We start from the raw sequence: 57,671 nt of genomic DNA on the forward strand, positions 1-57,671 counted from the left end.
CGGGCTGTTCGGTGTCGAACAGGTGCAGGTACCACTGCCCGGGCGTGCCGTCCGGCTCGGTCACCCGTGTCCATGCCGGCCCACCGAACACCGACTCCCAGTTGTTGGGTGGCAACGTGCCGCCGGGCCCGCGGCCGTCGCGGAAGTAATAGCGATCGCGTTCCGCGCTGTCCGGCCCGGCAGCCAGCGCGTCCTGAAACCACGGGTGCTGAGAGCTGGAGTGGTTGGGCACCACATCCATGGTGACCTTGATGCCGCGCGCGTGCGCCGCGGTGATCAGCCGCTCGAAAGCGGCGGTCCCGCCGAACAACGGGTCGATGTCCCGCGGGTCGGCGACGTCGTAACCGTGGTCGGCCATCGGCGAGACGGTGACCGGGTTGAGCCAGATCCCGTCGACGCCGAGTTCCACCAGATGGTCCAGCCGGTCGGCCAGGCCGTCGAGGTCACCGACGCCGTCGCCGTCGCTGTCGGCGAACGAACGCGGATACACCTGGTAGAACACCGCCGACTGCCACCAGAGGTCTTTCTCGTCAGCCATCAGAACGCCGAGTTGACCAGGGAGTGGGCGGCCATTTCCAGGTACTGAAGCAACTGCCGACGGTGGTCTTCGTCGAGAGTCTGTGCGTCGACCGACGCGACCGCGGTGTGCATGCACCGCAACCACGCGTCGCGCTCGATGGGGGTGATCCGGAACGGCACGTGCCGCATCCGCAACCGGGGATGGCCGCGCTGGTCCGAGTATGTTCGCGGGCCACCCCAGTACTGCTCGAGGAACATCCGCAGCCGCTCCTCTGCGCCGCTGAGGTCCTCCTCGGGATACAGCGGCCGCAGTATCTCGTCCTCGGCGACCTGCTCGTAGAACCGCGCCACGATCGCCTCGAAGGTCTTGGCGCCGCCGACGGCGTCGTAGAAAGATTCAGGTGTCTGGTCCATCGCGCTCCATTGTGGTCCACGGCTGTCCGGGCCGCGATCACTCCTGGTGTTCACCGGATTGACACGGCGCGGCTGACGCAATTGGCGTGCGATCGGCAGCAAATCGTGGTGGACTGTCGGCGGAGGATTTATGGCGCAGCGCAACAAACGCCGCAGCCACCGCAGTTCCGGTGCCGCGGCAAACGGACCCGGCCCTGCGACCGCTTCGTGCCTGCACAGCATTGACACCCATCCTCCTACCCGCTCGGAGACCGCATCAATCTGGAGTCGCCGGCGGGTGCTGCTGCTGAACTCCACCTACGAACCGCTCACCGCGCTGCCCATGCGGCGCGCCATCGTGATGGTGATCTGCGGCAAGGCCGACGTGGTGCACGACGATCCGAGCGCGGCCGTCATCCACTCCGCGACCCGCTCGATCGCGGTGCCCTCAGTGATCCAGCTGCGCACCTATGTTCGGGTGCCCTACCGGGCGCGGGTCCCGATGACGCGGGCCGCGCTCATGCACCGGGACCGCTTCTGCTGCGCCTACTGCGGAGCCAAGGCCGACACCGTCGACCACGTCGTCCCACGCAGCCGCGGCGGCGACCACTCCTGGGAGAACTGCGTCGCGTGCTGCTCGACGTGCAACCACCGCAAGGGCGACAAGCTGCTGACCGAACTGGGCTGGTCGCTGCGCCGCGCCCCGCTGCCCCCGACCGGACAGCACTGGCGGCTGCTGTCCACGGTCAAGGAGCTCGACCCGTCGTGGGCGCGGTACCTCGGCGAAGGCGCGGCCTGAATTAGTGGGGTCTAACCTCGCCGGTCGAACCCCTCGTGGGATACGGTTTGCGTCGTGAGCGCAATGGAGATTCACCTCATCTTTATCGGCATCCCGGTGGGGCTGGCCGTCGTCCTCGGGCTGATCTTCCTGACCCGCAAGAGCCCGCACCCCGCGACCTACGACCTGTCCCAGAAGTGGACCCACGACCCCATCCTGTGGGCCGCCACCGATGAGGCGGTCGGCGGACACCACGGCGGGCACGGATCGGAGTTCACGGTTGGAGGTGGCGCAAGTGGCACATGGTGAAGTCGCGACAGTCGACCCGGCGGACCTGCCCCGAGGCTGGGTTCTCACCACCAGCGGACGGGTGTCCGGGGTCACCGAGCCCGGTGAGCTCTCCGTGCACTACCCGTTCCCGATCAACGACCTGGTCGCCGTGGACGACGCGCTGAAGTACGCGTCCCGGGCGTCCAAGGCACGGTTTGCCGTCTACCTGGGCGACCTGGGCGGCGACACCGCGGCGCGGGCGCGCGAAATCCTGGCCAAGGTGCCGACGCCCAACAACGCCGTGTTGCTCGCCGTGTCACCCGATCAGAGCGCCATCGAGGTGGTGTACGGCTCCGAGGTGCGGGGTCGTGGCGCCGAATCGGCGGCACCGCTCGGTGTCGCCGCCGCATCCTCGGCGTTCGAGCAGGGCAACCTGATCGACGGCCTGGTCAGTGCGATCCGGGTACTCAGCGCGGGGATCTCGCCGGCCTAGTGGCAGGCGGTCGGTGCGCCGACGCCGTCCGCGCCGAACGTGAAGCCACGGCGCGATTCCAGGCGGATCATCGCCCTGAGATCACGCTCGGCGCCGCCCGCGGGTTGTGCGCTGAGTGAATCCGTACGAGCGCGCGCTGCGGCGGGCTGACCTGCTGACCGGCCCGCCTCCGGCGGGACATCTGAACAGCTGGCTCGACAACGCCGCCCGCCGGTCGGTCGCGCCGGACGTGGTGGTCGACGTCGCCAAGACGGGCCTGGCCGGTTCCCTGCATCTGCTGCAGGAATACGAGGAGATCACCGACCGGCACGGCAAGTCGTACTTCCTGCTCCCGACATCGGTCAGCGGGGCTGACGCGCGGATGGCGGTGCTGCTGGCCTACGTCGTCAATGCGGGCACCGACTACGCGGGCGGCGACTTCGCCGAAACGCCGTACTCTGCCGCCGAGGTGATGCGGATCATGGACCGCCAGCGTGCCAACCACTGGAGCTATGACCGCGACGTCCGGTTCGTCCACCACAACGGCGGCCGGTTGGCCGCGACGCCGCACGGCATCCTGATGGGATTGGGCGGCAACCTGATTCAGCGGTTGTTCAGCCAGCGGGGTGGCACCACGTGGGGCGACATATTCATGGTCAACACCCCCCGGCTCGACGAGCCGGCCCGGCGGCTTCGCGGGATCATCGAGTCGCGCGGGAGCCTCGATCTGGACCGGCTGCTGCACCACGAGGAGATGCACAGCGCGCAGTGGGCCGCGTTGGGCTATGCCGGCATGCTCCGGACTTACAGCTGGGAGCTGTTGCGCGAGTTGATCTTCCGCAAGACCAACCGGCTCGAGTTGGCAGCCGGTCTGCGCGACGGTGGCTACCTGTGACTTAGCCGGCCTCGCCGGCGTCGAACTTGCGGGCGCGCAGCGACCGCTTCACGGCGGCCTGCCCCTCCGATACCAGTCGGCGCAATGACGGCGGCACGTCGGGGTCGGCCAGGAACGAGTCCGCGGCCTCGATCGCCTCTTCGCTGATGTCCCAGTAGGGGTACAGGCCGATCACCACCGACTGCGCGACTTCGCTGGACCGTCGCTCCCAGACACCCGGGATCGCCTCGAAGTAGCGCGCGGTGAACGGCTTGAGCAACTCACCCTGTCCCGGGGCGCCGATACCCGCGATGATGGCGCGTCCCATGGCATTCGCCAGGGTGTCGTCCTCGACCACCGTGGTGAAAGCCTTCTCCTTGACCTCCGGTTGCGGGCGGGCCGCCGACGCCTGAGCGGCCTGCCGTCTGCCGGCGGCCGTCCGGTCCTGCTGTGCCTCGGCGTCGATGCGGGGCGTCTCCGAACCGTCGGCGTCGATGGCGCCGGCGGTCGCCAACGCGACCACCAGCCGCCAGCGCAGGTCGGTGTCGACGTCCAGGCCCGACAGTCCCTGCTCCGCGGGGTCGCCGTCGAGCAGGGCCGCCAGTACCTCGACGTGGCGCTCCGACAACACCGACGTGCACAACGCGTTGACGAAAGCGAGCTGATGGTCGGACCCGGGCTCGGCTCCACGTGCCAATTCCAGCAGCCGGTCGGCGAACTGCGGCCAGCCGTGTTCGCGCGCCCAACCCGGTTCGGCGTAGGACCCCACCGCCGTCTGCGCCTGCAGCAGCAGCCGCTGCAGCACCGTGACCGCGGTTTCGGCCTGGATGCCGCCGGATACCAGCGACACGAAATCACGGGCACGCAGCTCGGCCTCCCGCGTCATCTCCCAAGCCGCCGACCACGCCAGCGAGCGGGGCAGCGGCTCGGCGATGTCGGCGATGCGGTCCAGCGCGGTCCGCAACGAATCCGGGTCCAGCCGCAGCGAGCAGTAGGTCAGGTCGTCGTCGTTGACCAGAATCAGCTTGCCGCGCGAAACGCCAACCAGCGCGGGAACATCCGTCGCCGCACCCTCGACGTCGATCTCCTCGCGGTGCACCCGCACCAATTTTCCGGTCTCGTCATCGTCGTAGATTCCGACGGCAACCCGGTGCACCCTGGTCTCGCCCTTACCCGGCGCCGCACCGCTCTGCGCCACCGCGAACCTGGTGAACTTGCCACCGTCGTCGACGTCGAAATCGGGCCGCAACGTGTTCAAGCCGGTGGTCCTCAACCACTGCTGGCCCCAGTCGGACAGGTCGCGTCCGGATGACTTTTCCAACGCAGCGACGAGATCGCTGAACGTGGCGTTTCCGAATGCGTGGGCGCGGAAGTAATCCCGCAGTCCGGCCAGGAAGTGATCCAGACCCACATAGGCGACCAGTTGCTTGAGCACCGAAGCGCCCTTGGCATAGGTGATTCCGTCGAAGTTCACCTCGACCGCGTGCAGGTCGGGGATGTCCGCGGCGATCGGGTGGGTCGACGGCATCTGGTCCTGCCGGTACGCCCACGACTTCTCCACGGTCGCGAAGGTCGTCCACGCATCGGTGTATTCGGTCGACTCGGCCTGGCACAGCACCGAGGCGAACGTGGCGAAAGATTCGTTGAGCCACAGGTCATCCCACCACGTCATGGTGACCAGGTCGCCGAACCACATGTGTGCCATCTCGTGCAGCACCGTCTCGGCGCGCCGCTCATACGAGGCGCGGGTGACCTTGCTGCGGAAGACGTAGTCCTCGAGGAACGTCACGGCGCCGGCGTTCTCCATTGCGCCCGCGTTGAATTCGGGGACGAACAGCTGGTCGTACTTGCCGAACGCGTAGGGCAGGCCGAAGTTGTTGTGGTAGAAGCCGAATCCCTGCTTGGTCTCGGTGAACAGCCGCTCGGCGTCCATGTGCGGTGCCAGCGAGGCGCGGCAGTAGATGCCCAGCGGGATCTCGCCGTGCTCGTCGGTGTAGGTGTCGTTCCAGACGGCGTACGGGCCGGCGATCAGCGCCACCAGATAGGTGCTCATCCGCGGCGTGGTGGCGAAGGTGTGGATCCCGTTCTCGACGCTGACCGGGGCCCCGTTGGACACCACCTTCCAATGCGCGGGCGCGGTCACGGTGAGGTCGAAGGTGGCCTTGAGGTCGGGTTGGTCGAAGCACGCGAACATCCGCTTGGCGTCGGCGGTTTCGAACTGGGAGTACAGGTACGTCTCGTCGTCGACGGGGTCGACGAAGCGGTGCAACCCTTCGCCGGTGTTGGAGTAACGGCAGTCCGCGTCCACGACGACGACATTGCGGTCGGCCAGCCCCTGCAAGGCGATACCGGTGGACTCGTCATAGCCGGAGACGTCGAGATCCTGGCCGTTGAGGCTGGCGCTGTGAACGGTGTCCGCGGCGATGTCGATGACGGTGTCGGCACCGGCGAGCGCGTCGAACACCACGGTGGTGGTGGAGCGGAAGGTGCGCTCGCTCGGCGCGCCCGACCCGTCGGTGACGTCGAGGGTGATCTGGTAACTGTGCACGGTGACCAGAGCGGCGCGTTCGGCCGCCTGGTCCCGGGTGAGGTTGGGTAGGGCCACGTGCTCCAACATATCGGCCGGTTCTTCTCGACGCTCGGCGCGGCGGGAACAGTCACGGCGGGGCTACGGTTGTGTGTGAGCGGACCGTCCCGTCCCACCGTCTAGGAGAGGACCGCAGAAATGCCGGAGAACGCCACCGCAAAGAACAACGCCGACTTCTGGTTCGACCCGCTGTGTCCGTGGTGCTGGATCACCTCGCGCTGGATTCTCGAAGTCGAGAAGGTCCGCGACATCGAGGTGAACTTCCACGTGATGAGCCTGGCGGTGCTCAACGAGAACCGCGAAGGACTGCCCGAGCAGTACAAGGAGATGATGGCCAGGGCGTGGGGGCCGGTGCGGGTGGCGATCGCCGCTGAGCAGGCCCACGGCGCCAAGGTCCTCGACCCGCTCTATACCGCGATGGGCACCCGGATTCACAACGAGGGCAACAAGGATCTCGACGAGGTCGTGAAGTTGGCGCTGGCTGACGCCGGCCTGCCTGCCGAGCTCGCCGATGCCGCCACCAGCACGGAATACGACGAGGCGCTGCGCAAGAGCCATCACGCCGGCATGGACGCGGTCGGCGACGACGTCGGCACGCCGACCATCCATGTCAACGGCGTGGCGTTCTTCGGGCCGGTGATCTCGAAGATTCCGCGCGGTGAGGAAGCCGGCAAGTTGTGGGACGCCTCGGTGACGTTCGCGTCCTACCCGCATTTCTTCGAGCTCAAGCGGACCCGCACGGAGCCTCCGCAGTTCGACTAGCCGCGTTCGTGCACAATGTCCGGCATGCGCGTCTACCTGGGTGCCGATCACGCCGGCTTCGAGCTCAAGCAACAGATCATCGAGCATCTGAAGAACACCGGGCATGAGCCGATCGACTGCGGCGCCTTCGCCTACGACGCCGAGGACGACTACCCGGCGTTCTGCATCGCCGCGGCCGAGCGCACCGTCGCCGACCCGGACAGCCTCGGCATCGTGCTCGGCGGCTCGGGCAACGGCGAACAGATCGCGGCCAACAAGGTTCCCGGCGCGCGGTGCGCTCTGGCCTGGAGCGTGCAGACCGCGTCCCTGGCCCGCGAACACAACAACGCCCAGCTGATCGGTATCGGCGGCCGCATGCACACCCTCGACGAGGCACTGGCCATCGTCGACGCCTTCCTGGCCACGCCGTGGTCGAAAGCCGAACGGCACCAACGTCGTATCGACATCCTCGCCGAGTACGAACGCACCCACCAGGCGCCTCCGGTGCCCGGCGCGCAGAACTGAGAGCCCGTGCCCGAAGGCCACACGCTGCACCGGCTGGCCCGGCTACACCAGAAGCGTTACGCCGGTGGCCCGGTGGCGGTATCCAGCCCGCAGGGCCGATTCACCGATGCCGCCGCCGTGGACGGCGCGGTGCTGCGCCGAGCCACCGCGTGGGGTAAGCACCTCTTCCACCACTACGCCCATGGGCCGGTGGTGCACGTGCACCTCGGGCTCTACGGCAAGTTCACCGAATGGGAACGACTCGGCGGCGAGCCGGACCCGGAACCGGTCGGACAGGTTCGGATGCGCATGGTCGGCGCCGGGTACGGCACCGACCTCCGTGGCGCGACGGTGTGCGAGGTGCTCGACGCCGCGCAAGTTGACGACGTGATCGCCCGGCTGGGGCCGGACCCGTTGCGCGCCGACGCCGACCCGGCATGGCCGTGGGCGCGAATCAGCAAGTCGCGCAGGCCGATTGGCGCACTTCTGATGGATCAGACGGTGATGGCCGGAGTGGGCAACGTGTATCGCAGCGAGTTGCTGTTCCGTCATCGCATCGACCCGTACCGGCCCGGGCAGAAGATCTCCGAAGCGGAGTTCGACGCCGCCTGGACCGACCTGGTGGCGCTGATGAAGGTCGGGCTGCGGCGCGGCAAGATCGTCGTCGTCCGTCCCGAACACGACCACGGGGCACCGTCGTACGCGCCCGGGCGACCACGCACCTACGTGTACCGGCGGGCCGGCGATCCGTGCCGGGTCTGCGGTGACACGGTACGTACGGCCGTGCTCGAGGGCCGCAACGTGTTCTGGTGCCCGACCTGCCAGACGTGACACCACGCCGACCGTGAATTGCACGACGCGACACGCCGCGGTGGCGTCGGGAGGTTCCCGCTGGGCGGCGCGGCGCAGATCTTCAGCTTCGCTACAGGTTCGGCGGGTATCCGTGGACGCATGAAAACTTCATTACGTTTAGCCGCAACAACTTTGGCGCTCACCGCTGGTCTCGGGGGGTACGGCCTCGGGGTGGCGTCGGGCGCCCAGGCGCAGCCCGGTCCGCTACCGCAGTGGTGCCCGGGTGACTTCTGGGACCCGGGCTGGGGAAACAACTGGGACAACTTCAACTGCCACGACAACTGGCGTGGAGCCGGCCCCGGTGGACCCGGCGGCCCCGGCCTCGGTGCACCGGGCAATCCCGGAGGGCCGGGCGGTCCAGGTGGACCCGGTGGGCCGAACGGACCGGGTGGACCGGGCGGCCCCGGCGGGCCGAACGGACCGGGTGGACCGGGCGGCCCCGGCGGGCCGCGATAACCCGAAAACAAGCACACCCTGCCGCTTCGGCAGGGTGTGTTTTCGGTGTCGGTCAGTCGACCTTGACCCCGAGCGCGCGGTACACCTCATTGCTCAAGGCGACACTGCGCGGGTCGGCGTTGGCCTTGCTGGCGTCGAAGCGGTTGGACACGTAGCCGTAGCCGATCCGGTGCTCCAGGTCGACGAAGGCGAAGGAGCCGCCCAGTCCGCCGTGGCCGAACATATGCGGGTTGGGTCCGTTGATGCAGCGCTGATTGAGCATGTAGCCCAACCCCCAGCCGTGGTCGGCCACGCGCGGCCCGAGCACCAGATCGGGCTCGAAACCGCCCTGGCACACGCGCACCCGATCCATGTGCTCGCGGCTGAGCAACTTCTCCTGAGCCAGCGCGTTGTAGAACGTCGCCATTCCGAGCGCGGACACCTGAGCGTTGGTGCCGGGGAATTCCAGCTGACGCCACAGGTGCAGGTTCTCGGTGTCCAGGTCGTCGTCGGCCAGGAACCCCATCGAAATCGACATCCCGGCCTTCGGGTGGTCGTCCAGGCTGGTCGGATCGCTGGGGGCGCGCAGTTCGGCCAACAGCTGGCGGCCGGTCGGCTTGTTCACCCGCTCGGCGCAGCGCAGCTGCTCGGCCTGTGTCAGACCGATGTGAATCTCGGCGCCGATCGGGCCCGCGATCTCGGTCCGCAGATACTGTCCGATGGTCCGGCCGGTGACGCGCCGGAACACCTCGCCGAGGATGAACCCGAAGGTGGTCATGTGGTAGCCCTGCGCGGTGCCCGGCTTCCACCAGGGTTCGGCGATGGCCAGCTGCCCGCAGACATAGTCCCAGTCGCAGAGTTGCTCGGTGGTCACCCGGGTGCGCGGGCCGATCACTCCGGACCGGTGGCTCATCACCATCGCGAGCGTGATGTCTTCCTTGCCGGCCTGCCCGAACTCGGGCCAGTACCGCGAGATCGGCGCGTCGAGGTCGAGCTCACCGCGGTCGGCGAGCTGGTGCACGCAGGTGGACGTCAGACCCTTGGTGCCGGACAGCACGGTGGTCAGCGTGTCTTCCCGCCAGGGTCGTCTGCCGGCGGCGTCGGCGTGTCCACCCCAGAGATTGACGACGAGATTTCCGTCGACCCAGACGGCGACCGCCGCGCCTGCCTCCTGGCGCAGCGTGAAGTTGCGCTCGAACGCGTCGCGTACCCCGACGAAGTCCGACGCGCATGAGCCATGAATGATCGCGCTTTTAAGGTCGCTCATGGCGCCTTTCTGTCGAACAAAATCATTAGCTCAGAGCGGGCGACGGGAATCGAACCCGCGTAGCTAGTTTGGAAGACTAGGGCTCTACCATTGAGCTACGCCCGCAAGTATTAGTCGACCGAGACTGTACGTGGTGGCGGAGATCAAATCTAATCGACGCAGTCATGTGACCGCTCCGTGAGCTGTCAGGTCCCCGGAGGTCTCTGCGGGCCCGGCGCTGCCGGGCCGTAGGATCGCGTGGTCAGCGCGGGGTGTAGCGCAGCTTGGTAGCGCATCCGCTTTGGGAGCGGAAGGCCGCAGGTTCAAATCCTGTCACCCCGACCAGACCACCTGGCGCACCGCCGCACGCAAGAACGACACACCGAGGAGCACGCCGTGAAGAGCACCGTGACGCAGTTGAGCCCGACCAGGGTTCGCATCAACGTGGAGGTGCCGTTCCCCGAGCTTGAACCGGATTTCCAGCGGGCCTACAAGGAGCTGGCCAAGCAGGTTCGGCTGCCCGGCTTCCGGCCCGGCAAGGCGCCGGCCCGGCTGCTCGAGGCGCGGTTCGGCCGTGAGGCCCTGCTGGACCAGGTCATCGAGGACGCCGTGCCCAGCCGCTACGGGCAGGCCCTCACCGAGTCCGACGTGCAACCGATCGGCCGGCCCAACATTCAGGTGACCCACAAGGAATACGGCGAGGAGCTGCAGTTCTTCGCCGAGGTCGACGTCCGCCCCAAGCTGGAGATCCCCGACCTGGACGCGCTGAGCGTCTCGGTGGAGCCCGTCGAGGTGAGCGACGACGAAGTCGACGCCGAACTCCAGTCGTTGCGCGCCCGGTTCGGCACCCTGATCGGGGTGGACCGGGCCGTGCAGACCGGTGACTTCGTTTCGATCGACCTGTCCGCGACCGTCGACGGCGAGGACGTACCCAACGCCGCTGCCGAGGGGCTGTCGCACGAGGTCGGTTCCGGCCGTCTGATCGCGGGTCTCGACGACGCGCTTGTCGGGCTGGCCGTGGACGAGTCCAAGGTCTTCACCGCCAAGCTGGCGACCGGCGAACACGCCGGCCAGGAGGCCGAGGTCACCGTCACGGTCAAGTCGATCAAGGAACGGGAACTGCCCGAGCCGGACGACGAGTTCGCGCAGCTCGCCAGCGAGTTCGACACCATCGACGAGTTGCGGGAGAGCCTCGGCGAACAGGTGCGCAAAGCCAAGCGCGCTCAGCAGGCCGACCAGATCCGCAACGCCGCCCTGGACGCCCTGCTCGAGCAGGTCGACGTCCCGGTGCCCGACGCGATCGTGCGCTCACAGATCGACGAGACCCTGCAGGCCGCGATGAGCGGTCTGAACCAGGACCAGGCCAAGTTCAATGAGGTGCTCGAACAGCAGGGGTCCTCGCGCGCCGAGTTCGACGCCGAAGCCCGCACGGCCGCCGAGAACAACGTCAAGCGCCAGCTGCTGCTCGACGCCATCGCCGACGAGCTGGACGTCCAGGTCGGCCAGGAAGACCTCACCGAGCGACTGGTGCTGACGTCGCGGCAGTACGGCATCGAGCCGCAGCAGCTGTTCGCCTACTTGCAGGAGAACAACCAGCTTGCCGCGATGTTCGCCGATGTGCGGCGCGGTCTGGCCGTCGCGGCGGTGATCGACAAGGCCACGGTCACCGACACCGAGGGCAACGCGATCGACACCAGCGAGTTCTTCGGCAAGCGGCACGCGGACCACGACCACGGCCACGATCACGATCACGACCACGATCACGATCACGACCACGACCATGACCACGACCAAGCCGAAGCCGAGGTCGAAGCGGACGCCGGATCGTCCAGCGATTCGGACACCGAATCTGAGAAGGCCGACACGGCCGACGAACCCACCGCATGACGCTGTGAGCGAACGCGCCCGTTTCAGGGGGTCAAAGGACGGGTCCGGTTGGTTAGTGTCGGTGCAACAAGCAATACGAGAAAGCAGGTAACTCAGCGTGACTGACATGCGAGGGAACTCGGTGGGTCTGAATCTCACGGACTCCGTCTACGAGCGCTTGCTCTCCGAGCGCATCATCTTCCTGGGGTCGGAGGTGAACGACGAGGTCGCCAACCGGTTGTGCGCGCAGATTCTGCTGCTCGCCGCCGAGGACGGCGACAAGGACATCAACCTCTACATCAACTCTCCGGGCGGATCGATCAGCGCCGGCATGGCGATCTACGACACGATGGTTCTCGCTCCGTGCGACATCGCCACCTACGCGATGGGCATGGCCGCCTCGATGGGGGAATTCCTGTTGGCGGCGGGCACCAAGGGCAAGCGCTACGCATTGCCGCACGCCCGCATCCTGATGCACCAGCCGCTGGGTGGTGTGACGGGGAGCGCGGCGGACATCGCCATCCAGGCCGAGCAGTTCGCCGTCATCAAGAAGGAGATGTTCCGGCTCAACGCCGAGTTCACTGGCCAGTCGATCGAGCGCATCGAGGCCGACTCCGACCGCGACCGCTGGTTCACCGCCCCCGAGGCCCTGGAGTACGGCTTCGTCGACCACATCATCACTCGCGCCGCCCACATCAGTAACGGAGAAGCCCAGTGAACCCTCTGAACCCGCAGATCCAGCCGCAGGCGCGCTACATCCTGCCGTCGTTCATCGAACACTCCAGCTTCGGCGTCAAGGAGTCCAACCCGTACAACAAACTGTTCGAGGAACGCATCATCTTCCTCGGTGTACAGGTCGACGACGCATCGGCGAACGACATCATGGCCCAGCTGCTCGTGCTGGAGTCGCTGGATCCCGACCGCGACATCACCATGTACATCAACTCGCCGGGCGGTGGCTTCACCTCCCTGATGGCCATCTACGACACCATGCAGTACGTGCGTGCCGACATTCAGACGGTGTGCCTGGGTCAGGCTGCCTCGGCGGCCGCGGTGCTGCTGGCCGCCGGAACCCCGGGCAAGCGGATGGCACTGCCGAACGCGCGGGTGCTGATCCACCAGCCGTCGCTGTCGGGCGTGATCCAGGGCCAGTTCTCCGACCTGGAGATCCAGGCCGCCGAGATCGAGCGTATGCGCACGCTGATGGAGACCACCTTGGCCCGCCACACCGGCAAGGACGCCGCGACGGTCCGCAAGGACACCGACCGCGACAAGATCCTCACCGCCGAAGACGCCAAGGAGTACGGGATCATCGACACCGTCCTCGAGTACCGCAAGCTCTCCGCGCAGAACGCCTGACCGGCCTCACCCGCCGAGCAGACGCAAAATCGCCCCGGAACGCAGTTTCCGGGGCGATTTTGCGTCTGCTCGCGGGACGGGGTCACGGTAGGGTTGCTTCGTGGTACCGCGTCGGGGGGGTCACGACCGCGACACGCCAGAGACACGTATTGCGCGTCTCGGCGAGTGGCGGCCGCCGCCGGAGGATATGTTGCATTCACACGAGAAGTACGCATCCGAGTGAGTACCAGCAAATACCAAGGAAGCTATTCGGCGTTATCGGTCGCGACAGGCCGGAACAAACGGGTAGCGTCGTGGGATACACGCGGCAGGCAAGACGAACGGCGATACAGGAAGTAGGCCCTGAGGCATCATGGCGCGCATCGGAGACGGCGGTGACCTGCTGAAGTGCTCGTTCTGCGGAAAGAGTCAAAAGCAGGTCAAGAAACTCATTGCGGGTCCCGGGGTGTACATCTGCGATGAGTGCATCGACCTGTGCAACGAGATCATCGAAGAGGAACTGGCCGACGCCGACGATGTGAAGCTCGACGAGCTGCCCAAGCCGATCGAGATCCGGGACTTCCTCGAGGGCTACGTCATCGGGCAGGACACCGCCAAGCGCACGCTGGCCGTCGCGGTCTACAACCACTACAAGCGCATCCAGGCCGGCGAGAAGGGCCGCGACTCCCGGTACGAGCCGGTCGAGTTGACCAAATCCAACATCCTGATGCTCGGCCCCACCGGCTGCGGCAAGACCTACCTGGCCCAGACCCTGGCCAAGATGCTCAACGTCCCGTTCGCCATCGCCGACGCCACCGCACTGACCGAGGCCGGTTATGTCGGTGAGGACGTCGAGAACATCCTGCTCAAGCTCATCCAGGCTGCGGACTACGACGTCAAGCGTGCCGAGACCGGCATCATCTACATCGACGAGGTCGACAAGATCGCCCGCAAGAGCGAGAACCCGTCGATCACCCGTGACGTCTCCGGCGAGGGGGTTCAGCAGGCGCTGCTGAAGATCCTGGAAGGCACCCAGGCATCCGTTCCCCCGCAGGGCGGCCGCAAGCACCCGCACCAGGAATTCATCCAGATCGACACCACCAACGTGCTGTTCATCGTGGCGGGCGCGTTCGCCGGTCTGGAGAAGATCATCTACGAGCGGGTCGGCAAGCGCGGTCTGGGCTTCGGCGCCGAGGTGCGCTCCAAGGCCGAGATCGACACCACCGACCACTTCGCCGAAGTGATGCCCGAGGACCTGATCAAGTTCGGCCTGATACCCGAGTTCATCGGCCGCCTCCCGGTGGTCGCCTCGGTGACCAACCTCGACAAGGAGTCGCTGGTCAAGATCCTCTCGGAGCCGAAGAACGCCCTGGTGAAGCAGTACACCAGGCTGTTCGAGATGGACGGTGTGGAGCTGGAGTTCGCTGATGACGCGCTGGACGCGATCGCCGACCAGGCGATCCACCGCGGCACCGGTGCCCGTGGTCTGCGCGCCATCATGGAGGAAGTCCTGCTGCCGGTGATGTACGACATCCCGAGCCGCGACGACGTCGCCAAGGTCGTCGTCACCAAGGAGACCGTTCAGGACAACGTGCTCCCGACGATCGTGCCTCGCAAGCCTTCCCGTTCCGAGCGCCGCGACAAGAGCGCCTGACCCGCGAAAGGTCCGTCTGCGAAGTCGGCATGACCGCAGGCGAATTCGGGTAATTACACCGGGTGCCCGGTGACGCTGTATCGCGGCGCCTGGCGCGCTCGCTGGACCTGCTGAATCTGCTGCTCGCTGACGTTCGCGACGGCCTGGGTCCCTATCTCTCGATCTACCTGCTGATCACCCAACACTGGGATCAGGAATCGATCGGCCTCGTCATGGCGATCGGGGGCATCGGCGCCATCGTCGCGTAGGCCCCGGTCGGTGCCCTGGTCGACAGGACCACGGCCAAGCGGGGCCTGATCATCATCGGCGCGCTGATCGTCACCGCCGGCTCCCTGGCCATGCCGCTGTTTCCCCGCCTGTACCCGATCGCGTTCCTGCAAGTGGTCACCGGAATGGCAGGCTCGATCTTCGCGCCGGCGCTGGCCGCCATCACGCTGGGTGTGGTCGGTCCGCGGTTCTTCGCCCGCCGCATCGGACGTAACGAGTCTTTCAATCACGCCGGCAACGCCGCGGCCGCGGCGGTCACCGGGGGACTGGCCTACTTCTTCGGACCGGCGGTGGTGTTCTGGGTGCTGGCCGCGATGGCGGTCGGGAGCGTGGCCGCGACGCTGTGGATCCCCGGCGACGCCATCGACCACGACGTGGCCCGCGGCATGGATCACCCGCCCGGTGACCGGCCGCAGCACGTGCAACCGGTGACCGCGCTGCTGCGCAACCGGCGGTTGGTGACGTTCGCGGTGGCCGTCGTGGCGTTTCACTTCGCCAACGCGGCGATGCTGCCACTGGTCGGGCAACTCCTGGCACTGCACAACAAAGACGTCGGGACCGCGCTGATGGCGGTGTGCATCGTCGCCGCACAACTGGTGATGGTGCCCGTCGCCTACCTGGCCGGCGCCAAGGCCGACGCCTGGGGGCGCAAGCCGATCTTCCTGATCGGCTTCGCCGTGCTCACCGCGCGCGGCTTTCTGTACACGTTGTCGGACAACTCGTACTGGCTGGTGGGCGTGCAGCTGTTGGACGGAGTCGGCGCCGGGGTGTTCGGAGCGCTGTTTCCCCTCGTCGTCCAGGACGTGACGCACGGATCTGGCCGGTTCAACGTCAGCCTGGGCGGCGTCACGGCAGCGATGGGCATCGGAGCCGCGGTGTCGAACTACGTGGCCGGTGCGATCGTCGTCGCCGCCGGATATCACGCCGCGTTCCTGTCGCTGGGGGCCATCGCGGGCGCGGGATTCGCCCTCTACCTCATCGCCATGCCGGAGACAGGGCCGGAAACCGGGCCCGAAACGCGGTCTGAAACGCGGCCGGACGCCGCCACGCCGATAAAGTGACCAATACCACAGTTTTGTTTCTGCCCGTACCCGGCGTCACCCTGACATCGGCTTTTACCTGCATACTCGCCGGTAACAAGCATAAGAGCATGACTGTACATCCTTAGAGAAGTGTCATAATTGGTACTGCCAGTGACATAAAACGTGACAGCGGAGACGGCACTTCGGCGCGCGTAATCTGGAGCTGCAGCGGAGTGCCTGTCCGGATACCAAGTTGGAAGGCGGAGACGTGAATCCGAACGGCAACGGCGCCGGGGAAGAGTCTCAGAATGGGTCCAGTCGGCAGCGACTGGAAAATGTCGTCATCCGATTTGCGGGAGACTCCGGCGACGGCATGCAGCTGACCGGTGACCGGTTCACTTCGGAGGCCGCACTTTTCGGCAACGACCTGGCCACGCAGCCCAACTACCCGGCCGAGATCCGCGCTCCGGCAGGAACATTGCCCGGCGTCTCGTCTTTCCAGATCCAGATCGCCGACTACGACATCCTGACCGCCGGAGACCGGCCCGACGTCCTGGTGGCCATGAATCCCGCGGCGCTGAAGGCGAACATCGGCGACCTTCCGCGCGGGGGAATGGTGATCGCCAACTCCGACGAGTTCACCAAGCGCAATCTCACCAAAGTGGGTTATGTGACAAACCCCTTGGAGTCCGACGAGCTCGAGGAATACGTGGTGCACGCCGTGCCGATGACCACGCTGACCCTCGGCGCCGTCGAGGCGATCGGTGCTACGAAGAAGGACGGCCAGCGCGCCAAGAACATGTTCGCCCTTGGCCTGCTGTCCTGGATGTACGGGCGGCCGGTCCAGACCAGCGAAACCTTCATCAGGGAGAAGTTCGCCCGCAAGCCGGACATCGCCGAGGCCAATGTGCTGGCGCTGAAGGCGGGCTGGAACTACGGCGAAACCACCGAGGCGTTCGGGACGACCTACGAGGTGTCCAAGGCCACATTGCCGCCCGGCGAATACCGGCAGATTTCCGGCAACACCGCACTGGCCTACGGCATCGTCGCGGCCGGCCGGCTGGCCGACAAGCAGGTGATGCTCGGCAGCTACCCGATCACCCCGGCGTCGGACATCCTGCACGAGCTGTCCAAGCACAAGAACTTCAACGTCATCACCTTCCAGGCCGAGGACGAGATCGGCGGCATCTGCGCCGCGATCGGTGCCTCCTACGGCGGTGCGCTGGGTGTCACCAGCACCTCGGGCCCGGGTATGTCGCTGAAATCCGAGGCCATGGGTCTGGCCGTGATGACCGAGCTGCCGCTGATCGTCATCGACGTCCAGCGCGGCGGACCGTCCACCGGACTGCCCACCAAGACCGAGCAGGCCGACCTGCTGCAGGCACTGTTCGGCCGCAACGGCGAGTCGCCGGTGGCGGTGCTGGCTCCGCGGTCACCCTCGGACTGCTTCGAGACCGCGGTGGAGGCGGTCCGGATCGCGGTGTCATACCACACCCCGGTGATCCTGCTGTCCGACGGCGCGATCGCGAATGGCTCTGAGCCCTGGGCCATTCCGGACGTGAGCTCGTTCGAGCCGATCAAGCACATCTTCGCCAAGCCGGGTGAGCCCTTCGAGCCGTACGCCCGACACCGCGACACCCTCGCCCGCCAGTTCGCGGTGCCCGGCACCCCCGGACTCGAGCACCGCATCGGCGGGCTGGAAGCGGCCAACGGATCGGGCGACATCTCTTACGACCCCACCAACCACGACCTGATGGTCCGGATCCGCAAGGCCAAGATCGACGGCATCCGCGTCCCGGACCTCGAGGTCGACGACCCCACCGGTGACGCCGAGCTGCTGCTGCTCGGCTGGGGAAGTTCCTACGGACCGATCGGCGAAGCCTGTCGGCGCGCGCGCCGCCGGGGCACCAAGGTCGCGCATGCCCACCTGCGGTACCTGAACCCGTTCCCGGCGAACCTGGGCGATGTTTTGCACCGCTACCCGAAAGTGGTGTGCCCGGAGATGAACATGGGCCAGCTCGCAATGTTGTTGCGCGCCAAGTACTTGGTCGACGTCAAGTCGGTCACCAAGGTCAAGGGTGTCTCATTCCTGGCCGACGAGATCGGGCGATTCATCCGGGCGGCCCTGGCCGGCAGGCTGAACGAGCTCGAGCAGGACAAGACCATCATCGCCAGATTGTCGGCGGCCCACGTCGAAGAGGGGGTCAGCGCATGACGGGTCGATGCGAAGCGACGAGGAGGACGCGGCGCTCATGACCAGCCTGATCGGCACCGACCTGGGGGTAACCCCGAAGGTGCACAAGAACGACGGGGTGCCCACCCGGTCTGCTGAAGAGCCGCCGCAGAAGGGCAAAGACTTCACCAGCGAACAGGAAGTGCGCTGGTGCCCGGGTTGCGGTGACTACGTCATCCTCAACACCATCCGCAACTTCCTGCCCGAACTCGGGCTGCGCCGCGAGAACATCGTGTTCATCAGCGGCATCGGCTGCTCGAGCCGGTTCCCCTACTACCTGGAGACCTACGGGTTCCACTCGATCCACGGCCGCGCGCCGGCGATTGCCACCGGCCTGGCGCTCGCGCGCGAGGACCTGTCGGTCTGGGTGGTCACCGGCGACGGCGACGCGTTGTCGATCGGTGGCAACCACCTCATCCACGCGCTGCGCCGCAACGTCAACATCACCATCCTCTTGTTCAACAACCGCATCTACGGGCTGACCAAGGGTCAGTACTCACCGACGTCAGAGGTCGGCAAGATCACCAAGTCGACGCCGATGGGCTCGCTCGATCACCCCTTCAACCCGGTGTCGCTGGCGCTGGGTGCCGAGGCGACATTCGTCGGCCGCGCACTGGATTCGGATCGTGCCGGGCTGACCGACGTGCTGCGGGCCGCGGCCCAGCATCGCGGTGCCGCGCTGGTCGAGATCATGCAGGACTGCCCGATCTTCAACGACGGCTCGTTCGACGCGCTGCGTAAGGAAGGCTCCGAGGAGCGGGTGATCAAGGTCCGCCACGGCGAGCCGATCGTGTTCGGCGCCAACGGCGAATACTGCGTCGTGAAATCGGGCTTCGGTCTGGACGTGGCCAAGACCGCCGACGTGGCCGAGGGCGAAATCGTCGTGCACGACGCCCACGCTGACGATTCCGCGTACGCGTTCGCGTTGTCGCGCCTGTCGGATCAGAACCTCGACCACATGGTGATGGGCATCTTCCGCGACATCAGCCGACCCACCTACGACGACGCTGCCCGCTCGCAGGTAGAGTCCGCCCAGAATTCGATCCCATCGGATGAAGCCGCGCTGCAGTCGCTGCTGCGCGGACGTGATACCTGGACCGTGGACTGAGGTGGCGAGTGCCTGAATACGTTTCACTGGCCGGCGTCGTCGTCGCCGGCGGCGAATCCCGCCGGATGGGCCGTGACAAGGCCACCCTGCCGCTCCCCGGCGGGACGGGCACGATGGTGGAGCGTGTGGTTGACGTTGTGTCGCAACGTTGTTCGCCGGTCTACGTGATGGCTGCGCCGGGCCAACCGCTGCCCGCGCTGTCGGTGCCCATCCTGCGCGACGAGGTGCGCGGGCTGGGTCCGCTGCCCGCGACCGGACGCGGACTGCGGGCCGCCGCGGCGGCCGGGGCGCGTTACGCATTTGTCGCTGCGGTCGACATGCCCTCTCTGACAGTCGATTTGATCGAAGAGCTGTTCCGCCTCGCCGTGGAGACCAACGCCGAGGTGGTGATGCCGTGGGATGGTCGCAGTCACTACCTGGCCGCGATCTACCGCACGGACCTTGCCGACCGCATCGACGCACTGGTGGCCGCCGGCGCGCGCAAGATGAGCGACTTGATCGACGCGTCGGACGCTCAGCAGATCGTGCTGACGGACTCCGATGCGCTGAGCAACGTGAATACGGTGGACGACTTGCGCACCCCGGTCCGGCCGGGACGCTGAGGGTCTTTCCTTCAACGTTGATGGCGTTGCGCCACAACATCTTTTGCGGCGCCACTATCGGCTGACGCCGAGACATGGCCATCTCAAAGAGAATTCACACACAAGCAATTTTCCGTAGTCACCGGCGTCCGTGAAATGGGTTGTGACAGCCGTTATTTGATTGGCGAATTGTGTGCCACGTCACCTCGCCATCGTTATCTTCACGTGTTGTTGAGCGCACGTCAATTAGCGAAATCCGGTGGCCCAGCTCACAATAGGAGCGTGATTCGGCTCACGAATGCGGTGCAGTCGCGACCGGCCGGCCGACGTTCGAAACGGTCTGCTGACCTGCATGAACCAATCCGCTACCGATCCGTGATCGGCTCGTTATCGGTGCTGAATACCCACTCGGTCGAGGTGACGAATCCAAATCGTTATCGTACGGTCCTTCTAGCCCGAAAATGGGCACCAATAAGTAATTGGAAAATTGAATCCACGGACCCGCGTGTGAGCGGAGTGGGAGACGGCACTCGGTAAGGGCGCCGCCCCGCAGGCGTTGGCGAGCAGTCGCGCCGGGCAGACCCATGTCCTCCGCTGTCGTGCCGAAACGAGACGGCACGCCCTGAAGCGTTTTCAGCGTCTCCTGACGCCCCAAGCAACACCCCGACCCACTTCTGTGGGCTGTCTTCAGCGCGCGCGCAGCGAAAGGAACAGTGTTGAAGAACGTCCGCAAGACGCTCATTGTCGCCGCGATTACCGGGACCCTCGTGACCGTGCCGACCACCGGCATCGCTCATGCGGATGTCCAGGGCGTGGACCCCAATGTCGCCCCCGGATTCGACCCGGGCCTGCCGGCCCCTGACGCGCCGCCGGCCCCCGAGGCCGTGGCGTTTGACCCGAACCTGCCGGCCCCGGACGCGCCGCCGGCGCCGGACGCCCCGCCGGCCCCTGAGGCCGTCGGCTTCGACCCGAACCTGCCGGCCCCGGACGCCCCGCCCGTCGATGAGCCCCCCGCGCCCGCACCCGTCAAGGCGTACAGCGTGAACTGGGACGCGATCGCGGCGTGCGAGTCCGGTGGCAACTGGTCGATCAGCACCGGCAACGGCTACTCCGGTGGCCTGCAGTTCACCCCCAGCACCTGGCGTGCCAACGGTGGCTCGGGCTCGGCGGCCGGCGCGAGCCGTGAGGAGCAGATCCGCGTGGCTGAGAACGTGCTGCACTCGCAGGGCATCGGCGCGTGGCCGGTGTGCGGCCGCCGCGGCTGACCAAGCCGAAATTGAACTGAGCGCGATCCGAGTGCCGGGCCTTCGGGCCCGGCACTCGGCGTCTGTGGGGTGGGCCGGGCCGGGGCGTACCGGATTGTGGCTCCGGGTAGCGTCAAGCGGGTGACCGAGACGCCACGTGAATTCGACATCATCGTCTATGGGGCAACGGGCTTCGTGGGGAAGCTGACCGCCGAATACCTGGCCAGGGCGGGGGGAGACGCGCGAATAGCGCTGGCCGGCAGGTCCAAAGAACGACTGGAGGCCGTCCGCAAGACGCTGGGCCCCGGCGCGCAGGACTGGGCGCTGGTCGCCGCCGACGCCACCTCCGAGTCGTCGCTCCAGGAGATGGCCGCGCGCACCCGGGTCGTCATCACCACGGTGGGGCCCTACACCCGTTACGGGCTGCCCCTGGTGGCGGCGTGCGCCGCGGCCGGCACCGACTACGCCGACCTGACCGGCGAGGCGAACTTCGTGCGCGAGAGCATCGACCTCTACCACAAGCAGGCCGCGGACACCGGCGCGCGCATCGTGCACGCCTGCGGTTTCGACTCCGTCCCCTCGGACCTGACGGTCTACGCGCTGTACCGTGCAGCGCAGCACGACGGTACGGGTGAGCTGGGCGAGACCAACTATGTGTTGCGGTCCATGCGCGGTGGCGCATCCGGCGGGACCATCGCCTCGGGCGTGGAAATCATGCGTACCGCCTCGGATGACCCCGAGATCCGCCGCCAGCTCGAAGATCCGTACACCTTGAGCACCGACCGTGCCGCGGAGCCCGACTTGGGGGCACAACCCGATCTCACCCTGCTTCGGGGTAGCCGGATCGCGCCGGAACTGGCCGGGTTGTGGACGGCCGCATTTCCGATGGCACCCTCCAACACCCGAATCGTTCGACGCAGCAATTCGCTGCTGAATTGGGCCTACGGGCGTACGTTCCGCTACACCGAAACCATGAGTGTGGGGTCGTCGCCGTTGGCGCCTGTCGCGTCCGCCGTGATGACCGGGTTCTCCAGTGCGTTCTTCGCCGCGGGCAGTCGTTTCCTCAATCGGGTGCCGAGCGGGTGGCTGGAAAGGGTGCTGCCGAAGTCGGGCAGCGGCCCGAGTGCCAAGACCCGCGAGCGCGGCTACTACAAGCTCGAGACGTACACCACCACGACGTCCGGTGCCCGTTACGTGGCGCGCATGGAACAGCGCGGGGACCCCGGTTACAAGGCCACCTCGGTGATACTGGGGGAGTGCGGCCTGGCCCTGGCCAAAGACCGTGACAAGCTCTCCGACCTGCATGGCGTGTTGACCCCGGCGGCAGCCATGGGCGACGCCTTGTTGGCCCGGTTCCCACACGCAGGTATCGAGCTGCGGACCGAGCGGTTAAATTGACGGACTAGTTGAAATCCGCCTGATCAAAGGGTGTTGATTAGGATCCGGTGGGTCTAGTCTCGTAGCTGCTCGCCCCCATCCCAGCGACGAAGGTGGATCACGATGGCCGGTCTCGACGATCTCTACGCGCAGATTCCCACCTCGGACATCGCGTCGAAGCTGGGGGCGGACCAGGGTGAAGTGGACAAGGCGGTGCACACCCTGGTGCCGGTGCTGCTGAGCGGTCTGCAGCACACTTCGCAGGACCCCGAGCACGCCAGCAGGATCGAGGATGCCGCCAGTGGCCACGCGGCGCGCGGGCTGCTCGACGCCGGCGGCGGCGTCGACCAGGTCGACGAACAGGACGGGCACCAGGCGGTCGCGACGCTCTTCGGCGGCAAGGACACCAACGAAGTCGCTGCCGCACTGGCCGGCGGTGGCGCCGGCAACAGCGACCTGCTCAAGCAACTGCTGCCCGTCATCCTGCCGATTGTGTTGGCGTACATCGGAAAACAACTCAACTCCGGTGCCCCGGCCGAGGCGCCCGCCTCGCAGCAACGCAGCTCCGGCGGCGGGCTGGGCGACATCCTGGGCAGCATCCTGGGTGGCGGCAACGACAAGTCCCTGGGCGGGATTCTCGGCAGTGTGCTGGGCAACAAGGGCGGCGGGCTGGGCGATATCCTCGGGGGCCTGCTCGGCGGTAAGAAATAGGCTGCGCCGCAACAGGATTGCGCTCAGGCGCGTCCGGCACGGTCGCGTCGCGATGTTTTCAGGTCCCGTAAACGCATAGGTATGGAGAGGAAAAATCATGGCAGACAGGCTCACCGAAGGTCAGAAGCTGGTTAAGGGAGAGTCGCTGACGTCCAGCAACGGCGCCTACACCCTGACCCTGCAGGACGACGGCAACCTGGTGCTGGCCGTCTGGGGCAACCCGATCTGGTCCACCTCGACCAACGGCCAGGACGTGGTGCGCGCCGAGGTGCAGACCGACGGCAACTTCGTGCTCTACACCGCCGACAAGCCGGTGTGGCACAGCGACACCAAGGGCAAGAAGCAGGTGCAGCTGGTCCTGCAGGACGACCGGAACCTGGTGCTGTACGCGGCCGACGGCCCGGCCTGGTCCACCAAGACCGAGACCGACGCGCCGCCGCCGCCCGAGCCGGTGGCCGAAGCGCAGAAGTCCGGCTCGGGTTCGGGCGAATCCGGCTGGTGGGGATCCGATGAGCCGTCCGAGCAGGCCGCGGCGGCTGAGCCGGCCGAGGAGGCGGTCGCCGAGGCCGCGCCGGCCGAACCCGAACCCGAACCCGCCGCCCGCACCTACACCGTCGAGTCCGGCGACACCCTGTGGGCGATCGCGGAGCGCTTCTACGGTGACGGCAGCAAGTACCAGGTCATCGCCGACGCCAGCGGGATTCCCAACCCCGACCTGATCCACCCTGGGCAGGTTCTGACCATCCCGTAGCCGCCCACCGCGTTCACCTGCGGGTTCAGGCCCTTACACGGGCGCGGCCGGCGGTTCCTAGAATTGACCGGTGACCGCCAGCCCCCGCCCTGTCGATGACCAGCTGCCCAAGTCCTGGGATCCGGCCGCGATGGAGGGCGCGATCTACCAGAAGTGGGTAGATGCCGGCTACTTCACCGCGGACCCCGAGAGCACCAAGCCCGCGTATTCCATCGTGCTGCCGCCGCCGAATGTCACCGGCAGCCTGCACATGGGCCACGCGCTCGAGCACACCATGATGGATGCGCTGACCCGGCGCAAGCGCATGCAGGGCTACGAGGTGCTGTGGCAGCCGGGCATGGATCACGCCGGCATCGCCACCCAGAGCGTGGTGGAAAAGCAGCTGGCGGTCGACGGCAAGACCAAGGAGGACTTCGGCCGGGAGCTGTTCGTCGAGAAGGTCTGGGACTGGAAGCGGGAATCCGGCGGCGCGATCGGCGGCCAGATGCGCCGGCTCGGGGACGGCGTGGACTGGAGCCGTGACCGATTCACCATGGACGAGGGCCTGTCGCGTGCCGTCCGGACGATCTTCAAGCGCCTCTACGACGAAGGCCTGATCTATCAGGCCGAACGACTGGTCAACTGGTCGCCGGTGCTGGAGACGGCGATATCGGACCTCGAGGTCAACTATCAGGATGTCGAAGGCGAGCTGGTGTCGTTCCGGTACGGCTCGCTCGACGACTCGCAACCCCACATCGTGGTCGCGACCACCCGGGTGGAGACCATGCTGGGCGACACCGCCATCGCGGTGCACCCCGACGACGAGCGCTACCGCCATCTGGTCGGGACCAGCCTGCCGCACCCGTTCGTCGAGCGCGAGATGATCGTCGTCGCAGACGAGCACGTCGATCCCGAGTTCGGCACCGGCGCGGTGAAAGTCACACCCGCGCACGATCCCAACGACTTCGAGATCGGGATGCGCCACCAGCTGCCGATGCCCTCGATCATGGACACCAAGGGCCGGATCGCCGGCACCGGAACGCAATTCGACGGCATGGACCGGTTCGAGGCCCGCGTCAAGGTCCGCGAGGCGCTTGCCGCCCAAGGTCGCGTGGTCGAGGAGAAGCGGCCGTACCTGCACAGCGTCGGGCACTCCGAGCGCAGTGGTGAGCCGATCGAACCCCGGTTGTCCCTGCAGTGGTGGGTCCGGGTGGAGTCGATGGCCAAGGCCGCCGGTGACGCGGTTCGCAACGGCGACACCGTGATTCACCCCTCCAGCCTGGAGCCGCGGTGGTTCGCGTGGGTGGACGACATGCACGACTGGTGCATTTCGCGGCAGCTGTGGTGGGGCCACCGCATCCCGATCTGGTACGGGCCCGACGGCGAAATGGTGTGCGTCGGTCCCGATGACACCCCGCCGGAGGGTTGGGAGCAGGACGGCGACGTGCTGGACACCTGGTTCTCCTCGGCGTTGTGGCCGTTCTCCACCCTGGGCTGGCCCTCGAAGACCGCGGCCCTGGAAAAGTTCTATCCGACAAGCGTGCTGGTCACCGGCTACGACATCCTGTTCTTCTGGGTGGCCCGGATGATGATGTTCGGCACTTACGTCGGCGGCGACGACGCCATCACCCTCGACGGTCGCCGCGGCCCACAGGTGCCGTTCACCGACGTGTTCCTGCACGGGCTGATCCGCGACGAGTTCGGCCGCAAGATGAGCAAGTCCAAGGGCAACGTCATCGACCCGCTGGAGTGGATGGACAAATATGGTGCCGACGCGCTGCGGTTCACCCTGGCCCGGGGCGCCAGCCCGGGCGGCGACCTGGCCATCGGCGAGGACGCGGTGCGGGCGTCGCGCAACTTCGGCACCAAGCTGTTCAACGCCACCAGGTATGCGCTGATGAACGGCGCCGCCCTGGCGCCGCTGCCCGACGAACTGACCGACGCCGACCGCTGGGTGCTGGGCCGGCTGGAAGAGGTTCGCGCGGAAGTCGACGCGGCCTTCGACAGCTACGAGTTCAGCCGGGCCTGCGAGGCGCTCTACCACTTCGCCTGGGACGAATTCTGCGACTGGTATCTCGAATTGGCCAAGACGCAGCTGGCGCAGGGCCTTTCGGGCACCACCGCGGTGCTGGCCGCCGGCTTGGACACGCTGCTGCGCCTGCTGCATCCGGTGATCCCGTTCATCAGCGAAGCGCTCTGGCAGGCCCTGACCGGCCGGGAGTCGCTGGTGATCGCCGAGTGGCCCGAACCGTCCGGCATCACCCTGGATCCGGTTGCCGCACAGCGGATCAACGATATGCAGAAACTGGTGACCGAGGTGCGCAGGTTCCGCAGCGATCAGGGCCTGGCCGACCGGCAGAAGGTGCCGGCCCGGCTGGCCGGTATCGATGAGGCCGATCTGAGCAACCAGGTTCCGGCCGTGACGTCGCTGGCGTGGCTGACCGCCCCGGGCGACGATTTCCGCGCGTCGGCATCACTGGAAGTCCGGCTGAGCACCGCGACGGTCGTCGTCGAGCTCGACACCTCCGGCACCATCGACGTGGCCGCCGAACGCCGGCGTCTGGAAAAGGATCTGGCCGCGGCGCAGAAGGAACTGGCGTCCACCGCGGCCAAACTCGGCAACGCCGACTTCCTGGCCAAGGCGCCCGAAGCCGTCGTCGACAAGATCCGCGCCCGGCAGCAGGTGGCGCAAGAGGAGACCGACCGGATCACCGCCAAACTGGCGGGCCTCCAATGACTTCGGATTCCCAGGACTGGGAGTCGAGCACCCGCCTGGCTCCCACCCCGGACGAGATCGCGGCCCTGCTGCAGGTCGAACATCTGCTCGACCAGCGCTGGCCCGAGACCCGCATCGAGCCGAGCCTGACCCGGATCAGCGCGCTGATGGACCTGCTCGGATCGCCGCAGTTGAGCTACCCGTCGATCCACATCGCCGGCACCAACGGCAAGACGTCGGTGGCGCGGATGATCGACGCGCTGATCACCGCGCTGCAGCAGCGCACCGGCCGCACCACCAGCCCACACCTGCAGTCGGCCGTCGAACGCATCTCGATAGACGGCGAGCCGATCACGCCGGCGCAGTACGTGGACGTCTACCGGGAGATCGAGCCGTTCGTGCACATGGTCGACCAGCAGTCCCAGGCTGACGGGGGACCGGCGATGAGCAAGTTCGAGGTGCTCACCGCGATGGCGTTCGCGGCGTTCGCGGATGCACCCGTCGACGTCGCGGTCGTCGAGGTCGGCATGGGTGGCAGTTGGGACGCCACCAACGTGCTGAACGCGCCGGTGGCCGTCATCACCCCGATCAGCGTCGACCACGTCGACTATCTGGGCGCGGACATCGCCGGGATCGCCAAGGAGAAGGCGGGCATCATCACCCGGGCGCCCGAGGGGTCGCCGGACACCGTCGCGGTCATCGGACGCCAGGTTCCCGAGGTGATGGACGTGCTGCTCGCCCAGACCGTGCGCGCCGACGCCGCGGTCGCCCGGCAGGACTCGGAATTCGCCGTGCTGGGCCGGCAGGTCGCCATCGGCGGGCAACTGCTGCAGTTGCAGGGACTCGGCGGGGTCTACCCGGACATCTACCTGCCCCTGCACGGGGAACATCAAGCGCACAACGCGGCCCTGGCGCTGGCCGCGGTGGAGGCTTTCTTCGGCGCCGGTGCGCAGCGTCAGCTGGATGTGGACGCGGTCCGGGCCGGTTTCGCCGCGGTCACCAGCCCCGGACGGCTGGAGCGCATGCGCAGCGCCCCGACGGTGTTCATCGACGCCGCACACAACCCCGCCGGGGCGGCCGCCCTCGCGCAGACACTGGCCGACGAGTTCGACTTCCGCACGCTGGTGGGGGTGGTCGCGGTGCTGGCCGACAAGGATGTCGACGGCATCCTCGCCGCGCTGGAACCGGTGTTCGATTCCATCGTCGTCACCCACAACGGGTCGCCCCGGGCACTCGATGTCGAAACACTGGCCTTGGCGGCGCAGCAACGGTTCGGGCCCGACCGGGTGATCCCTGCCGACAACCTGCGCGACGCCATCGACGCCGCGACCGCGCTGGTCGACGCGGCCGATCAGGAGGATGAGATGTACTCCGGCACAGGCATTGTCATCACCGGCTCGGTCGTCACCGCCGGTGCCGCCCGGACGCTGTTCGGTCGTGACCCGCAATGACCGCGGAGGTGCCGCCGCCGCCCGACCCGTGGAAGAGCTTCGCCGGGGTGATGGCGGGGACGCTGATCCTCGAGGTGATCGTGGTGCTGCTGGCGATACCGGTGGTGGGCGTCGTCGGAGGCGGCCTGACCGGCGCATCGCTCGGCTACCTGATCGGATTCGCCGTGCTGCTGGTCCTGCTGACCGGGTTGCAGCGCCGGCCGTGGGCGATCTGGGCCAACCTCGGCGCACAGCTGATACTGGTCGCCGGCTTCCTGGTCTACCCGGCCGTCGGTGCCATGGGTGTGCTGTTCACCGCGGTGTGGGGGCTGATCGCCTATCTGCGGGCCGAGGTCCGGCGGCGCCAGGAGCGCTGGACGCCGCCGCCGTCCTGAACCGGTCCGGCTGGAGGTATCCAGGTTTGGGCACGCGCGGTAGGACCTCTACTCTTGTCGCCGTGACCGAACGGACCCTCGTATTGATCAAGCCCGACGGCGTCGAGCGCCAGTTGATAGGCGAGATACTCAGCCGCATCGAGCGCAAAGGCCTCACCATCGCGGCGCTGGAGCTCAGGACTGTCGGTGAGGACCTGGCCCGCCGCCATTACGCCGAGCACGACGGCAAGCCCTTCTTCGGTTCGCTGCTGGAGTTCATCACCTCAGGACCGGTCGTGGCGGCCGTGGTGGTCGGAACCCGCGCGATTGCCGCGTTCCGCCAGCTCGCCGGTGGCACCGACCCGGTGGAAAAGGCCACCCCCGGAACCATCCGGGGCGACTTCGGGCTGGAAACCCAGTTCAACCTGGTGCACGGGTCCGACTCCGCCGAATCGGCCCAGCGCGAGATCGAGCTCTGGTTCCCCGGCATCTGACCGGGCCGCTCGAAGGGGAGCGTGATCCCTGGAAGTGATGTGGGATACTGACTGCGGGTGAACGTCGTCGAACCGGCGCCGGACACCCGAATGAAGACTTTGGCAAGTGCGACCATCGCCAGTCCGCGGTGCGGCGCAGCATGTCGAGCCGTCATTCAGTACGGCACCGAGTGAGCTCACCATGGGCTGCTCGGGGCGAGACCATCACAAGTCCGGGAGAAGTGACCCGGACCCATAGCGAAGCCCTCGAGTGGCCGCGTCGACTAGGACGACGCGCCCGGGGGCTTGAGGAGAATTCGTGGTAGAAGATGCCCCAACTTCAGACTCAACAAGCGAGCCGAGCGAGCGTGAGGACCTACCTGACCGCTTGAGAGTGCATTCGCTCGCGCGGACCCTGGGAACCACCAGTAGGCGGGTGCTGGACGCGCTGGCCGCGCTCGACGGCCGCATCCGCAGCGCGCACTCCAGCGTCGACCACGTGGACGCGGTCCGGGTGCGGGACCTGCTGGCCGCCCAGCCCGACGCGCCGGAAACCGGCGCCGAGGTGCTCGCCGTCGGCGAGGAGGAGTCGCCGGCCGAACCCGAATCCCGGTTGATGCTGGAAACGGTCGAGGTTCGGGAGACGCAAGAGACAGTGGTCGATCGTCCGCACTACATGCCGTTGTTCGTCGCTCCCCAGCCGCTGCCCGAGCGGGTCGAGACCGAAGACGAGACCGGCGACGACAGCGCGGCCGACGACAGCGATTACGGCGACGACTCCGACGGCCAGGGCGCCGCGGGTGACGAGGACGATGACCAGTCGGACCGTCCCGCCAACAAGCGCCGGCGCCGCGGACGGCGGGGTCGGGGTCGCGGACGTGGTGAGCAGAACGGCGCCGAGGGCGACAACCAGCCCGGCGATACCGCAGGCGAAACGGGCGACGATTCCGACGACGCGCAGGATTCCGACGACTCCGACGACAGCGAGAACGGCGACGAGGACAACGGCTCGGGCGAGGGCGCAACCCGTCGCCGCCGTCGGCGCAGGCGCCGCAAGACCGGCTCGGGCGACGACAACGACGACAGCCCGTCGCCCGACGACCCGCCCAACACCGTCGTGCACGAGCGTGCGCCGCGCAGCGGCGGCAAGTCCGGATCCGACGACTCCGGTCCCGGCGAAATCAAGGGGATCGACGGCTCTACGCGCCTGGAGGCCAAACGCCAGCGCCGCCGGGACGGTCGCGACGCCGGCCGGCGCCGCCCACCGGTACTGACCGAGGCCGAATTCCTGGCGCGGCGCGAGGCCGTGGAGCGGGTGATGGTGGTTCGCGACCGGGTGCGCACCGAACCGCCGCACCCCGGGGCCCGCTACACCCAGATCGCGGTGCTCGAGGACGGCATCGTGGTCGAACACTTTGTGACTTCTGCAGCCTCTGCGTCTCTGGTCGGCAACATCTACCTGGGCATCGTGCAGAACGTGCTGCCGTCGATGGAGGCCGCGTTCGTCGACATCGGCCGCGGTCGCAACGGCGTCCTCTACGCCGGTGAGGTCAATTGGGAGGCCGCCGGTCTGGGTGGAGCCGACCGCAAGATCGAGCAGGCCCTCAAACCCGGCGACTACGTCGTCGTGCAGGTCAGCAAGGACCCGGTCGGGCACAAGGGCGCCCGGCTGACCACGCAGGTGTCACTGGCCGGCCGGTACCTGGTGTACGTGCCCGGCGCGTCGTCGACCGGCATCAGCCGCAAGCTGCCCGACACCGAGCGCCAGCGCCTCAAGGAGATCCTGCGTGAGGTGGTGCCGTCCGACGCGGGCGTGATCATCCGCACCGCATCCGAAGGTGTCAAAGAGGAAGACATCCGCGGCGACGTCACCCGGTTGCAGGAACGCTGGAACCAGATCGATGCGAAGGCCGCCGAGGTCAAGCAGAAGGCCGCGGGTGCCGCGGTCGCCCTCTACGAGGAGCCCGACGTCCTGGTCAAGGTCATCCGGGACCTGTTCAACGAGGACTTCTCCGGACTGATCGTCTCCGGCGACGAGGCCTGGAAGACCATCAACGAATATGTGAATTCTGTTGCCCCCGATCTGGTTTCGAAGCTCACCAAGTACGAGCCGGCCGGTGGCGAGGGTCAGCCGGGCCCGGATGTGTTCGCGGTGCACCGCATCGACGAGCAACTGGCCAAGGCGATGGACCGCAAGGTGTGGCTGCCGTCGGGCGGAACGCTGGTGATCGACCGGACCGAAGCCATGACGGTGGTCGACGTCAACACCGGCAAGTTCACCGGGTCGGGCGGCAACCTGGAACAGACGGTCACCAAGAACAACCTCGAGGCGGCCGAGGAGATCGTGCGGCAACTGCGGCTGCGCGACATCGGCGGCATCGTGGTCATCGACTTCATCGACATGGTGCTCGAGTCCAACCGCGACCTGGTGCTGCGGCGGCTGACCGAGGCGCTGGCCCGCGACCGCACCCGCCACCAGGTCTCCGAGGTGACCTCGCTGGGACTGGTGCAGCTGACCCGCAAGCGGCTGGGAACAGGCCTGATCGAGGCGTTCTCGACGTCGTGCCCGCATTGCGCCGGCCGCGGCATCGTGATGCACGCCGACCCGGTCGACTCGGCGCCGGCGACGGGCCGCAAAACAGAGTCCGGCGGACGGCGCAGCAGGCGGTCGAAGAAGCCCAGGACCGAACAGCCGGCCGAGAACGGCGTCGTGGCCAAGGTGCCGACGCATGCGCCGGGCGAGCACCCGATGTTCAAGGCGATGGCCGCGTCGACACGCGACGAGGATGAGAACGGCGAGTCCGATCTCGAGTCCGATGACGAACTGACCGCCGAGGCCGACGAGCAGACCGAAGCGCTGGTGGCGCCCGACGTCGACGAATTCGAGGACGCCGAGGACGAAGACGTCGATGAGGACGTCGATGTTGACGAGGACGAAGACGACGACGCCGACGAACTCGACGATGACGAAGACCTCGACGACGAGGACGAAGACGTCGACGAACTCGACGACGAAGACGAGGACGAAGACGAGGACGTCGACGAACTCGACGATGACGATTTGGACGACAGCGACGCCAGCGATGCCAGCGATGCCAGCGATGCCAGCGATGCCAGCGATGCCAGCGATGCCGACGCCGCCATCGAGGTCCCCCCGGTGGTGATCTCGGAGGTTTCAGCCGTTCCGTCGCGTCGCCGCCGCGCGGCCGGCCGGCCGGCCGGTCCCCCTATCCACGCCGACTGATGGACCAGGGGCCGGTTTGACCCTGTAGGTGCTGGTCACGTACCCTTGGACAGTTGTCGTCAGGGCTCTAGGCAATAACTGTGACCGACGACAGCGGGCCGGCACCGAGCCCGCACCCCAGACCACCACCCGCGCCTGGCTAACCCGCGCGCGAGAAGAGGCAGGAGCAACGATGGCGACCTACGCAATCGTCAAGACCGGCGGCAAGCAGTACAAGGTTGCCGTCGGCGACGTGGTCAAGGTCGAGAAGCTGGAGTCGGAGCCGGGCGCGAACGTCTCGCTGCCGGTCGCTCTGGTCGTCGACGGCGCCAACGTCACCACCGATGCTCAGGCGCTGGCCAAGGTCGCCGTCACCGGCGAGGTGCTCGAGCACACCAAGGGCCCGAAGATCCGTATCCACAAGTTCAAGAACAAGACCGGCTACCACAAGCGGCAGGGACACCGTCAGCAGCTGACGGTCCTCAAGGTCACCGGCATCAAGTAGTAGGGGCGAGCAGACATGGCACACAAAAAGGGCGCGTCCAGCTCACGTAACGGTCGCGATTCGGCCGCTCAGCGGCTCGGCGTGAAGCGGTTCGGCGGTCAGGTGGTCAAGGCCGGCGAGATCCTGGTCCGTCAGCGCGGCACCAAGTTCCACCCCGGCGTCGACGTCGGTCGCGGTGGCGACGACACGCTGTTCGCCAAGGCGGCCGGAGCGGTCCAGTTCGGCGTCAAGGGCGGCCGCAAGACCGTCAACATCGTTCCAGCCGGCCAAACCGCCGACTGAGTGCCGGCGGATGTGCCTGGCGGCATGTCCGTGGCCGATTGAGGGGAAGCCCGATGCCTCGATTCGTCGATCGGGTGGTCATTCACACACGAGCGGGTTCCGGCGGCAATGGCTGCGCGTCGGTCCACCGCGAGAAGTTCAAGCCGCTCGGCGGTCCGGACGGCGGTAACGGCGGCCGCGGCGGCAGCGTCGTCTTCGTCGTCGACCCGCAGGTGCACACCCTGCTCGACTTCCATTTCCGCCCGCATGTCACCGCGCCGTCCGGCAAGCAGGGGATGGGTAACAACCGGGACGGCGCTGCCGGCGCTGACCTGGAAGTCAAGGTCCCAGACGGCACCGTGGTGCTCGATGAGAACGGACGCATGCTGGCCGACCTGATCGGCGCCGGCACCCGGTTCGAGGCCGCCGCCGGTGGCCGGGGGGGTCTGGGGAACGCCGCCCTGGCTTCCCGCGCCCGCAAGGCCCCCGGCTTCGCGCTGCTCGGGGAGCCGGGACAGGAACGCGACCTCACCCTCGAACTCAAGACGGTCGCCGATGTGGGCCTGGTCGGGTTTCCGTCGGCCGGAAAGTCGTCGCTGGTGTCGGTGATCTCGGCGGCCAAGCCCAAGATCGCCGACTACCCGTTCACCACGCTGGTGCCCAACCTCGGCGTGGTGTCGGCCGGTGAGCACTCCTTCACCGTCGCCGACGTCCCCGGACTGATCCCCGGCGCCTCCGAGGGCCGCGGTCTGGGCCTGGACTTCCTGCGCCACATCGAGCGCTGCGCGGTGCTGGTCCACGTGGTGGACTGCGCCACTGCCGAACCGGGACGCGACCCGATCTCCGACATCGACGCGCTGGAAGCCGAACTCGCGGCCTACACTCCCACCCTGCAGGGCGACGCCGTGTTGGGCGACCTGGCCGAGCGGCCACGGGCGGTAGTGCTGAACAAGATTGACGTGCCCGAGGCCCGCGAGCTCGCCGAGTTCGTTCGCGACGAGATCGCCCAGCGCGGCTGGCCGGTGTTCCTGGTGTCGACGGCGACCCGGGAAGGGTTGCAGCCGTCGATCTTCGGGCTGTGGCAGATGGTCTCGGAATACAACGCCGCGCGGCCCGCGGTGGTGCCGCGTCGTCCGGTGATCCGCCCGGTCCCCGTGGACGAGAGTGGTTTCTCGGTCGAACCCGACGGCGAGGGCGGATTCGTGGTGACCGGTACCCGCCCGGAGCGCTGGGTGGGACAGACGAACTTCGACAATGACGAGGCTGTCGGTTATCTCGCCGACCGATTGGCCCGCCTGGGCGTGGAGGACGAGCTGCTGCGACAGGGCGCCCGTCCCGGCTGCGCGGTGACCATCGGTGAAATGACCTTTGATTGGGAGCCGCAAACCCCTGCGGGAGGCCAGGTTCCGTTGACCGGCCGGGGTACCGACGTGCGTCTGGAACGCTCCGACCGGGTGGGTGCCGCCGAACGCAAGGCCGCCCGGCGGCAACGCCGCGAGCGCGACAGCTGATGACGCATCGGGAGAGCATCCGGACCGCACGCAGCATCGTCGTCAAGGTGGGTACCACGGCCCTCACCACGGAATCGGGCATGTTCGATGCCGGCCGGCTGGCCGAGCTGGCCGATGCGATCGAGACGCGGATGCAGGCGGGCTCCGACGTCGTCATCGTGTCCTCGGGTGCCATCGCCGCCGGACTGGAGCCGCTCGGATTGGCGCGTAAGCCAAAGGATCTGGCGACAAAGCAGGCCGCGGCCAGCGTCGGGCAGGTTGCCCTGGTGAACTCCTGGAGCACCGCTTTCGCCCGGTACGGCCGCACCGTGGGCCAGGTGCTGTTGACCGCGCACGACATCGCGATGCGGGTGCAGCACAACAACGCTCAACGCACCCTGGACCGGCTGCGCGCGTTGCGCGCGGTGGCGATCGTGAACGAGAACGACACGGTGGCCACCAACGAGATCCGCTTCGGCGACAATGACCGGCTGTCGGCGTTGGTGGCGCACCTGATAGGTGCCGACGCGTTGGTGCTGCTGTCGGACATCGATGGCCTATACGACGCCGATCCGCGAAAGTTCAAGGGCGCCAGATTCATTCCGGAGGTGTCCGGACCGGCGGACCTGGACGGAGTGGTCGCGGGCCAGAGTAGCCATCTCGGCACCGGCGGCATGGCCTCGAAAATGTCCTCGGCGCTACTGGCCGCCGACGCCGGGGTGCCGGTGTTGCTGGCGCCGGCGTCCGACGCCGCGACCGCGCTCACCGACGCCTCGGTGGGCACGGTGTTCGCGCCGCGCGCCGAGCGGATGTCCGCGCGCCGGTTCTGGGTACGCTACGCCGCCGAATCCACCGGTTCGCTGACACTGGATGCCGGCGCCGTGCGGGCGGTCATCGGGCAGCGCCGCTCTTTGCTGCCCGCGGGCATCGTCGCGGTGTCGGGGAAATTCTTCGGCGGCGACGTCATCGAACTGTGCGGACCGGACACCACCGTGGTGGCGCGCGGTGTCGTCGCGTATGACGCGGCCGAGCTCGCGACCATCATGGGTCGCTCCACCTCGGACCTGCCGGGCGACATGCGCCGGCCCGCGGTGCACGCCGACGATCTGGTGGCCGTGTAACTCACTGGGCGGTCTTGAGATACAGTGCGGCCCAAACTATTTCGACCAAAGTGTCGATAAGTGTGGCGTCGTCGTCCGGCGGTTGCACCGGCAGATTCAGCTGGCAGGCCCGTTCCACCATCAGAGTCAGCGCGCTGGCGGTGGCAGCGGCCTGGATCCCGGGCCGGATCGAGCCGTCGGCCTGGCCGGTCTCGATGACGCGGTGCACGCGCTGCGATATCGCGGTCAGCAGGTCGCGGTAGGTCTGTGCGGTCGACGGGTCGTAACCGGCCATTTCACTGAGCGCGGTGAGCACCGGCTGGTGGCGGCGATAGCTGGCGACGATGCCGGCGATCGCCGCCCTGAGGTCCTCGGGGTCGCGCCGGTCGGCCACCGACCACCACCGGTCACCGGCGGCGGCCAGGTCGTCGAACACCGCGGCCGCCAGGCGGCGCAGCAGGTGGCCCTTGTCCTCGAAGTAGATGTAGAAGCTGGCCCGGGAGATGCCGGCCTCACCGGCCAGGCGATCGACGCTGAGTTCGGTGAAGCTGGCGCCGTCGCGCATCAGCCGTTCCGTGGCGTCCAGCAGCCGGCTCTCCATGTGTTCGCGCCGCTGCCGGCGGTCCTGGCGCGCCTGTGGCTTGCGGGTGACCGACGGCATTCGTAGAGCATAACGGTGCCGGGGACATATTGACTAGACAATGTGTCTAGTCATAGGGTCACGTGCATGACAGCGACGTGCGCGAACGACCGTACCTACGACGCGATCGACCTGTCCTCGCCACAGTTCTGGGCGACCACCGCGCAGGAACGGGAACGCTCGTTCGCGGTGCTGCGCGCCGAGCGTCCGGTGAGCTGGCATTCCCCGGTCAACGACACGCTGATGGACGACCCCGGCGACCCCGGTTACTGGGCGGTCACCCGACGCGCCGACATCGTCGCGGTCAGTCGCAACAACGACGTCTTCCGGTCCGGCAAGGGGGTGATGTTCGCCAGCATCCCCGAGGAACTGCTCGAAGCGTCGCAGTCCTTCCTGGCGATGGACCCGCCGCGGCACACCAAGCTGCGCAAGCTGGTCAGCGCGGCGTTCACGCCTAGGCAGGTACGGCGTATCGAGCAGTCCATCCAGGCCAACGCCAAGACCATCGTCGAGGAGCTGCGGGAAGCCGGCAGTGGCGCCGATTTCGTCGAGTACTGCGCCAAGGAACTGCCGATCCGGACGTTGTCGGACATGGTCGGGATTCCGGAGTCCGAGCGCCAGCAGGTGGCGCACGCGGCGGATGCGCTGGTGTCCTGGGCGGACCCGGAGTATCTCGCCGGTCGCGAACCGCTGCAGGTGGTGTTCGAGAACCAGGTGTACCTGCACCAGGTCGCCGGCCAGCTGGCCGCCGAGCGCCGGGAGAACCCGGGCGAAGATCTGTTCAGCGCCCTGGTGAACGCCGAGGTCGACGGCGACCGGCTCTCCGATGCCGACGTAGCCGCATTCTTTGTGCTGCTGGCTGTGGCGGGCAACGACACCACGCGCCAGACCGCCAGCCATGCCCTGCGGGCGCTGACCGACTTTCCGGGTGAAAGGGCTTGGCTGCAAGCGGCTTTCGAGGACCGGATCGGTACAGCGGTCGAGGAGTTCGTTCGCTGGGCGACTCCGGTGATGACCTTCCGCCGCACCGCCGCAACGGATTTCGAGCTGGGCGGTCAGCAGATCCAGGCGGGGGACAAGGTGGTCATGTTCTACGCGTCCGGCAACCGGGACGAAGAGGCGTTCGACGAACCCGGCCGTTTCGACCTGAGCCGCAGCCCCAATCCGCACCTGGGGTTCGGTGGCGGAGGCGTACACTTCTGCCTCGGCGCGCACGTCGCCCGGGCGCAGTTGCGCGCCATCTTCGGTGAACTGCTCAGCCAACTCCCCGACATCGCCGCGGGCGAACCGGTTTACGTGCCGGGCAATTTCATCCACGCGATCCGCAGCATGCCCTGCACTTTCTGACAGCCCGGGCCGACAGGACTACAGTCGCGCACGTTCGTGGCGCACTGTGCCCGGCGGTCGCTTGAGAAATCCGCTTCTAGAAAACGTTGAGGATCTCACGAGGATCCGCACAGGCGCCTCCGAAAAGCTTTTCGCAACAGCGAAGGAAGCCGGAATCGGAGAGAACCATGTGGGCTTTAACGACATCTCACGGCATGCGCGTCGACGGTATCGAGCGGGAGCAGGACGCCCGGCAGGCCGTCTACATGCTCGGTCATCCCCGGATGATCGGCCCGTACTCGTGGCAGGTGGTCGACAACCGGGGACGCCAGTTCGTCGCCGAGGTCAGAAGGGCGCGCTGACCACCAGCTCGCCGGCGAGCAGCGTCAGTATCTCGGAACAACCACCGTCGACCGTCACGCCGGCCAGGTCGTCACCCCGGGTGCGGCCGCGGTTGACGATGGCCACCGGGATGTTGTTGGCCGCGGCGTGGCGCACGAACCGGTAACCGGAGAACACCGTCAGCGACGACCCGGCCACCAGCAGCGCCTGTGCCTGATCGACCAGTGAATAAGCCTGCTCGACAATGTCTTTGGGAACGCTCTCGCCGAAGTAGACGATGTCGGGCTTGAGCATGCCGCCACAGCGTGGGCAGTCGACGTAGCGGAAGGAGGCGGTATCGGCGACGACGGCGTCCGCGTCCGGGGCCACCGCCAGTCCGCCGACAGCTTCGGAACGCTCGATGAATCCGGGGTTGAGCGCTTCGAGCTGTTCTGCCAGCGCGGCACGACTCATGCGGTGGCCACAACTCAGGCAGGCCACCCGGGCGTAGGTGCCGTGCAGATTGATGACGTTGTTACTGCCGGCCTTGGTGTGCAGCAGGTCGACATTCTGGGTGATGACCCCGTTGACCACTCCGGCACGTTCCAGCGCGGCCAGCGCCCGGTGTCCGGCGTTGGGTTGCGTGTTGTCCATGTGCCGCCAGCCCAGATGGTTGCGCGCCCAGTACCGCTGCCGGAATACCGGGTCCGACGTGAACTGCCGGATCGTCATCGGGTTGCTGGGCGGGGAGTCGGGTCCGCGGTAATCGGGTATGCCCGAGTCCGTGGAGAGGCCCGCGCCCGTCAGCACTGCGATCCGGCGGCCGGACAGCAGTGCGATGAGTTCGGGAGATTCCACTCCATCGAGCCTAAGCACTAGTTGGCACCCCGTCACCCGACCCCGGCGTCGGAAATGCGACAGTAACGCGAGAATGGAGGGCGATGAGCTTCTACTCCGCATACCGACACGGGTTCGTGCGCGTTGCTGCGTGCACGCACCACACCTCGATCGCCGACCCGGCCGCCAATGCCGCGTCGGTTCTCGGGTTGGCGCGCGAGTGCCACGACGACGGCGTGGCGCTGGCTGTCTTCCCGGAACTCACACTGTGCGGATATTCCATTGAGGACATCCTGCTGCAGGATGCCCTGCTCGACGCCGTGGAAGAGGCGCTGCATGAGGTCGTCACGGCGTCTGCCGACCTGCTTCCGGTGCTGGTTGTCGGCGCGCCGCTGCGGCACCTGCACCGTATCTACAACACCGCGGTCGTCATCCATCGCGGCGTGGTGCTCGGGGTGGTGCCCAAGTCCTATCTGCCGACCTATCGCGAGTTCTATGAGTACCGCCAAATCGCACCGGGAGACGGTGAGCGGGGCAGTATCCGGATCGCGGGTGAGGACGTTCCGTTCGGTCCCGACCTGTTGTTCACCGCGGTGGACCTGCCCGACTTCGTGCTACACGTCGAGATCTGCGAGGACATGTTCGTGCCGGTGCCGCCCAGCGCCGAGGCGGCCCTGGCGGGGGCCACCGTGCTGGCAAACCTTTCCGGCAGCCCGATCACCATCGGCAGGGCCGAAGACCGCTGCCTGCTCGCCCGCTCGGCGTCGGCTCGATGCCTGGCCGCCTACGTGTACGCGGCCGCGGGCGCGGGTGAGTCGACGACCGACCTGGCGTGGGACGGTCAGACCATGATCTATGAGAACGGCACCGAGCTGGCGTCGTCGGAACGTTTCCCGATGGGCGAGCGCCGTTCGGTCGCCGACGTCGATACCGGGCGGCTGCGTTCCGAGCGGCTTCGGATGGGGACGTTCGACGACAACCGGCGCCACCATCGAGCGGTCACGGACACGTTCCGGCGCATCGAATTCCGCGTCGATCCGCCCGACGGCGACATCGGTCTGCTGCGCGACATCGAACGCTTCCCGTTCGTGCCGTCCAATCGCGAACGGCTGGAACAGGATTGCTACGAGGCTTACAACATTCAGGTCGCCGGGCTGGAGCAGCGGCTGCGGGCGCTGGATTATCCGAAGGTGGTCATCGGTGTCTCCGGGGGGCTGGATTCGACGCACGCGTTGATCGTCGCGGCCAAGGCGATGGACCGGGAGGGCCGGCCGCGCAGCGACATCCTGGGTTTCACCCTGCCGGGCTTCGCCACCGGGGACCACACCAAGAGCAACGCCGTCAAGTTGGGCGAGGCACTGGGTATCACCTTCGAGGAAATCGATATCACCGAGACCGCCAAGCGCATGTTCGAGGAGATCGGCCATCCCTTTGCGCGTGGCGAGAAGGTCTACGACGTGACCTTCGAAAATGTGCAGGCCGGCCTGCGCACGGATTACCTGTTCCGGTTGGCCAACCAGCGGGGCGGCATCGTGCTGGGCACCGGAGACCTCTCGGAGCTCGCGCTGGGCTGGTCGACATACGGTGTCGGCGACCAGATGTCGCATTACAACGTCAACGGCGGCGTGCCCAAGACACTCATTCAGCACCTGATTCGGTGGGTCATCTCCTCGGGCCAGTTCGAAAAGGACGTCACCGATGTGCTGCAGTCGGTGGTGGACACCGAGATCACCCCTGAGCTGGTCCCGGCCGGAGAGGAAGAGGAACTGCAGAGCAGTGAGGCCAAGGTCGGCCCCTATGCGCTGCAGGACTTTTCGCTGTACCAGGTGTTGCGGCACGGCTTCCAGCCGTCCAAGATCGCGTTCCTCGCGTGGCATGCATGGAGTGACCCGGACCGCGGCGAGTGGCCGCCCGGCTTCCCCGAAGGCAACCGCCCGAAGTATTCGCTGTCGGAGATCCGGCATTGGCTGCAGGTTTTCGTGCAGCGGTTCTACTCGTTCAGCCAGTTCAAGCGCTCGGCATTACCCAACGGCCCCAAGGTTTCTCACGGTGGCTCGCTCTCGCCGCGCGGAGACTGGCGGGCGCCCTCGGACATGTCCGCGCGGATATGGCTCGATGAGATCGAGCGTGAGGTGCCCGAAGGCTGACGGGTGTCCGTCGTCAAGCGGGTTCGTCGTCTTCTGGGGCGAACAGCTTTTCCGGGTGGTGGAATGTGTTGATCCGCGGTTGGCCGTGGTCCAAGTGGGCGGGCGGGAGCCATTCGGTGTCGCTTTTGGCGTTTTTGCGGGTGGTCCAGCCTTTTTCGGCGAGGCGGTTATCGATGCCGCAGGCCAGGGTGAGGTCGTGGATGTCGGTGACGTGGGTGTTTGTCCAGCCGCTGGCATGGTGCACCTGGGCGTGGTAGCCGGGGACGTCGCAGCCCGGGCGGGTGCAGCCGCCGTCTTTGGCCAGCAGCATCAGTCGCTGGGCGAGGTTGGCAAACCGCTTGGCGTGGAACAGGGCCAGGGGTTTGGCGCCGTCGAAGACCGCGAGGTAGTGGTGCGAGGTGGCGGCCCAGCCGATCAGGGTGGGCAGGGGGATGCGGGTGCCGCCGGCGGTGCGGGCTCGCCCGGCCCCGGCTTCGAGGTCTTTGAGGGTGGTGGTGACGATGATGCTGACGGGTAGGCCGTTGTGGGTGCCTAGGTTTCCGGTGGCGAAGAGTTCGCGGATGGCGGTGATGATGGCGTCGTGGTTGCGTTGGGGTTGGCTGCGGGTGTCGGTGTCTCCGTCGGGGATGCCGGCGCCGGGGGCGGCGAGTTTGGCCCAGGCGGCTTCGAGCAGTGCCCGTAGTTCGGGGGTGATCAGGCCGCTGAGCCGGGACATGCCGTCGTATTGCTGGGGGCCGAGGGTCAGGCCGCGTGTGCGGGCGCGTTCGTCGTCGGTGTAGTCGCCGTCGGGGTGCAGCAGGGCCATGAGTTCGTGGGCGTATGTGGCGACCTGGTCGGGGCGAAAGTCACAGGCCTTGCCGGCCAGGTCCTTTTCGGCGGCCTCCCAGGTCCCTACATCCACCGTGCTGGGCAGGTGGGCGATGAAGTCGCGGATCACTTTGATGTGCGCGTCACCGATCAGACCTTCGCGTTGGGCGGCGGCGGTCGCGCCCAACAGTGGCCCTAATGGTTCGCCTGTCAACGCCCGTCGTTCGCCGAGGTCGTCGGCTTCGGCGATGCGCCGGTTGGCGTCGGCTTTGGTGATCCGCAGGCGCTCGGCCAACGCTGCGGGGAGTTTGCCGCCGAGTTCGTCCTCGGTGGCCTGGGTTTTGAGGTGGTTGATCAGGGCGTGCTGGGGTGTGCGCATCCGGCGGTGCACCTTTTCCAGGCGCTCCATGCCGCGCAGGAACTCCGGGGTGGTGAACGCGTCGAACGTCAAGTCACACAGGCGATCAACAGCGGCGTCGAGTGCGTCGAAGACCTCCACGATCTCCTCGCGCGTACTCGATGCCATACCCCAATTCTATGGAGGGCCACTGACAAGTCCGGATCGCCGCGAGGGCCGAAAGGTGTTGATATCAAAGGCGATATCACTTTCCGGGACCTGGTGCCACCAAGCTCGCGTTACTGATGTGACAGACGAGCAACAGTCGCGTCGATCGCGGCGGCGTCCGGTGCGCAATCACCCGCGCCGCGCACCAGCGTCGCCAACGCACCTGCCGCACACGCCCGCCGCAACGCCTTGCGCCGTCCGTCGGCAGATCCCGCACCAGCCGGCCAACTCGCGGCCAGCACACCCGCGAATACATCGCCCGCGCCGGTGGTGTCGACCGCCGCGACGGTCGGGGCAGGCACCTCGAACTCGCCGTCGACACCAAGGTAGCGGGCACCGCGTGCACCCAGCGTGACCACGAAATGCTCACTGCGCCAGGGCCAAAGACGAGCCTCGTGTTCGTTCGCGATCACCACGTCGGCAACGCCGGCCAGTTCGGCCACCGCCTTTTCGTCCTGCCCGGCAGGCGACGCATTGACCATCACGACGGCACCGGCCGACCGCGCCTGGCGCGCGGCCGCCAATGCCGTCGACACGGGAATCTCCAACTGTGTCAACAACACATCGCAGTCCGCGATCGAAGTCGGCGACACCGAGAGCGCTGAGTTCGCACCCGGAGCCACCACGATGGTGTTTTCCCCACCGGCGTCGACCACGATGATCGCCGTCCCACTGGGGGCGTGCCGACGGATGACGGCGTCCACGCCGACGCCCGCCGCGCGCAGGTGTTCGATCAACCGATCACCGGCCGGATCGTCACCGACGGCACCGATGAACCGCACGCACGCACCGGCGCGCGCCGCTGCCACCGCCTGATTGCCCCCTTTGCCGCCGGGCGCGTAGGCCAGGGCAGACGCCAGCACCGTCTCGCCCGGACGCGGTAGATCCGCGACGTCGAGCGTCAGATCCCAGTTGATGCTGCCCACCACACAAACCAGCTCGGACATGTCACCGACACTAGATTCTGCTCGAAACTTGGGCACGGTAGCCGCCCCACCCCGGCTACCGTCCCGCCATGGAAAGCTTGACCCCCATGCTGAGCTGGGGCATCCCGGGCCTCGTGTTGTTGTTCATCGGCGTCAGCCTGTATCGGATCAGGAAGCCCCGGTTCACCGGGCCGGCGCTGACCGGAGTAGCGCGGATCCTGTCGGTGCAGTCGACCGGCACGGTGATCAACGACCGGTATGTCTGCAAGATCAGCCTCAGTGTCGAGATCCCGGGCCGCGAACCGTACGAGGCGGCTGTCCGACAGGCGATCCACCCGATTCAGATGGCTTCCGTCCAACCCGGTTCCGTGGTTCCCGTCCAGGTTGACTCCGCGGACCTGGGCAAGGTCCGGATAGAGCCAGCCAGTTCGATCCGCAGGACGACGTTTACTGGATCACCGAATGCCGCGGACCTGGCCGCGGCGTACAACGAGCACAAGCAGCGACACGGCAGCGCGTCAGGCCAATGGGCATCCGCAGCGCAACTACTCGCGTCAGGTCAGCGCGTCCAGGGTGTGCTCAGGTCCTTTGCCCCGACCGGAAACACGTTGCGCAGCTTGGGCAGAGAGGCAACCGCGATGCCCGAGCTGCTCGATGCCCCGCAGTATGTCGTCGAGATGGAGCTTCGCTTCCCGAATCTGGCGCCGATCATCGGCCGGAGCGTCCAATCGATTCCGGAAGATCATGTGCCCTACCTTGCGGTCGGGCTCGAACTTCCCTGTGCGGTGGACCCTTCGGACCCGTCGCGCCGGTTCGTGGTGGATTGGGAACGCGCCATCCACTGAAAGGCAGCCGTCACCAAACGATGAATTCTCGGACACGTGCCGACGTCACTTCCCGCAAAACGCCGATATCCACCGGTCAGAGAGCTAGTGTGCAGCGTGATCGGAGACCCGAGACAAGGCAGAAGGGAAGCCGATTGACGTCGGGTGAGCCAACAGAATCGGACGCGGAGGCGCAGAGCGCTCCGGGGAAGAAGCGCGTCCGCCGCATCCTGCCCCGAATCCGCTTCAAGATCAGCATCCAGTCCAAGATCCTGGTCGCGCTGCTGTTGTCGAGCATCTTGTCCATCGCTGTCATCGGGTACATCGGTGCCATCTCCGGGCGCAATGCCCTGCGCGAAGTCGAGTCCGAGCGACTGATCGAGTTGCGCGAGTCCCAGAAGCGGCAGATCGAGGCGTTGTTCCGCGAGGTGACGAACTCACTGATCGTCTACAGCGGCGGCTTCAGCATCGACCAGGCCGTGCTCGCGCTGACCGCCGGATTCAATCAGCTGAACAACGCGACGATCAGCGGCCCACAACAACAGGCGCTGGCCAACTACTACCAAGACCAGATGATCAAGCCCATCGAACGGGTGACGGGTGAAGAACTCGATCTCAACGCTCTGCTGCCGAAAACCAACGCCGAGAAGTACCTTCAGGCCAATTACACCGCCGCAACGAAGCCCAATACCGACCCGCCGGTGGATCCCGGTGACGGCAGCGCCTGGTCGGCCGCCAATGTTCGCTTCGATTTCTACATGCGCAGCATCGTCAGCCGTTTCAACTACCGGGACGCCCTGCTGTTCGACATGGACGGCAATGTCGTCTACACCGTGGACAAGGGGCCTGACCTCGGCACCAACATCCTGACCGGACCGTATCGCGAATCGAATCTGCGCGAAGCGTACCTGAAAGCGTTGCGCTCCAACGACGTCGAGTTCGTCTGGATCACCGACTTCGAGCCGTATCAACCCCAGCTCGACGTGCCGACCGCGTGGGTGGTGTCGCCGATCGGCCTGGACGGCAGATTCGACGGCGTCATGGCACTGCCGGTCCCGATCGCCAAGATCAACTACATCATGACCGCCAACAAGCAGTGGCAGGCCGCCGGCATGGGGGCGGCGACCGAAACCTACCTCGCCGGTCCCGACGGTTTGATGCGTTCTGACTCAAGGCTATTCCTGGAAGACCCGAAGGAATACCGGCGTGAGGTGATCGCGGCCGGCACCGCACCCGACGTGGCGGACCGAGCGATTCGACTGGGCGGTACCACGTTGGTGCAGCCGGTGCGCAGCGCCGGACTGAAGGCGGCGCAGCGCGGCGAGACCGGGGTGACGAGCGGTATCGACTACACCGGCAATAGGGAACTGGAGGCCTACGCGCCGCTGAATATCGCGAATTCCGATCTGCAGTGGTCGGTTCTGGCCACCCGGGACGACTCGGATGCTTTCGCGCGGATCGGGCGGTTCACCAAAGCGCTTGCGGTCGCCGTGGTGGCGATGGTCTTCGCTATCTCCGTGGCGGCCATGGTCATCGCCCAGGCGGCGGTGCGACCGCTGCGCCGCCTCGAGCAAGGTGCGCAGAAGATCAGCTCCGGGGACTACGAGGTCAACATCCCGATCACGTCGCGTGATGAAATCGGTGACCTCACGGGTGCTTTCAACGAGATGAGCCGGAACCTGGCGATCAAGGAAGAGCTGCTCAACGAGCAGCGCCGGGAAAACGACCGACTCCTGCTGGCGTTGATGCCGGAGCCCGTGGCGCAGCGGTACCGCGAGGGCGAGGGCACCATCTCCCAGCAGCACCAGGACGTCGCCATCATCTACGCCGACGTCGTCGGACTCGACGAGATCTCCAGTGAAGTCGCGGGCGACGAATTGGTCGGCATCGTCGACGACCTGTTCCGCCAGTTCGACTCGGCGGCCGAAGCCCTTGGCGTGGAACGGATTCGCACCTTCCACAACGGCTACCTGGCCAGCTGCGGGGTCGTCACGCCGCGCCTGGACAGCATTCACCGCAGCGTGGAGTTCGCCCTGGAGATGCGCCGCATCATCGAGCGCTTCAACAACCAGAGCCGGCATGTGCTGCGGCTGCGGGTAGGCATCAACACCGGCAATGTGATCAGTGGACTGGTGGGCAAGTCCGGACTCGTCTTCGACATGTGGGGCGCCGCCGTCAGCCTCGCGTACCAGATGCAAAGTGGCTCACCGCAACCCGGCATCTACGTGGCATCCCAGGTGTATGAGGCGATGCGCGACACGCGCCAGTTCACGCCCGCCGGCACGATATCCGTAGGCGGAGCCGAGCAGGCCATTTACCGGTTGGCGGAGCGGTAGTGAACTTCTTCAACTCGGATTGGTTCTATTGGGCGATCGGTGTGGCGATCGGATTTCCGGTCTGCTTGATCCTGCTGACCGAGTTGCACCACATCCTCACCCGCCGGGGTAATCGGCTGGCCCGCCAGGTCGGGGTGATCCGCAACTGGCTGTTACCGCTCGGGGCGCTGTTACTGATCCTGGTGAAGGCCTCGCAAATCCCGGCGGGCGAGATCCCGGTCCGCATTCTGACCACGATGTTCGGCTTCCTGGTGCTGGTGCTGCTGCTGTCCGGACTCAACGCGACGGTGTTCGAAGGCGCGCCCGAAGACAGTTGGCGCAAGCGACTTCCGACCATCTTCCTGGATGTCGGCCGGTTCGCCCTGATCGGGCTCGGACTCGCGGTGATCCTGTCCGTGATCTGGGGCGTGCGGGTCGGCGGGGTGTTCACCGCCTTGGGCATCACGTCGGTCGTGATCGGCCTGATGTTGCAGAATTCCGTCGGCCAGATCGTGTCCGGCCTGTTCATGCTCTTCGAGCAGCCGTTCCGGATCAACGACTGGCTGGACACGCAGACCGCCCGGGGGCGCGTCATCGAGGTGAACTGGCGGGCCGTGCACATCCAGACCGGCGGCGGCCTGCGGATCATGCCGAACTCGATGCTGGCGACCACCGCGTTCACTAATCTCAGCCGCCCGGCGGGCCCGCACAAATGCTCGATCAACACCACCTTCGCGACGTCGGACCCGCCGGACAAGGTATGCGAGATGCTGACCCTGGTGGCCGGCGCACTGCCGCTGATCATGCCGGGGACCGCGCCGACCTCGGTCGCGCTGGGCGCCGGGGAGTACCGCACCACCGTCCGGGTGCACTCTCCGGCGGACGAGGGCGCGACCCAGTCCACGTTCGTGCGCTGGATCTGGTACGCCGCGCGCCGGTGGGAACTGCATCTGGACGGCGAGGACGACGACTTCTCGACACCGGAGCGCGTCATGAAAGCACTACGCACCGTCGTCGCGTCCGAACTGCGGCTGACGCTGGCCGACCAGCAGTTTCTGGCCCCGTACGCCAAGATTCTGCGCTACGGCACCGACGAGATCGTGCAGTACCCGGGCACGGTGCCTACCGCGATGGCGTTCATCGTGGCCGGCAGCGTGCAACTGACGGTGACCGACGCGGATGGCGCCGTGCTGCCCTTCGCCACCCTCACCGAGGGCTCGTTCATCGGGATCACCGCGCTGACCAGGCAGCCGAACCTGGCCGGCGCCTATGCGCTCGAGGAAGTGACCGCGCTGGAAATCGAGCGCGAGCATCTGGAGAAGATCGTGATGGACAAGCCGATGCTGCTGCAGGATCTGGGCCGGCTGATCGACGAGCGGCAGAACAAGGCGCGAGTGACCCGCCGGGAACGCGCCAAAGCGGCGACCGCGGTCGCGCCCGGTCTGCGAAAGCCCGATATCCTGGGGTAATGAGTCTGCAAGCACCGGCGCTGCCTGATTTGCGCCAAGAGGTGCACGATGCCGCCCGCCGCGCCCGGGTGGCCGCCCGGATCCTGGCCTCGACCCCGACGGTGGACAAAGACCGCGCGCTGCACGCCGCCGCCGACGCACTGCTGGCCCATGCCGACCAGATCCTCGTTGCCAATGCCGAAGACCTGGACACGGCGCGGGCCGCCGGCACCCCCGCCGCGATGCTGGACCGCCTGGCGCTCAACCCACAGCGCGTCGACGGCATCGCCGCTGGTCTGCGCCAGGTCGCGGGATTGGCCGACCCGGTCGGCGAGGTGCTGCGCGGCTCCACCCTGCCCAACGGCCTGCAGTTGCGGCAGCAGCGGGTTCCGCTCGGCGTGGTCGGAATGATCTACGAAGGCCGTCCCAACGTCACCGTGGACGCATTCGGGTTGACGCTCAAGTCGGGTAACGCCGCGTTGCTGCGTGGGAGCTCGTCGGCGGCGAGGTCCAACGAGGCGTTGGTCGCGGTGCTTCGCGACGCTCTGGTCAGCCAGGATTTGCCCGCCGACGCCGTCCAGCTGCTCTCGTCGGCCGACCGCGCCACCGTCACTCACCTGATCCAGGCCCGCGGCCTGGTCGATGTGGCGATCCCGCGCGGGGGAGCCGGCCTGATCGAAGCCGTGGTGCGCGATGCGCAGATACCGACCATCGAGACCGGTGTCGGCAACTGCCACGTCTATGTGCACGAAGCCGCCGACCTCGACGTCGCCGAGCGCATCCTGCTGAACTCCAAGACCCGCCGGCCCAGCGTCTGCAACGCCGCCGAGACGCTGTTGGTCGATGCGGCGATCGCGGGGGAGGCGCTGCCGCGGTTGCTGAACGCGCTGGAGACCGCTGGCGTCACCGTCCACCTGGACCCCGGTGAAGAAGACCTGCGCCGCGAGTACCTGGCGATGGACATCGCGGTCGCGGTGGTCGACGGGGTGGATGCCGCGATCGCCCATGTCAACGAGTACGGCACCGGCCACACTGAAGCGATCGTCACCACCGATCTGGCTGCCGCGCAACGGTTTACCGCCCAGGTGGATGCCGCGGCGGTGATGGTCAACGCGTCCACCGCGTTCACCGACGGCGAGCAGTTCGGCTTCGGCGCCGAGATCGGCATCTCCACCCAGAAACTCCACGCCCGCGGTCCGATGGGGCTGCCGGAACTGACCTCAACCAAGTGGATCGTGTGGGGTGACGGCCACACCCGTCCGGCCTGATTACCTCAATCAAAAGGAGCCCTATGAGCGTGCCCGCACGGCCTGTGCCGCTGTTCGCCGACATCGCCGACGTTTCGCGCCGGCTCGCTGAAACGGGTTACCTGCCCGACACCGCCACCGCGACCGCTGTCTTCCTCGCCGACCGGCTGGGCAAGCCGCTGCTGGTGGAGGGCCCCGCGGGTGTCGGCAAGACCGAACTCGCCCGCGCCGTCGCCCAGGCGACCGGGTCCGGCCTGGTCCGGTTGCAATGCTACGAGGGCGTCGACGAGGCCCGGGCTCTCTACGAGTGGAATCACGCCAAGCAGATCCTTCGTATCCAGGCCGGCTCCGGTGACTGGCAGTCGACCAAGGATGACGTGTTCAGCGAGGAATTCCTGCTGCAGCGTCCGTTGCTGACCGCGATCCGGCGCACCGACCCGACCGTGCTGTTGATCGACGAGACCGATAAGGCCGACATCGAGATCGAGGGCTTGCTGCTGGAGGTGCTCTCCGACTTCGCCGTGACGGTTCCCGAACTGGGCACCATCACCGCGACCCGGACCCCGCTGGTCGTGCTGACCTCCAACGCCACCCGCGAGCTGTCCGAGGCCCTCAAACGGCGCTGCCTGTTCCTGCACCTCGACTTCCCGACTCCCGAGCTGGAACGGCGCATCCTGCTCTCGCGGGTGCCCGAACTGCCCGAACACCTGGCCGAGGAGTTGGTGCGCATCATCGGTGTGCTGCGCGGCATGCAGCTCAAGAAGGTGCCGTCGATCGCCGAGACCATCGACTGGGGACGGACGCTGCTGGCGCTGGGCATGGACACCATCGACGACGCCGTGGTCGCGGCCACGCTGGGCGTGGTGCTCAAACACCAGTCCGATCAGCAACGCGCGACCGGCGAGTTAAGGCTCAACTGATGGCCTCCCGACGCATCCGCCCGTCCCGGCCGCTCGCGCCGCACGGGTTGCCCGGACATCTGGTCGGGTTCGTGGAAGCGCTTCGGGGAAGCGGGATTTCGGTGGGGCCGTCGGAGACGGTGGATGCCGGCCGGGTGATGGCGACGCTGGGCCTGGAGGACCGCATGGTGCTGCGCGAAGGTCTCGCGTGCGCGGTGCTGCGCCGGCCCGATCACCGCGACACCTACGACGCCATGTTCGACCTGTGGTTCCCCGCGGCGTTGGGGGCCCGGGCCGTCGTCGCCGACGCAGACGCCGCCGGGGATCCCGAAGGTTTGCCGCCCGACGACGTCGAGGCGATGCGGCAGATGCTGCTCGACCTGCTGGCCGACAACCCGGACCTGGCCGACATGGACGAGCGGCTGGTCCGGATGATCGCCCGGATCGTGGAGGCCTACGGCAAGTACAACTCCTCTCGCGGGCCGTCGTTCTCGTCATACCAGGCGCTCAAGGCGATGGCGCTGGACGAGCTCGAAGGCAAGCTGCTGGCGGGGCTGCTCGCCCCGTATGGCGACGAGCCCACGCCCAGTCAGGAACAGATCGCCAAAGCAATTGCTGCGCAGAAGATCTCGCAGCTGCGGAAGATGGTCGACGCGGAGACCAAGCGCCGCACCGCCGAGCAGCTCGGCCGCGAACACGTGCAGATGTACGGAATCCCACAGCTTTCCGAGAACGTCGAGTTTCTACGCGCCTCCGGTGAGCAGCTGCGGCAGATGCGCCGGGTGGTGGCGCCGTTGGCCCGCACGCTGGCCACCCGGCTCGCGGCCCGCCGGCGACGGTCCCGGGCCGGTTCGATCGACCTGCGCAAGACCCTGCGCAAGTCGATGTCCACCGGTGGCGTGCCGATCGACGTCGTGTTGAAGAAGCCGCGTCCGGCGCGGCCGGAACTGGTGGTGCTGTGCGACGTGTCGGGGTCCGTCGCCGGGTTCAGTCATTTCACTCTGCTACTGGTTCACGCTCTGCGCCAACAGTTTTCCCGCGTCCGCGTTTTCGCGTTCATCGACACCACCGACGAGGTGACGCACATGTTCGGGCCGGAGGCCGACCTCGCGGTGGCGATCCAGCGGATCACCCGGGAGGCCGGCGTGTATGCGCGCGACGGCCATTCCGACTACGGAAACGCGTTCGTCTCGTTCGTGCAGGCGAACCCGAACGTGTTGTCGCCGCGCAGTTCCCTGCTGGTGCTCGGGGACGGGCGCACCAACTACCGCAACCCGGCCGTCGACGTGCTCGCCGACATGGTCAACGCCGCCCGCCACGCGCACTGGCTCAACCCGGAGCCCAGACACCTGTGGGGGAGCGGCGATTCGGCCGTGCCGCGGTACGAGGAAGTCATCACGATGCACGAGTGCCGGTCGGCCAAACAGTTGGCCTCGGTGATCGACGCGCTGCTGCCGGTGTAGCGTTCCCCGTCTGCTCGGCGAGGGGGCGCGCTGTCAGTGGGTCTTGCGGAATACCAGCCAGCGCATCTCGATTGGGCTCTTGTCCCGTTCGACGGGGAACACGTCGAGGCCACTGACCCAGTCGGCGTACCAACTGGTGGGCGGCCAGGCGCCGGTCGGCAGGTTCGCCTGCTCGTATTCGTACACCGAGTCGTCGGCGACCAGCTCGAGAGGCAGCCCCTCGGAGGCGGTCGACAGCTCCTGCCGGGAAAACATGCCTGTGTACGCTTGCTGGCCGAATTCGCGTGCTGCGTCGTCGATTTCGTAACCGTAGCGCGGGAGGAAGGTGTTGAACACCAACTGTCCGCCGGGTGCCAGGCAGGCCGCGGCGAGTTCGAACAGCCGGCGCAGCTGCTGTGTCGACCGGAAGTCGGGCACCACCTCCGACAGCAGGATCAACTGGTAGTCCTGGCGCAGATCGTCGGTCGTCTCGAAGACGTTGCGCACGATCACGCGCACGTCGAGACCTTCGGCCCGGGCCTGCGACCGGATGATCTCGGCGAACTTCGGCGTCAACTCCACCACGTCGACGGGGTGTCCGCGGCGTCCCAGGGGAAGCGCGTTGCGCCCGGTCCCCGCGCCGATGTCGAGCACCGGATGCGTGCGGGCATCGGCTGCTTCGTTGGCCAGCGCCCACACCCGGGCGTCGGGCTCGGTGCCGAACAGCGGTGGTTCCCGGGTGCTGATCCAATTCTCGTAGGCTTCGGCGACGGTGAACCACCGGGCGTTGACCTGGTAGTGCAAGGTCGGGCCGACCGGTGCGTTATAGCTGACCACGATGTTGGAGCGCTGCGAGATCGAGTAAGCCTCGGCCAGCTGATTCTGCAGCACGGTCCGCAGGTGGGCGAGTTCCTCGTCGTTGAACTGCCGGCCCACCCCGGCGAAGATGCGGCTGCACATCTCCACGTACTCGTCGAGCAGGCTCGGCACCGCCGGCAGCGAAATCTCGCCGCTGACCACCGACCGGCTGTAGAACCGCCGGGTCATGGCGTCTTTCCACTCTTGTTGCTGATCTACGGCCGCCGGCAGCGAATTTTCCACAGCACTCCTTCTACACCATCGTCCGCGCTGGTGTAAGGCCTTGAGGCCAGGCCATCGGATTCTTTGAAGAATTTGCCGGGCGCCGCCGCCGGGCTCTGCCCGCTCCGCGCCAGGTAATGCCTGATCGCAGGCTCCAGTAAGCTGGCAAACCATGCAAAAGCAGCTGCGCAGGCTGGGGGTGATGGGTGGGACGTTCGATCCCATCCATTACGGCCACCTGGTTGCTGCCAGTGAGGTCGCAAACAAGTTCTCGCTCGACGAAGTCGTCTTCGTTCCCAGCGGACAACCGTGGCAGAAGGACCGCCAGGTGTCCGCCGCCGAGGACCGGTACCTGATGACCGTGATCGCCACCGCGTCCAACCCGCGTTTCTCGGTCAGCCGCGTCGACATCGACCGCGGCGGCCCCACGTACACCAAGGACACGCTGCGGGATCTGCGGACCCTCAACGCGGACTCCGAGCTCTACTTCATCACCGGCGCCGACGCGCTGGCGTCCATCCTCACCTGGCAGGGCTGGGAAGAGATGTTCGAGCTGGCGCGTTTCATAGGTGTCAGCAGGCCCGGCTACGAGCTGCGCCACGACCACATCACCGAAGTTCTGGGTGAGTTGCCCCGCGAGGCGTTGACGCTCGTGGAGATTCCGGCGCTGGCGATCTCCTCGACCGACTGCCGGCAACGCGCCCTGGAACGCAGACCGCTGTGGTACCTGATGCCCGACGGCGTCGTGCAATACGTCTCCAAACGACGCCTTTACCGCACCCCCGAGAGGAGCGAGAACCCGGCCGCCCCCAGCGTGGCCGCCGGGAACAGCACATGAGCGCAAATCAAGAAGCGATCGACATGGCCACGGTGGCCGCCGCCGCCGCGGCATCGAAACTGGCCGACGACGTGCTCGTCATCGACGTGTCCGGCCAACTCGTCATCACCGACTGCTTCGTCATCGCCTCGGCGTCCAACGAACGGCAGGTCAACGCCATCGTCGACGAGGTCGAGGAGAAGATGCGCCGGGCCGGCTACAAGCCTGCCCGACGTGAAGGTGCCCGTGAGGGCCGCTGGACCCTGCTGGATTACCGCGACATCGTCGTGCACATCCAGCACCAGGACGACCGCAACTTCTACGCCCTCGACCGGTTGTGGGGCGACTGCCCGCTGGTGGCCGTCGACCTCGGGGACCATCGCGACGGGGCGTCGGAATGAGGGCGCGCCGCCTGGTGATGCTGCGGCACGGGCAGACCGACTACAACCTCGGCAGCCGGATGCAGGGCCAGCTCGACACGGACCTGAGTGAACTGGGCCGCGCTCAAGCCGTCGCCGCCGCCGAGGTGCTGGGCAAAGTCCAACCGTTGCTGATCGTGTCCTCGGACCTACGCCGTGCCTTCGACACGGCGACCAAGCTGGGGGAGCAGACCGGCCTGGCTGTCCAGGTGGACCCCCGGCTGCGCGAGACCCATCTGGGCGACTGGCAGGGCATGACCCACACCCAGATCGACGCAGAGGTCCCCGGTGCCCGGTTGGCCTGGCGCGAGAACGCCGGATGGGCCCCGCACGGTGGGGAAAGTCGCGTCGACGTGGCCGCCCGGAGCGTGCCGCTGGTGGCGGAACTGGTTGCCGCCGCACCGGAGTGGGGCGGCGCGGGCGAGCCCGAGCGGCCGATCGTGCTGGTGGCCCACGGCGGTCTGATCGCCGCGCTGTCGGCTGCGCTGTTGAAGATCCCGGTCGCCAACTGGCCGATCCTGGGTGGTATGGGCAACTGCAGCTGGGTGCAGCTGAGCGGTCACTCCGAGGATGCCGCTGGATTTGAGGACATCCGTTGGCGACTGGACGTGTGGAACGCTTCGGCGCAGGTGGCCAATGACGTTCTCTGATTCGGGGGCCAGACCCACCCTTCTGATCTTTGCCGACTCACTGTCCTACTACGGCCCGACCGGCGGTCTGCCTGCCGACGACCCGCGAATCTGGCCCAATATCGTTGCCGCGCAAATTGGTTGGGATGTGGAGTTGATCGGCCGGATCGGCTGGACCTGTCGGGACGTGTGGTGGGCGGCCACGCAGGACCCGCGCGCCTGGGCGGCCCTGCCCAAAGCCGGCGCGGTGATCTTCGCCACCAGTGGCATGGATTCACTGCCGTCGGTGTGGCCCACCGCCGTGCGTGAGCTGATCCGTTATGTCCGGCCCCCGCTGTTGCGGCGCTGGGTGCGCCAGGGCTATGGCTGGTTGCAGCCCCGGCTCTCACCGGTGGCCAGGTCGGCACTGCCGCCGCAACTCACCGCCTACTACCTGGAAAAGACGCGCGGCGCAATCGATTTCAATCGTCCGGGAATCCCGATCGTGGCGTCATTGCCGTCGGTGCACACTGCCGAGACCTACGGCAGGGCGCATCACGGGCGCGAAGGCACCGTCGCCGCGATCACGCAGTGGGCCGACGAGCAGCAGATTCCGCTGGTCGATCTCAAAGAGGCTGTCGCCGAAGAGATCATGAGTGGGCGGGGCAACCCGGACGGGATCCACTGGAACTTCGAGGCGCATCAGCGCGTCGCCGAGCTGATGCTCAAGGCGCTCGCCGAGGCCTGTGAGAACGGCACAGTTTCTCCCGAGAAATCGCGCTGACGGTGACCGTCCAGGTCGTCACGGACAGCTCGTCGCGCCTACCGGTCGCAGTGCGTGACCAGTGGCGAATTCGTGAAGTGCCGCTGCATATCCTGCTCGACGGGGCGGACCTGCGCGACGGTGTGGACGACGTTCCCGACGACATCCACAAGCGTCACGCCACCACCGCGGCCGCCACCCCGGCCGAGCTGTGCACTGCCTATCGCCAGGCCCTGACCGAGAGCGGCGGGGACGGGGTTGTCGCCGTTCACATTTCGTCCGGCCTGTCCGGGACCTACCGCGCCGCCGAACTGGCCGCCGAGGAGTTCGGGCGCTCGGTGCGGGTGGTCGACTCCCGGTCGACGGCAATGGGTGCCGGCTTCATCGCGTTGGCCGCCGCTCAGTCGGCTGCGCAGGGTGCCGATCTGGACGCCGTCGCCGGGGCCGCGGCGGCCGCGGTGCGCCGCACCCACGCCTACATGGTGGTGCACCGCCTGGACAACCTGCGCCGCAGCGGCCGGATCGGCGGCGCCAAGGCGTGGTTGGGCACCGCGCTGGCGCTGAAGCCGCTCCTGCACATCGATGACGGGAAACTGGTTCTGGCGCAACGAATCCGGACATCCAAGGGCGCCATCGCGGCGATGGTCGACCAGGTGTGCGACATCGTGGGCGACCGTCAGGCCGCGCTGGCCGTGCACCACGTCGCCAATCCGGACGGCGCACGCGAGGTTGCCGCGGCGTTGGCCGATCGGCTACCCAAGTGCGAACCCGCGATCGTGACGCCGCTGGGCCCGGTGCTCGCGCTGCACGTCGGAGACGGGGCGCTGGCCGTCTGCCTGCAACTGGCCGAGTGACCCGGCGGGCTCAGATCTGCTGGACGACGACCGTCCTGCCTATTCCGTCGGCGGTGTTCTCAAAATAGACGGGCAACAGTGAGAACGGGTACGAGCCGGTGTTGAACACGTAATAGCCGGGACCATACATGGGGCCCGTCGCCGACGCGACAACAAATGGGGTGTTGGCAGCTGTGACCGTCTGCGTGTAGAGGGGCACGCCATTGATCGTGGAGACGGTGATCACCGTTCCCGCCGGCAGGTGGTTACCGATGTTGAGGCCCGGCACCAGTGACTGCGGGACGGCTCCGAGTGCACCCCCGGTATCGATGAATGCGCCGACGGTCTGCGGCAATTCATTGTTAATCTGAACTTGCACAACGGTTCTCGGGGATCCGCCCATTCCGACGTAAGGCGGCAGCGGATTGGGGCCGAACTGCATCGTGCCGCGCGGTAGGTTGACCAGCACTCCATCGTCCAAGTTGCCGGGTAGAGCATCGATCACCGAAGCGGGGAACGGATAATCGTTGTTCTGGCCCACGCCGAGATAGGCGGGCAGGGTCGACAGATCCACCACCCTTCCGCTTAACGTGGCCGAGGTCGCGACGCCGATGGTGGTTGGTTCCGTGACGATGCCGTTTCCGAAGTTCAGGGTGGTCTGATACGTCTGATAGTTGACCAACAGGGAGCCGCCGTAACTGACGCTGCCCGATCCGGTCGGGGCGCCGAGGGTGGCCAGGTCGACGTAGTGCGGCGGCACCACCAGGCCAGAGGCGCCGGAATCGACGATGACGGGCGACGTCGGTCCCCCACCCACCGTGATATTCAGCATCGGGCTGCCGTACTGACCGGGATAGATCAGTGTCTGATTGGGACCGAGCGCCGTGCTGATTCCAGCGGTGCCGGGCTGCCCCAGCAGCCCGCCGCGACCGCCCGCGCCACCTACGCCGCCGGGACCACTGGCCCCGCCCGTGCCCCCGATGCCGATCAGTCCCGCCGAGCCACCGGCGCCACCGGGCATACCGCCGTAGAGATTGCGGCCCCCGGTGCCACCGTTGCCCACCAATAAGCCGCCGGCGCCGCCGGCGCCCCCGGCCGCCCCGTACCGGACGCTGACGCCGCCGGTGCCGCCGTTGCCGAACAACCAACCGCCGGCCCCACCGGGTGTTCCCACGCCCTGAGCGGTGGTGTACCCATTGGCGCCGTCACCGAACAGGGGACGCCCGGTTGCCTGCAGGACCGGGTCGTTGATGAGGTGGGACACGTTGGAGGCCAGATAGTTGGCGAGTGCCGCCTCTGCTGCGGCGTACTCGCGCGCCGTCTCCAGCAGCCTGACCTGGAATTGCTCATAGGACGCCGAAAACTCTTCGGCCGCTTGCTGATACTGCTGGCCGTGCTCGGCGAAGAAGGCCGCGACCGCTGCGGAGATTTCGTCGGCGCTGGCGGCCGCCAGGTTCCCGGTGGGAATCGCCGCCGAAATATTCATTGACTGCAGGGCAGCCCCCACGGTCTGCAGCTTCGCCGTTGCGGATATCAACTGTTCCGGAGACACCAAGACGAAAGACATGGCAGCCCCCAATCGTTACGCGCCGTCTCCGGCAGCAGTGCTCGAACTGTAACTCCGGAGTGTGCGCTCCGACGTTGACCTGGTGTGGGTAGCCGGGTCAGACACCGCCGGGGCCGCCTGTCCCGCCCTTGCCGCCGGTGCCGCCGGTGCTGCCGACAGCGGGACCGCCCGTGACGCCGTCGCCACCAGCGGTGCCTTTGCCGCCGGTGCTGCCGGTGCCTCCCGTGCCGCCGGAGCCGCCGGTGCCGCCGTTGGCGCCGGAGCCGTTCGTGCCCCCGACCCCGCTGGTGCCGCCGTCGCCGCCCTTGCCGGCGGTGCCGCCGTCACCGCCCTTCGCGCCGGTGAAGCCCGAGCCGGTCAGGCCGGTGCCGCCGGTGCCGCCGGTGCCGCCGTTACCGGCGGCACCGCCGTTGCCGGCCGTGCCACCGACGAATGTCGAGCCGTTGAAGGTTCCGGCGTCACCGCC

The 57,671-nt window shown here is 67.2% G+C and carries 53 protein-coding genes, 2 tRNA genes and 1 pseudogene (2 of these 56 running past the window's edge); 44 read left to right on the forward strand and 12 right to left on the reverse strand.

Going from position 1 to position 57,671, the window contains the following annotated elements; genetic code table 11:
* Both AO501_RS11750 and AO501_RS11755 read right to left on the reverse strand, forming a co-directional pair.
* Positions 1-538, reverse strand: partial view of a glycoside hydrolase family 13 protein gene (locus AO501_RS11750; RefSeq protein ID WP_055577867.1) — the 5' end (the start) only. It extends 1,037 nt beyond the left edge of the window; the window shows 538 of its 1,575 coding nt (coding positions 1-538); the start codon lies at positions 536-538; the stop codon falls past the left edge of the window.
* Positions 538-933, reverse strand: a complete 396-nt coding sequence (locus tag AO501_RS11755) for a globin (RefSeq protein WP_055577868.1) — start codon at positions 931-933, stop codon at positions 538-540. The genes AO501_RS11750 and AO501_RS11755 overlap by 1 nt, the downstream gene beginning before the upstream one ends.
* A gap of 130 nt (positions 934-1,063) precedes the next feature.
* Between AO501_RS11755 and AO501_RS11760 the strand changes: the two genes are divergently transcribed.
* The 4 genes from AO501_RS11760 (at position 1,064) to AO501_RS11775 (ending at position 3,327) form a co-directional block, all read left to right on the forward strand.
* Positions 1,064-1,711, forward strand: coding sequence for an HNH endonuclease (locus tag AO501_RS11760; RefSeq protein WP_055577869.1), 648 nt, complete (start codon positions 1,064-1,066; stop codon positions 1,709-1,711).
* 63 nt (positions 1,712-1,774) lie between these two features.
* Positions 1,775-1,999, forward strand: coding sequence for a hypothetical protein (locus tag AO501_RS11765; RefSeq protein WP_055577870.1), 225 nt, complete (start codon positions 1,775-1,777; stop codon positions 1,997-1,999).
* A complete protein-coding gene (locus tag AO501_RS11770; protein WP_055577871.1) occupies positions 1,986-2,453 on the forward strand; it encodes a DUF5130 domain-containing protein in 468 nt (155 codons plus the stop codon). The genes AO501_RS11765 and AO501_RS11770 overlap by 14 nt, the downstream gene beginning before the upstream one ends.
* 115 nt (positions 2,454-2,568) lie before the next feature.
* Complete coding sequence (locus AO501_RS11775) at positions 2,569-3,327, forward strand: hypothetical protein (protein ID WP_231752450.1); 759 nt, start codon at positions 2,569-2,571, stop codon at positions 3,325-3,327.
* 1 nt (position 3,328) lies between these two features.
* Here the strand turns inward: AO501_RS11775 and pepN are convergent, their stop codons facing one another.
* A complete protein-coding gene (pepN, locus tag AO501_RS11780) occupies positions 3,329-5,911 on the reverse strand; it encodes an aminopeptidase N (protein WP_055577937.1) in 2,583 nt (860 codons plus the stop codon).
* 120 nt (positions 5,912-6,031) lie between these two features.
* Here pepN and AO501_RS11785 point away from each other — a divergent pair, with 120 nt between their 5' ends.
* The 4 genes from AO501_RS11785 to AO501_RS39155 all read left to right on the forward strand — a co-directional run bounded on the left by AO501_RS11785 (position 6,032) and on the right by AO501_RS39155 (position 8,446).
* Positions 6,032-6,655 (forward strand): Rv2466c family mycothiol-dependent reductase, encoded by a 624-nt coding sequence (locus AO501_RS11785; RefSeq protein ID WP_055577872.1) that lies wholly within the window; start codon positions 6,032-6,034, stop codon positions 6,653-6,655.
* Positions 6,656-6,679: 24 nt separating this feature from the next.
* Entirely contained in the window at positions 6,680-7,159 is a 480-nt protein-coding gene (locus AO501_RS11790) for a ribose-5-phosphate isomerase (RefSeq protein WP_055577938.1), read from the forward strand.
* A 6-nt stretch (positions 7,160-7,165) separates the two neighbouring features.
* Entirely contained in the window at positions 7,166-7,969 is an 804-nt protein-coding gene (locus AO501_RS11795; RefSeq protein ID WP_055577873.1) for an Fpg/Nei family DNA glycosylase, read from the forward strand.
* Between the two features lie 120 nt (positions 7,970-8,089).
* The gene (locus tag AO501_RS39155) at positions 8,090-8,446 is read left to right on the forward strand and encodes a hypothetical protein (protein WP_156452479.1); all 357 of its coding nucleotides are present in this window, start codon (positions 8,090-8,092) and stop codon (positions 8,444-8,446) included.
* A 52-nt stretch (positions 8,447-8,498) separates the two neighbouring features.
* Here AO501_RS39155 and AO501_RS11800 read toward each other — a convergent pair whose 3' ends face one another.
* Both AO501_RS11800 and AO501_RS11805 read right to left on the reverse strand, forming a co-directional pair.
* Positions 8,499-9,692 carry a serine hydrolase domain-containing protein gene (locus AO501_RS11800; RefSeq protein ID WP_055577874.1) on the reverse strand — a complete coding sequence of 398 codons (1,194 nt, stop codon included), beginning with the start codon at positions 9,690-9,692 and terminating at the stop codon, positions 8,499-8,501.
* 34 nt (positions 9,693-9,726) lie between these two features.
* Positions 9,727-9,797: transfer RNA gene (locus tag AO501_RS11805), tRNA-Gly, on the reverse strand.
* Positions 9,798-9,939: 142 nt separating this feature from the next.
* On the opposite strand from AO501_RS11805, the gene AO501_RS11810 reads away from it, so the two are divergent.
* From AO501_RS11810 to proB, 22 genes and pseudogenes are all read left to right on the forward strand, one after another.
* Positions 9,940-10,016: transfer RNA gene (locus AO501_RS11810), tRNA-Pro, on the forward strand.
* A 51-nt stretch (positions 10,017-10,067) separates the two neighbouring features.
* The gene (gene tig / locus AO501_RS11815; RefSeq protein ID WP_055577939.1) at positions 10,068-11,558 is read left to right on the forward strand and encodes a trigger factor; all 1,491 of its coding nucleotides are present in this window, start codon (positions 10,068-10,070) and stop codon (positions 11,556-11,558) included.
* A gap of 106 nt (positions 11,559-11,664) precedes the next feature.
* Positions 11,665-12,255 carry an ATP-dependent Clp protease proteolytic subunit gene (locus AO501_RS11820; RefSeq protein ID WP_055577875.1) on the forward strand — a complete coding sequence of 197 codons (591 nt, stop codon included), beginning with the start codon at positions 11,665-11,667 and terminating at the stop codon, positions 12,253-12,255.
* A complete protein-coding gene (gene clpP2 / locus AO501_RS11825) occupies positions 12,252-12,896 on the forward strand; it encodes an ATP-dependent CLP protease proteolytic subunit ClpP2 (RefSeq protein WP_156452480.1) in 645 nt (214 codons plus the stop codon). The genes AO501_RS11820 and clpP2 overlap by 4 nt, the downstream gene beginning before the upstream one ends.
* A gap of 352 nt (positions 12,897-13,248) precedes the next feature.
* Positions 13,249-14,529 (forward strand): ATP-dependent Clp protease ATP-binding subunit ClpX, encoded by a 1,281-nt coding sequence (clpX, locus tag AO501_RS11830; RefSeq protein WP_055577876.1) that lies wholly within the window; start codon positions 13,249-13,251, stop codon positions 14,527-14,529.
* Between the two features lie 62 nt (positions 14,530-14,591).
* Positions 14,592-15,857 (forward strand): annotated as a pseudogene (locus tag AO501_RS11835) (MFS transporter).
* Between the two features lie 229 nt (positions 15,858-16,086).
* Positions 16,087-18,033 carry a 2-oxoacid:acceptor oxidoreductase subunit alpha gene (locus tag AO501_RS11840; protein WP_156452481.1) on the forward strand — a complete coding sequence of 649 codons (1,947 nt, stop codon included), beginning with the start codon at positions 16,087-16,089 and terminating at the stop codon, positions 18,031-18,033.
* A gap of 7 nt (positions 18,034-18,040) precedes the next feature.
* A complete protein-coding gene (locus AO501_RS11845; RefSeq protein WP_231752451.1) occupies positions 18,041-19,159 on the forward strand; it encodes a 2-oxoacid:ferredoxin oxidoreductase subunit beta in 1,119 nt (372 codons plus the stop codon).
* Positions 19,156-19,761 (forward strand): molybdenum cofactor guanylyltransferase, encoded by a 606-nt coding sequence (mobA, locus tag AO501_RS11850; RefSeq protein WP_156452482.1) that lies wholly within the window; start codon positions 19,156-19,158, stop codon positions 19,759-19,761. Before AO501_RS11845 ends, mobA begins: the two co-directional genes overlap by 4 nt.
* A gap of 695 nt (positions 19,762-20,456) precedes the next feature.
* Positions 20,457-21,005, forward strand: a complete 549-nt coding sequence (locus tag AO501_RS11855; RefSeq protein ID WP_055577942.1) for a transglycosylase family protein — start codon at positions 20,457-20,459, stop codon at positions 21,003-21,005.
* 120 nt (positions 21,006-21,125) lie between these two features.
* Complete coding sequence (locus AO501_RS11860; RefSeq protein ID WP_055577943.1) at positions 21,126-22,382, forward strand: saccharopine dehydrogenase family protein; 1,257 nt, start codon at positions 21,126-21,128, stop codon at positions 22,380-22,382.
* Positions 22,383-22,484: 102 nt separating this feature from the next.
* A complete protein-coding gene (locus tag AO501_RS11865) occupies positions 22,485-23,072 on the forward strand; it encodes a DUF937 domain-containing protein (RefSeq protein ID WP_055577879.1) in 588 nt (195 codons plus the stop codon).
* 97 nt (positions 23,073-23,169) lie between these two features.
* A complete protein-coding gene (locus AO501_RS11870) occupies positions 23,170-23,823 on the forward strand; it encodes a LysM peptidoglycan-binding domain-containing protein (protein ID WP_055577880.1) in 654 nt (217 codons plus the stop codon).
* 70 nt (positions 23,824-23,893) lie between these two features.
* Positions 23,894-26,539: a valine--tRNA ligase gene (locus tag AO501_RS11875; RefSeq protein ID WP_055577881.1), complete on the forward strand. Its 2,646-nt coding sequence runs from the start codon at positions 23,894-23,896 to the stop codon at positions 26,537-26,539.
* Positions 26,536-27,969, forward strand: coding sequence for a bifunctional tetrahydrofolate synthase/dihydrofolate synthase (gene folC / locus AO501_RS11880; protein WP_055577882.1), 1,434 nt, complete (start codon positions 26,536-26,538; stop codon positions 27,967-27,969). Before AO501_RS11875 ends, folC begins: the two co-directional genes overlap by 4 nt.
* Positions 27,966-28,343, forward strand: coding sequence for a DUF4233 domain-containing protein (locus AO501_RS11885; RefSeq protein WP_055577883.1), 378 nt, complete (start codon positions 27,966-27,968; stop codon positions 28,341-28,343). The genes folC and AO501_RS11885 overlap by 4 nt, the downstream gene beginning before the upstream one ends.
* Before the next feature lie 62 nt (positions 28,344-28,405).
* Entirely contained in the window at positions 28,406-28,816 is a 411-nt protein-coding gene (ndk, locus tag AO501_RS11890; protein ID WP_055577884.1) for a nucleoside-diphosphate kinase, read from the forward strand.
* 298 nt (positions 28,817-29,114) lie between these two features.
* Positions 29,115-32,039, forward strand: a complete 2,925-nt coding sequence (locus AO501_RS11895) for an Rne/Rng family ribonuclease (protein WP_055577885.1) — start codon at positions 29,115-29,117, stop codon at positions 32,037-32,039.
* Between the two features lie 172 nt (positions 32,040-32,211).
* Positions 32,212-32,523, forward strand: a complete 312-nt coding sequence (gene rplU / locus AO501_RS11900) for a 50S ribosomal protein L21 (protein ID WP_055577886.1) — start codon at positions 32,212-32,214, stop codon at positions 32,521-32,523.
* Positions 32,524-32,538: 15 nt separating this feature from the next.
* The gene (gene rpmA / locus AO501_RS11905) at positions 32,539-32,805 is read left to right on the forward strand and encodes a 50S ribosomal protein L27 (protein WP_055577887.1); all 267 of its coding nucleotides are present in this window, start codon (positions 32,539-32,541) and stop codon (positions 32,803-32,805) included.
* A 53-nt stretch (positions 32,806-32,858) separates the two neighbouring features.
* The gene (obgE, locus tag AO501_RS11910) at positions 32,859-34,295 is read left to right on the forward strand and encodes a GTPase ObgE (RefSeq protein ID WP_055577888.1); all 1,437 of its coding nucleotides are present in this window, start codon (positions 32,859-32,861) and stop codon (positions 34,293-34,295) included.
* Complete coding sequence (proB, locus tag AO501_RS11915; RefSeq protein ID WP_055577889.1) at positions 34,295-35,395, forward strand: glutamate 5-kinase; 1,101 nt, start codon at positions 34,295-34,297, stop codon at positions 35,393-35,395. The genes obgE and proB overlap by 1 nt, the downstream gene beginning before the upstream one ends.
* Position 35,396: 1 nt before the next feature.
* On the opposite strand, the gene AO501_RS11920 is transcribed toward proB, so the two are convergent.
* Positions 35,397-36,035, reverse strand: coding sequence for a TetR/AcrR family transcriptional regulator (locus AO501_RS11920; RefSeq protein WP_055577890.1), 639 nt, complete (start codon positions 36,033-36,035; stop codon positions 35,397-35,399).
* Positions 36,036-36,101: 66 nt separating this feature from the next.
* Between AO501_RS11920 and AO501_RS11925 the strand changes: the two genes are divergently transcribed.
* Positions 36,102-37,361: a cytochrome P450 gene (locus AO501_RS11925; RefSeq protein ID WP_055577891.1), complete on the forward strand. Its 1,260-nt coding sequence runs from the start codon at positions 36,102-36,104 to the stop codon at positions 37,359-37,361.
* 194 nt (positions 37,362-37,555) lie between these two features.
* A complete protein-coding gene (locus AO501_RS37100; RefSeq protein WP_156452483.1) occupies positions 37,556-37,702 on the forward strand; it encodes a hypothetical protein in 147 nt (48 codons plus the stop codon).
* On the opposite strand, the gene AO501_RS11930 is transcribed toward AO501_RS37100, so the two are convergent.
* Positions 37,686-38,519, reverse strand: coding sequence for an NAD-dependent protein deacetylase (locus tag AO501_RS11930; RefSeq protein WP_055577892.1), 834 nt, complete (start codon positions 38,517-38,519; stop codon positions 37,686-37,688). The genes AO501_RS37100 and AO501_RS11930 overlap by 17 nt on opposite strands.
* A gap of 83 nt (positions 38,520-38,602) precedes the next feature.
* Between AO501_RS11930 and AO501_RS11935 the strand changes: the two genes are divergently transcribed.
* Positions 38,603-40,645, forward strand: a complete 2,043-nt coding sequence (locus AO501_RS11935; RefSeq protein ID WP_055577893.1) for an NAD(+) synthase — start codon at positions 38,603-38,605, stop codon at positions 40,643-40,645.
* A 13-nt stretch (positions 40,646-40,658) separates the two neighbouring features.
* On the opposite strand, the gene AO501_RS11940 is transcribed toward AO501_RS11935, so the two are convergent.
* Complete coding sequence (locus AO501_RS11940) at positions 40,659-41,978, reverse strand: HNH endonuclease signature motif containing protein (RefSeq protein ID WP_055577894.1); 1,320 nt, start codon at positions 41,976-41,978, stop codon at positions 40,659-40,661.
* Positions 41,979-42,088: 110 nt separating this feature from the next.
* A complete protein-coding gene (locus AO501_RS11945; RefSeq protein WP_055577895.1) occupies positions 42,089-42,964 on the reverse strand; it encodes a ribokinase in 876 nt (291 codons plus the stop codon).
* A gap of 68 nt (positions 42,965-43,032) precedes the next feature.
* Here AO501_RS11945 and AO501_RS11950 point away from each other — a divergent pair, with 68 nt between their 5' ends.
* The 6 genes from AO501_RS11950 (at position 43,033) to AO501_RS11975 (ending at position 51,139) form a co-directional block, all read left to right on the forward strand.
* Positions 43,033-43,788: a hypothetical protein gene (locus tag AO501_RS11950; protein WP_156452484.1), complete on the forward strand. Its 756-nt coding sequence runs from the start codon at positions 43,033-43,035 to the stop codon at positions 43,786-43,788.
* 134 nt (positions 43,789-43,922) lie between these two features.
* Positions 43,923-46,103, forward strand: a complete 2,181-nt coding sequence (locus AO501_RS11955) for an adenylate/guanylate cyclase domain-containing protein (RefSeq protein WP_055577897.1) — start codon at positions 43,923-43,925, stop codon at positions 46,101-46,103.
* Entirely contained in the window at positions 46,103-47,551 is a 1,449-nt protein-coding gene (locus AO501_RS11960) for a mechanosensitive ion channel domain-containing protein (protein WP_055577898.1), read from the forward strand. Before AO501_RS11955 ends, AO501_RS11960 begins: the two co-directional genes overlap by 1 nt.
* Entirely contained in the window at positions 47,551-48,798 is a 1,248-nt protein-coding gene (locus tag AO501_RS11965; protein ID WP_055577899.1) for a glutamate-5-semialdehyde dehydrogenase, read from the forward strand. The genes AO501_RS11960 and AO501_RS11965 overlap by 1 nt, the downstream gene beginning before the upstream one ends.
* A gap of 23 nt (positions 48,799-48,821) precedes the next feature.
* The gene (locus AO501_RS11970) at positions 48,822-49,697 is read left to right on the forward strand and encodes an AAA family ATPase (protein ID WP_055577900.1); all 876 of its coding nucleotides are present in this window, start codon (positions 48,822-48,824) and stop codon (positions 49,695-49,697) included.
* Positions 49,697-51,139, forward strand: coding sequence for a vWA domain-containing protein (locus AO501_RS11975; RefSeq protein ID WP_055577901.1), 1,443 nt, complete (start codon positions 49,697-49,699; stop codon positions 51,137-51,139). The genes AO501_RS11970 and AO501_RS11975 overlap by 1 nt, the downstream gene beginning before the upstream one ends.
* Positions 51,140-51,172: 33 nt before the next feature.
* Here AO501_RS11975 and AO501_RS11980 read toward each other — a convergent pair whose 3' ends face one another.
* A complete protein-coding gene (locus AO501_RS11980; protein ID WP_156452492.1) occupies positions 51,173-52,165 on the reverse strand; it encodes a class I SAM-dependent methyltransferase in 993 nt (330 codons plus the stop codon).
* Between the two features lie 205 nt (positions 52,166-52,370).
* Between AO501_RS11980 and nadD the strand changes: the two genes are divergently transcribed.
* Genes nadD through AO501_RS12005 form a run of 5 tightly spaced genes read left to right on the forward strand, consistent with a single transcriptional unit; the run spans position 52,371 to position 55,659 of the window.
* Entirely contained in the window at positions 52,371-53,036 is a 666-nt protein-coding gene (nadD, locus tag AO501_RS11985) for a nicotinate-nucleotide adenylyltransferase (RefSeq protein ID WP_082658569.1), read from the forward strand.
* Complete coding sequence (gene rsfS, locus AO501_RS11990; protein WP_055577903.1) at positions 53,033-53,416, forward strand: ribosome silencing factor; 384 nt, start codon at positions 53,033-53,035, stop codon at positions 53,414-53,416. Before nadD ends, rsfS begins: the two co-directional genes overlap by 4 nt.
* The gene (gene gpgP / locus AO501_RS11995; protein WP_055577904.1) at positions 53,413-54,084 is read left to right on the forward strand and encodes a glucosyl-3-phosphoglycerate phosphatase; all 672 of its coding nucleotides are present in this window, start codon (positions 53,413-53,415) and stop codon (positions 54,082-54,084) included. The genes rsfS and gpgP overlap by 4 nt, the downstream gene beginning before the upstream one ends.
* Positions 54,071-54,826 carry a diglucosylglycerate octanoyltransferase gene (octT, locus tag AO501_RS12000; RefSeq protein WP_055577905.1) on the forward strand — a complete coding sequence of 252 codons (756 nt, stop codon included), beginning with the start codon at positions 54,071-54,073 and terminating at the stop codon, positions 54,824-54,826. Before gpgP ends, octT begins: the two co-directional genes overlap by 14 nt.
* A gap of 2 nt (positions 54,827-54,828) precedes the next feature.
* Positions 54,829-55,659, forward strand: coding sequence for a DegV family protein (locus tag AO501_RS12005; RefSeq protein WP_055577906.1), 831 nt, complete (start codon positions 54,829-54,831; stop codon positions 55,657-55,659).
* Between the two features lie 10 nt (positions 55,660-55,669).
* On the opposite strand, the gene AO501_RS40165 is transcribed toward AO501_RS12005, so the two are convergent.
* Positions 55,670-57,205, reverse strand: a complete 1,536-nt coding sequence (locus AO501_RS40165) for a PecA family PE domain-processing aspartic protease (RefSeq protein ID WP_055577907.1) — start codon at positions 57,203-57,205, stop codon at positions 55,670-55,672.
* Positions 57,206-57,302: 97 nt separating this feature from the next.
* Positions 57,303-57,671 carry part of the coding region annotated (locus AO501_RS40170; protein ID WP_055577908.1) for a hypothetical protein on the reverse strand (this coding region is incomplete at its 5' end). The annotated region continues 4,919 nt past the right edge of the window, so 369 of the 5,288 annotated nt are shown.

It is taken from the genome of Mycobacterium gordonae, from assembly GCF_001417955.2.
Taxonomy (GTDB): domain Bacteria; phylum Actinomycetota; class Actinomycetes; order Mycobacteriales; family Mycobacteriaceae; genus Mycobacterium; species Mycobacterium gordonae_B.

Excerpts from the sequence above, each read along its gene's own strand:
- AO501_RS11800 (WP_055577874.1), bottom strand. The coding sequence starts at position 9,692 with ATGAGCGACCTTAAAAGCGCGATCATTCATGGCTCATGCGCGTCGGAC.
- AO501_RS11975 (WP_055577901.1), top strand. The coding sequence starts at position 49,697 with ATGGCCTCCCGACGCATCCGCCCGTCCCGGCCGCTCGCGCCGCACGGG.
- obgE (WP_055577888.1), top strand. The coding sequence starts at position 32,859 with ATGCCTCGATTCGTCGATCGGGTGGTCATTCACACACGAGCGGGTTCC.
- rpmA (WP_055577887.1), top strand. The coding sequence starts at position 32,539 with ATGGCACACAAAAAGGGCGCGTCCAGCTCACGTAACGGTCGCGATTCG.
- AO501_RS11980 (WP_156452492.1), bottom strand. The coding sequence starts at position 52,165 with ATGACCCGGCGGTTCTACAGCCGGTCGGTGGTCAGCGGCGAGATTTCG.
- AO501_RS11950 (WP_156452484.1), top strand. The coding sequence starts at position 43,033 with ATGGAAAGCTTGACCCCCATGCTGAGCTGGGGCATCCCGGGCCTCGTG.
- AO501_RS11925 (WP_055577891.1), top strand. The coding sequence starts at position 36,102 with ATGACAGCGACGTGCGCGAACGACCGTACCTACGACGCGATCGACCTG.
- AO501_RS11785 (WP_055577872.1), top strand. The coding sequence starts at position 6,032 with ATGCCGGAGAACGCCACCGCAAAGAACAACGCCGACTTCTGGTTCGAC.
- folC (WP_055577882.1), top strand. The coding sequence starts at position 26,536 with ATGACTTCGGATTCCCAGGACTGGGAGTCGAGCACCCGCCTGGCTCCC.
- AO501_RS11790 (WP_055577938.1), top strand. The coding sequence starts at position 6,680 with ATGCGCGTCTACCTGGGTGCCGATCACGCCGGCTTCGAGCTCAAGCAA.
- AO501_RS11920 (WP_055577890.1), bottom strand. The coding sequence starts at position 36,035 with ATGCCGTCGGTCACCCGCAAGCCACAGGCGCGCCAGGACCGCCGGCAG.
- AO501_RS11935 (WP_055577893.1), top strand. The coding sequence starts at position 38,603 with ATGAGCTTCTACTCCGCATACCGACACGGGTTCGTGCGCGTTGCTGCG.
- AO501_RS11820 (WP_055577875.1), top strand. The coding sequence starts at position 11,665 with ATGCGAGGGAACTCGGTGGGTCTGAATCTCACGGACTCCGTCTACGAG.
- clpX (WP_055577876.1), top strand. The coding sequence starts at position 13,249 with ATGGCGCGCATCGGAGACGGCGGTGACCTGCTGAAGTGCTCGTTCTGC.
- AO501_RS11865 (WP_055577879.1), top strand. The coding sequence starts at position 22,485 with ATGGCCGGTCTCGACGATCTCTACGCGCAGATTCCCACCTCGGACATC.
- AO501_RS11765 (WP_055577870.1), top strand. The coding sequence starts at position 1,775 with ATGGAGATTCACCTCATCTTTATCGGCATCCCGGTGGGGCTGGCCGTC.
- AO501_RS11970 (WP_055577900.1), top strand. The coding sequence starts at position 48,822 with ATGAGCGTGCCCGCACGGCCTGTGCCGCTGTTCGCCGACATCGCCGAC.
- AO501_RS11760 (WP_055577869.1), top strand. The coding sequence starts at position 1,064 with ATGGCGCAGCGCAACAAACGCCGCAGCCACCGCAGTTCCGGTGCCGCG.
- rplU (WP_055577886.1), top strand. The coding sequence starts at position 32,212 with ATGGCGACCTACGCAATCGTCAAGACCGGCGGCAAGCAGTACAAGGTT.
- AO501_RS11965 (WP_055577899.1), top strand. The coding sequence starts at position 47,551 with ATGAGTCTGCAAGCACCGGCGCTGCCTGATTTGCGCCAAGAGGTGCAC.
- rsfS (WP_055577903.1), top strand. The coding sequence starts at position 53,033 with ATGAGCGCAAATCAAGAAGCGATCGACATGGCCACGGTGGCCGCCGCC.
- octT (WP_055577905.1), top strand. The coding sequence starts at position 54,071 with ATGACGTTCTCTGATTCGGGGGCCAGACCCACCCTTCTGATCTTTGCC.
- AO501_RS11755 (WP_055577868.1), bottom strand. The coding sequence starts at position 933 with ATGGACCAGACACCTGAATCTTTCTACGACGCCGTCGGCGGCGCCAAG.
- gpgP (WP_055577904.1), top strand. The coding sequence starts at position 53,413 with ATGAGGGCGCGCCGCCTGGTGATGCTGCGGCACGGGCAGACCGACTAC.
- AO501_RS11870 (WP_055577880.1), top strand. The coding sequence starts at position 23,170 with ATGGCAGACAGGCTCACCGAAGGTCAGAAGCTGGTTAAGGGAGAGTCG.
- AO501_RS40165 (WP_055577907.1), bottom strand. The coding sequence starts at position 57,205 with ATGTCTTTCGTCTTGGTGTCTCCGGAACAGTTGATATCCGCAACGGCG.
- AO501_RS39155 (WP_156452479.1), top strand. The coding sequence starts at position 8,090 with ATGAAAACTTCATTACGTTTAGCCGCAACAACTTTGGCGCTCACCGCT.
- AO501_RS11945 (WP_055577895.1), bottom strand. The coding sequence starts at position 42,964 with ATGTCCGAGCTGGTTTGTGTGGTGGGCAGCATCAACTGGGATCTGACG.
- AO501_RS11845 (WP_231752451.1), top strand. The coding sequence starts at position 18,041 with ATGCGAAGCGACGAGGAGGACGCGGCGCTCATGACCAGCCTGATCGGC.
- nadD (WP_082658569.1), top strand. The coding sequence starts at position 52,371 with ATGCAAAAGCAGCTGCGCAGGCTGGGGGTGATGGGTGGGACGTTCGAT.
- proB (WP_055577889.1), top strand. The coding sequence starts at position 34,295 with ATGACGCATCGGGAGAGCATCCGGACCGCACGCAGCATCGTCGTCAAG.
- AO501_RS11885 (WP_055577883.1), top strand. The coding sequence starts at position 27,966 with ATGACCGCGGAGGTGCCGCCGCCGCCCGACCCGTGGAAGAGCTTCGCC.
- AO501_RS37100 (WP_156452483.1), top strand. The coding sequence starts at position 37,556 with ATGCGCGTCGACGGTATCGAGCGGGAGCAGGACGCCCGGCAGGCCGTC.
- AO501_RS11940 (WP_055577894.1), bottom strand. The coding sequence starts at position 41,978 with ATGGCATCGAGTACGCGCGAGGAGATCGTGGAGGTCTTCGACGCACTC.